The sequence below is a fragment of the Plantactinospora sp. A48 genome (assembly GCF_055793945.1).
In genome coordinates this window covers 1-52,083 of sequence record NZ_JBTIXF010000048.1, presented here as the reverse complement: position 1 = coordinate 52,083, position 52,083 = coordinate 1, and the positions used below count along the sequence as shown (strand labels likewise).

Annotated in this window: 48 protein-coding genes; 26 read left to right on the top strand and 22 right to left on the bottom strand. The window is 69.0% G+C overall.

What is annotated here, in order from left to right; all coding sequences use genetic code 11:
- Positions 1-373: 373 nt before the first annotated feature.
- Together ACXN5W_RS22125 and ACXN5W_RS22120 are read right to left on the bottom strand one after the other, a co-directional pair.
- Positions 374-1,360: a hypothetical protein gene (locus tag ACXN5W_RS22125; RefSeq protein ID WP_473160257.1), complete on the bottom strand. Its 987-nt coding sequence runs from the start codon at positions 1,358-1,360 to the stop codon at positions 374-376.
- Positions 1,357-1,926 (bottom strand): RNA polymerase sigma factor, encoded by a 570-nt coding sequence (locus ACXN5W_RS22120; protein WP_473160259.1) that lies wholly within the window; start codon positions 1,924-1,926, stop codon positions 1,357-1,359. Before ACXN5W_RS22120 ends, ACXN5W_RS22125 begins: the two co-directional genes overlap by 4 nt.
- A 98-nt stretch (positions 1,927-2,024) precedes the next feature.
- On the opposite strand from ACXN5W_RS22120, the gene ACXN5W_RS22115 reads away from it, so the two are divergent.
- Positions 2,025-2,183, top strand: a complete 159-nt coding sequence (locus ACXN5W_RS22115) for a hypothetical protein (RefSeq protein ID WP_473160256.1) — start codon at positions 2,025-2,027, stop codon at positions 2,181-2,183.
- 341 nt (positions 2,184-2,524) lie between these two features.
- On the opposite strand, the gene ACXN5W_RS22110 is transcribed toward ACXN5W_RS22115, so the two are convergent.
- Both ACXN5W_RS22110 and ACXN5W_RS22105 read right to left on the bottom strand, forming a co-directional pair.
- Positions 2,525-5,872: a hypothetical protein gene (locus ACXN5W_RS22110; protein WP_473160255.1), complete on the bottom strand. Its 3,348-nt coding sequence runs from the start codon at positions 5,870-5,872 to the stop codon at positions 2,525-2,527.
- Positions 5,873-6,286: 414 nt separating this feature from the next.
- Positions 6,287-6,712, bottom strand: a complete 426-nt coding sequence (locus tag ACXN5W_RS22105; protein ID WP_473160260.1) for a hypothetical protein — start codon at positions 6,710-6,712, stop codon at positions 6,287-6,289.
- On the opposite strand from ACXN5W_RS22105, the gene ACXN5W_RS22100 reads away from it, so the two are divergent.
- The 4 genes from ACXN5W_RS22100 (at position 6,699) to ACXN5W_RS22085 (ending at position 9,424) form a co-directional block, all read left to right on the top strand.
- On the top strand, positions 6,699-6,764 hold the full coding sequence (locus tag ACXN5W_RS22100; protein ID WP_473160258.1) for an FAD-dependent monooxygenase: 66 nt from the start codon (positions 6,699-6,701) through the stop codon (positions 6,762-6,764). The genes ACXN5W_RS22105 and ACXN5W_RS22100 overlap by 14 nt on opposite strands.
- Positions 6,765-6,873: 109 nt before the next feature.
- On the top strand, positions 6,874-7,323 hold the full coding sequence (locus ACXN5W_RS22095; RefSeq protein ID WP_473160254.1) for a MarR family winged helix-turn-helix transcriptional regulator: 450 nt from the start codon (positions 6,874-6,876) through the stop codon (positions 7,321-7,323).
- A 93-nt stretch (positions 7,324-7,416) separates the two neighbouring features.
- The gene (locus ACXN5W_RS22090) at positions 7,417-8,496 is read left to right on the top strand and encodes an NAD(P)/FAD-dependent oxidoreductase (RefSeq protein WP_473160253.1); all 1,080 of its coding nucleotides are present in this window, start codon (positions 7,417-7,419) and stop codon (positions 8,494-8,496) included.
- Between the two features lie 367 nt (positions 8,497-8,863).
- Positions 8,864-9,424, top strand: a complete 561-nt coding sequence (locus tag ACXN5W_RS22085) for an EF-hand domain-containing protein (protein ID WP_473160252.1) — start codon at positions 8,864-8,866, stop codon at positions 9,422-9,424.
- Positions 9,425-9,976: 552 nt separating this feature from the next.
- Here ACXN5W_RS22085 and ACXN5W_RS22080 read toward each other — a convergent pair.
- The 3 genes from ACXN5W_RS22080 to ACXN5W_RS22070 form a co-directional block, all read right to left on the bottom strand.
- Entirely contained in the window at positions 9,977-11,407 is a 1,431-nt protein-coding gene (locus ACXN5W_RS22080) for a non-reducing end alpha-L-arabinofuranosidase family hydrolase (protein ID WP_473160251.1), read from the bottom strand.
- A 441-nt stretch (positions 11,408-11,848) separates the two neighbouring features.
- Positions 11,849-14,326, bottom strand: coding sequence for an ATP-dependent helicase HrpB (gene hrpB / locus ACXN5W_RS22075; protein ID WP_473160250.1), 2,478 nt, complete (start codon positions 14,324-14,326; stop codon positions 11,849-11,851).
- 191 nt (positions 14,327-14,517) lie between these two features.
- Positions 14,518-15,006 (bottom strand): hypothetical protein, encoded by a 489-nt coding sequence (locus tag ACXN5W_RS22070; RefSeq protein ID WP_473160249.1) that lies wholly within the window; start codon positions 15,004-15,006, stop codon positions 14,518-14,520.
- 156 nt (positions 15,007-15,162) lie between these two features.
- On the opposite strand from ACXN5W_RS22070, the gene ACXN5W_RS22065 reads away from it, so the two are divergent.
- The 5 genes from ACXN5W_RS22065 (at position 15,163) to ACXN5W_RS22045 (ending at position 20,753) form a co-directional block, all read left to right on the top strand.
- Positions 15,163-16,809 carry a hypothetical protein gene (locus ACXN5W_RS22065; RefSeq protein WP_473160248.1) on the top strand — a complete coding sequence of 549 codons (1,647 nt, stop codon included), beginning with the start codon at positions 15,163-15,165 and terminating at the stop codon, positions 16,807-16,809.
- Positions 16,810-17,155: 346 nt separating this feature from the next.
- Entirely contained in the window at positions 17,156-18,148 is a 993-nt protein-coding gene (locus tag ACXN5W_RS22060; RefSeq protein ID WP_473160247.1) for a hypothetical protein, read from the top strand.
- Positions 18,149-18,370: 222 nt separating this feature from the next.
- Positions 18,371-19,093 (top strand): hypothetical protein, encoded by a 723-nt coding sequence (locus ACXN5W_RS22055; protein ID WP_473160246.1) that lies wholly within the window; start codon positions 18,371-18,373, stop codon positions 19,091-19,093.
- On the top strand, positions 19,090-19,542 hold the full coding sequence (locus ACXN5W_RS22050; protein ID WP_473160245.1) for a GntR family transcriptional regulator: 453 nt from the start codon (positions 19,090-19,092) through the stop codon (positions 19,540-19,542). Before ACXN5W_RS22055 ends, ACXN5W_RS22050 begins: the two co-directional genes overlap by 4 nt.
- Positions 19,543-19,880: 338 nt before the next feature.
- On the top strand, positions 19,881-20,753 hold the full coding sequence (locus ACXN5W_RS22045; RefSeq protein ID WP_473160244.1) for a class I SAM-dependent methyltransferase: 873 nt from the start codon (positions 19,881-19,883) through the stop codon (positions 20,751-20,753).
- Between the two features lie 199 nt (positions 20,754-20,952).
- Here the strand turns inward: ACXN5W_RS22045 and ACXN5W_RS22040 are convergent, their stop codons facing one another.
- On the bottom strand, positions 20,953-22,959 hold the full coding sequence (locus tag ACXN5W_RS22040) for a serine hydrolase (RefSeq protein ID WP_473160243.1): 2,007 nt from the start codon (positions 22,957-22,959) through the stop codon (positions 20,953-20,955).
- A 224-nt stretch (positions 22,960-23,183) separates the two neighbouring features.
- Between ACXN5W_RS22040 and ACXN5W_RS22035 the strand changes: the two genes are divergently transcribed.
- Entirely contained in the window at positions 23,184-23,648 is a 465-nt protein-coding gene (locus ACXN5W_RS22035; RefSeq protein ID WP_473160242.1) for a hypothetical protein, read from the top strand.
- Positions 23,649-23,680: 32 nt separating this feature from the next.
- Here ACXN5W_RS22035 and ACXN5W_RS22030 read toward each other — a convergent pair whose 3' ends face one another.
- Entirely contained in the window at positions 23,681-24,160 is a 480-nt protein-coding gene (locus tag ACXN5W_RS22030; protein WP_473160241.1) for a hypothetical protein, read from the bottom strand.
- A 52-nt stretch (positions 24,161-24,212) separates the two neighbouring features.
- Between ACXN5W_RS22030 and ACXN5W_RS22025 the strand changes: the two genes are divergently transcribed.
- The 4 genes from ACXN5W_RS22025 (at position 24,213) to ACXN5W_RS22010 (ending at position 28,529) form a co-directional block, all read left to right on the top strand.
- Entirely contained in the window at positions 24,213-24,470 is a 258-nt protein-coding gene (locus ACXN5W_RS22025) for a hypothetical protein (protein WP_473160240.1), read from the top strand.
- Between the two features lie 91 nt (positions 24,471-24,561).
- Positions 24,562-26,631 carry an APC family permease gene (locus ACXN5W_RS22020; RefSeq protein ID WP_473160239.1) on the top strand — a complete coding sequence of 690 codons (2,070 nt, stop codon included), beginning with the start codon at positions 24,562-24,564 and terminating at the stop codon, positions 26,629-26,631.
- Between the two features lie 95 nt (positions 26,632-26,726).
- On the top strand, positions 26,727-27,239 hold the full coding sequence (locus tag ACXN5W_RS22015; RefSeq protein ID WP_473160238.1) for a DUF4396 domain-containing protein: 513 nt from the start codon (positions 26,727-26,729) through the stop codon (positions 27,237-27,239).
- Between the two features lie 297 nt (positions 27,240-27,536).
- Positions 27,537-28,529 (top strand): hypothetical protein, encoded by a 993-nt coding sequence (locus tag ACXN5W_RS22010; protein ID WP_473160237.1) that lies wholly within the window; start codon positions 27,537-27,539, stop codon positions 28,527-28,529.
- A 111-nt stretch (positions 28,530-28,640) separates the two neighbouring features.
- Here the strand turns inward: ACXN5W_RS22010 and ACXN5W_RS22005 are convergent, their stop codons facing one another.
- Positions 28,641-29,828, bottom strand: a complete 1,188-nt coding sequence (locus tag ACXN5W_RS22005; protein ID WP_473160236.1) for an RNA ligase RtcB family protein — start codon at positions 29,826-29,828, stop codon at positions 28,641-28,643.
- 402 nt (positions 29,829-30,230) lie between these two features.
- On the opposite strand from ACXN5W_RS22005, the gene ACXN5W_RS22000 reads away from it, so the two are divergent.
- Positions 30,231-30,365 carry a hypothetical protein gene (locus ACXN5W_RS22000; protein ID WP_473160235.1) on the top strand — a complete coding sequence of 45 codons (135 nt, stop codon included), beginning with the start codon at positions 30,231-30,233 and terminating at the stop codon, positions 30,363-30,365.
- 5 nt (positions 30,366-30,370) lie between these two features.
- On the opposite strand, the gene ACXN5W_RS21995 is transcribed toward ACXN5W_RS22000, so the two are convergent.
- From ACXN5W_RS21995 to ACXN5W_RS21985, 3 genes are all read right to left on the bottom strand, one after another.
- Positions 30,371-31,642, bottom strand: a complete 1,272-nt coding sequence (locus ACXN5W_RS21995; protein ID WP_473160234.1) for a PP2C family protein-serine/threonine phosphatase — start codon at positions 31,640-31,642, stop codon at positions 30,371-30,373.
- 182 nt (positions 31,643-31,824) lie between these two features.
- Positions 31,825-32,145: a MerR family transcriptional regulator gene (locus ACXN5W_RS21990; protein WP_473160233.1), complete on the bottom strand. Its 321-nt coding sequence runs from the start codon at positions 32,143-32,145 to the stop codon at positions 31,825-31,827.
- 789 nt (positions 32,146-32,934) lie between these two features.
- Positions 32,935-34,518 carry a cellulase family glycosylhydrolase gene (locus tag ACXN5W_RS21985; RefSeq protein ID WP_473160232.1) on the bottom strand — a complete coding sequence of 528 codons (1,584 nt, stop codon included), beginning with the start codon at positions 34,516-34,518 and terminating at the stop codon, positions 32,935-32,937.
- Positions 34,519-35,074: 556 nt separating this feature from the next.
- Here ACXN5W_RS21985 and ACXN5W_RS21980 point away from each other — a divergent pair.
- Together ACXN5W_RS21980 and ACXN5W_RS21975 are read left to right on the top strand one after the other, a co-directional pair.
- Positions 35,075-35,647 (top strand): RNA polymerase sigma factor, encoded by a 573-nt coding sequence (locus ACXN5W_RS21980; protein WP_473160231.1) that lies wholly within the window; start codon positions 35,075-35,077, stop codon positions 35,645-35,647.
- Positions 35,644-36,792, top strand: a complete 1,149-nt coding sequence (locus ACXN5W_RS21975) for a hypothetical protein (RefSeq protein WP_473160230.1) — start codon at positions 35,644-35,646, stop codon at positions 36,790-36,792. The genes ACXN5W_RS21980 and ACXN5W_RS21975 overlap by 4 nt, the downstream gene beginning before the upstream one ends.
- 201 nt (positions 36,793-36,993) lie before the next feature.
- Here ACXN5W_RS21975 and ACXN5W_RS21970 read toward each other — a convergent pair whose 3' ends face one another.
- Both ACXN5W_RS21970 and ACXN5W_RS21965 read right to left on the bottom strand, forming a co-directional pair.
- Positions 36,994-37,662 carry a cysteine hydrolase family protein gene (locus ACXN5W_RS21970; RefSeq protein ID WP_473160229.1) on the bottom strand — a complete coding sequence of 223 codons (669 nt, stop codon included), beginning with the start codon at positions 37,660-37,662 and terminating at the stop codon, positions 36,994-36,996.
- Between the two features lie 173 nt (positions 37,663-37,835).
- The gene (locus ACXN5W_RS21965) at positions 37,836-38,225 is read right to left on the bottom strand and encodes a winged helix-turn-helix transcriptional regulator (RefSeq protein ID WP_473160228.1); all 390 of its coding nucleotides are present in this window, start codon (positions 38,223-38,225) and stop codon (positions 37,836-37,838) included.
- Between the two features lie 142 nt (positions 38,226-38,367).
- Here ACXN5W_RS21965 and ACXN5W_RS21960 point away from each other — a divergent pair, with 142 nt between their 5' ends.
- A complete protein-coding gene (locus ACXN5W_RS21960; RefSeq protein WP_473160227.1) occupies positions 38,368-39,294 on the top strand; it encodes an NADP-dependent oxidoreductase in 927 nt (308 codons plus the stop codon).
- Between the two features lie 158 nt (positions 39,295-39,452).
- Here the strand turns inward: ACXN5W_RS21960 and ACXN5W_RS21955 are convergent, their stop codons facing one another.
- From ACXN5W_RS21955 to ACXN5W_RS21945, 3 genes are read right to left on the bottom strand one after another with little or no spacing between them, the layout of a single operon-like run.
- Entirely contained in the window at positions 39,453-39,773 is a 321-nt protein-coding gene (locus ACXN5W_RS21955; protein ID WP_473160226.1) for a hypothetical protein, read from the bottom strand.
- On the bottom strand, positions 39,758-40,066 hold the full coding sequence (locus ACXN5W_RS21950) for a hypothetical protein (RefSeq protein ID WP_473160225.1): 309 nt from the start codon (positions 40,064-40,066) through the stop codon (positions 39,758-39,760). Before ACXN5W_RS21950 ends, ACXN5W_RS21955 begins: the two co-directional genes overlap by 16 nt.
- Before the next feature lie 23 nt (positions 40,067-40,089).
- Complete coding sequence (locus tag ACXN5W_RS21945; protein ID WP_473160224.1) at positions 40,090-40,737, bottom strand: hypothetical protein; 648 nt, start codon at positions 40,735-40,737, stop codon at positions 40,090-40,092.
- 138 nt (positions 40,738-40,875) lie between these two features.
- Between ACXN5W_RS21945 and ACXN5W_RS21940 the strand changes: the two genes are divergently transcribed.
- Positions 40,876-41,565: a helix-turn-helix domain-containing protein gene (locus ACXN5W_RS21940; RefSeq protein WP_473160223.1), complete on the top strand. Its 690-nt coding sequence runs from the start codon at positions 40,876-40,878 to the stop codon at positions 41,563-41,565.
- On the opposite strand, the gene ACXN5W_RS21935 is transcribed toward ACXN5W_RS21940, so the two are convergent.
- From ACXN5W_RS21935 to ACXN5W_RS21925, 3 genes are all read right to left on the bottom strand, one after another.
- The gene (locus ACXN5W_RS21935) at positions 41,535-42,809 is read right to left on the bottom strand and encodes a PP2C family protein-serine/threonine phosphatase (RefSeq protein WP_473160222.1); all 1,275 of its coding nucleotides are present in this window, start codon (positions 42,807-42,809) and stop codon (positions 41,535-41,537) included. The two genes, ACXN5W_RS21940 and ACXN5W_RS21935, sit on opposite strands and share 31 nt — an antisense overlap.
- 99 nt (positions 42,810-42,908) lie before the next feature.
- Complete coding sequence (locus ACXN5W_RS21930) at positions 42,909-43,325, bottom strand: ATP-binding protein (RefSeq protein WP_473160221.1); 417 nt, start codon at positions 43,323-43,325, stop codon at positions 42,909-42,911.
- 126 nt (positions 43,326-43,451) lie between these two features.
- Positions 43,452-44,432 (bottom strand): LysR family transcriptional regulator, encoded by a 981-nt coding sequence (locus tag ACXN5W_RS21925; RefSeq protein ID WP_473160220.1) that lies wholly within the window; start codon positions 44,430-44,432, stop codon positions 43,452-43,454.
- Between the two features lie 128 nt (positions 44,433-44,560).
- Here ACXN5W_RS21925 and ACXN5W_RS21920 point away from each other — a divergent pair, with 128 nt between their 5' ends.
- The 6 genes from ACXN5W_RS21920 to ACXN5W_RS21895 all read left to right on the top strand — a co-directional run bounded on the left by ACXN5W_RS21920 (position 44,561) and on the right by ACXN5W_RS21895 (position 50,564).
- Positions 44,561-45,319, top strand: coding sequence for an SDR family oxidoreductase (locus ACXN5W_RS21920; protein ID WP_473160219.1), 759 nt, complete (start codon positions 44,561-44,563; stop codon positions 45,317-45,319).
- Between the two features lie 182 nt (positions 45,320-45,501).
- Positions 45,502-46,680, top strand: a complete 1,179-nt coding sequence (locus tag ACXN5W_RS21915) for a cellulose binding domain-containing protein (protein ID WP_473160218.1) — start codon at positions 45,502-45,504, stop codon at positions 46,678-46,680.
- A gap of 99 nt (positions 46,681-46,779) precedes the next feature.
- Positions 46,780-48,465 (top strand): cellulose binding domain-containing protein, encoded by a 1,686-nt coding sequence (locus tag ACXN5W_RS21910; RefSeq protein WP_473160217.1) that lies wholly within the window; start codon positions 46,780-46,782, stop codon positions 48,463-48,465.
- A gap of 170 nt (positions 48,466-48,635) precedes the next feature.
- Entirely contained in the window at positions 48,636-49,328 is a 693-nt protein-coding gene (locus ACXN5W_RS21905) for a hypothetical protein (RefSeq protein ID WP_473160216.1), read from the top strand.
- Positions 49,329-49,342: 14 nt separating this feature from the next.
- On the top strand, positions 49,343-49,855 hold the full coding sequence (locus tag ACXN5W_RS21900; protein WP_473160215.1) for a sigma-70 family RNA polymerase sigma factor: 513 nt from the start codon (positions 49,343-49,345) through the stop codon (positions 49,853-49,855).
- A complete protein-coding gene (locus ACXN5W_RS21895; protein WP_473160214.1) occupies positions 49,848-50,564 on the top strand; it encodes a hypothetical protein in 717 nt (238 codons plus the stop codon). Before ACXN5W_RS21900 ends, ACXN5W_RS21895 begins: the two co-directional genes overlap by 8 nt.
- 78 nt (positions 50,565-50,642) lie before the next feature.
- On the opposite strand, the gene ACXN5W_RS21890 is transcribed toward ACXN5W_RS21895, so the two are convergent.
- Positions 50,643-51,194, bottom strand: a complete 552-nt coding sequence (locus ACXN5W_RS21890; RefSeq protein WP_473160213.1) for a hypothetical protein — start codon at positions 51,192-51,194, stop codon at positions 50,643-50,645.
- Positions 51,195-52,083 lie beyond the last annotated feature (889 nt).

The window sequence follows — 52,083 nt, the reverse complement described above, 5'->3', positions numbered from 1 at the left end:
CGCCTGCCCACCGGCCACCACCTCCCACCGAAACCCTCGGGAGACAGCCTGCCCGATCCGTCCTCAGAACCGACGGATTACACGATCAACATTCAAAGACGGGGCACTAGTCATCGCAGCTGGCTACGCATTCTGAAGGTTGCTCGCTCCCATGCTCCTTAGATAGTCCTAATTTCTTGGTTCCCTCGAGGTGCAAGCATGCTGGGCAGACACCTCGGTTGAAGTGCCGCACCTGCCTGATCTGGTCGTCCGCGACCGAGATCTGAAGCAGCTGTCGTTTGATGTTGTCGGTCTCGAGCGGGTCTGTTACGCCGACAAATATCGGGCAGCCTTGCAGGGCACCCTGAGCGGACATGTAGATCTTCTCCACTATCTAGGACCGGCTGACCTGCTCCCCGATGGTGATGATCTGCGCCTGGGTGAGGAGTAGGGGTGCCTGCAGGTTGAAGGCTGTGCCGTCGGGCAGGGGAGCCTGGAGGAACCACTCGTCCTCGGTCCGGATGAGTTGGGCGGGTTGGCCGTTGATCTGGACGGTGCTGGCGTGCCGGGCGCCCTGCGTGTTGTGGAGGACGTCGGGGTCCACCTGGGGGATGGCCTGAACGCTGAGGCCGAGCCGGGGGTCGGCCGGGTTTCGCAGGGTGATGATCGAGTCTCCCTTGAACGCGTCCAGTGTCCAACCGGCCGGGGCCAGGTGCAGCTGAAGGGGCATCGGCTGGGGTTCGTCGACGATGATGGCGGCCAGCGCGCGCACGCTTTCCTCGGTGGCGTATCGGCCGTTGCCGGTGATCTCGACCCACTGCCCCGGGCCGCGCTCCCAGCTCAGGGTCACCCAACGCTCCGCCCCGCTGGTGGGGGCCCAGCTGCACAGGTCGCCTGGTTTGCCGGCGATGGCGGTGGTCACGCACGGGATGCCTGACTTGGCGGGCGCGGAGTGGACGGTGAGATAGACGTCGTTGCCCTGGTCGGTGGACCGGTACACCGCGGTCCATGTGTCCGTGTCGCCGGTGAATGACGGGGCGGACAGGGCGGGCGGCGTGGGGTGCAGAGCGATGGGGAATACGGGCGTGGTGAAGGCGACGAGTGATACCTCGGTCGATGGCCGGCTGGGCGGTTGAGGTGACGGCGCGAGAACGGCCAGGGTCGCTGCGGCGGCCATGGTCACTGCCGCGGCGGTGGCGAGCAGACGGGCCCGGCCGCGCAGGCGTCCGGTCAGGTCGCCGGCCCGTACCAGGAGCGCCGGTCGGGGACTCGGTTCGGCGGTGGCCTCGGCCATGAGGCGGGTGCGGGCGTCGGCCAGCGTGGCCGTGGACGGGGCGGGGGCGTCGGGCCCGTACTCGCGGAGCATCCTGATGTCGTTCATGAGAGTTCCTCCGTGATTCCTGCCTGGTTCAATGCGGCGCGGGTCAAGCGGCGTGCCCGATGGAGTCGGGAACGGACGGTGCCGACCGGGATGTCGAGTGCGACCGCGATCTCGGCGTACGTGAGGTCGGCCCACGCCGTCAGCAGCAGCACGTCCCGGTCGGCGCGCTTGAGGGCGGCCAGTGCCGAAGCCAGCTCACGGCGCACCGCTCGGGCGTCAACCCGGCCGGCGGCCCCGTCGGCCGGCGATGGATCCACCTCGGCGCCCATCGGAACGCGGGCCAAAGCCCGGTACCGTCGTTGCTCCTGCCGTACGTGCCGGTGCAGCAGATTCGTCGCGATGCCGAACAGCCACGGCCGCACATCGACGCGCAGCGGCTGGTAGGCCGCGCGCCGGCGGAAAGCGACCAGGAACGTCTCGGCCAGCACATCGTCCGCCTGTGGGCCGATCCGTCGGGCGAGGTAACGGTGGACCGCGGCGGCATGCCGGTCGAACAACAGCCCGAATCGCTCGGGAACGAGGATCGAATCCTGGATCAGGATCGAGTCCTCCACCAGAGCGGCCACGCTCGATCGCCCACCCTCCTGGAGAGGGGGGCTATCGGGTACCAGGCGCGGCTGGCCGGCGTGCGACGCACCGAAGCTCACAGTGTCCACACTTACTCATGCCCGATGCCCTGCATCGGGTTCACGGCACCGGGTCGCGAACGAAGGGCCTCGATGACGGCCCCGATCAGCTCGGCGTCGGTGGCGCCGAGTCGCCGACCGGCGAGAACGTATTCGCGTACATGGTCGGCCAGTTGATGGGCTCGGACGGCCGATAACGACGGCGCGACGGCGGCGACCCAGGTACCGGCAGCGCGGGGTCTGTTGCGCTGGGCTAAAGCATGATCGACTTCGGCTTGCCCAGTGGGGTTGTCATCAGGTGTTCGGTCCTGGTCTCGGCCGTCGTCGGCGTTCGTCGGGTTCCGGTTCCCGAATGAGGCGATCGTACGCGTGGCTACCGTCGTCGGTGCCGATCGGCGTTAGCGCCGTGATCCGGACCCTCGAACCCACGCGTGAGTGTGAGGGTTGCCCAGACCTGATCGCGTCGGTGACCACCTTGTTAGGCGTTATCTTCTGCGTGGTCAGTGCCCGGTGGAAGACTGGCCGGGCTGCGTGGTGTTCAGCTCATGTCGATGTTGTAGGCCTCGTCGCGTACATCGGTGTCGGGGTGTCGGCGTAGTCCGATCAGCAGGTCCCGCCAGGGCGTTTTCCATCCGAATCCGGCGCCGTGCCGGACCAGCGCCACGGCGAACAGCCCTCCGGCGAGGTCGCCGCGGTGCGCCAGGCGGCCGATCGTGGCGGTGAGGACGGCCGGGTCGGGCTGCTCGCGGAGACTGCGTAGCCGGTCGGCGACGTTCTCGGCGGTGCGGATCGCGAGGACGGGCCGGCCCTCACACAGGTCGGCGATCTCATCGAGGTTGTCCAGCCGTCCGAGTTCGACCAGCAGCCTGGTGGCGGCAGCGGTGAAGGCTTGCTGCCCGGCGAGCCACCGCGCCGCCTCTACCAGTCCGGTCCGGTCAGCGTCGACCGGGCGGCTGTGGGACCGGGTGGCGGCGCCGCGTGCGAGCAGAGTGATGCGGCGCCGGGCCGGCCGGTCGGCGACGGGGTCGCCGGGATGGTCGTCGACGGCGTCGCGGTCTGCGAGCCGGGTCAGCGCGAGGCCGAGCGTCGTGTCACCGCCGGCGTTCAACAGGTTGGCGACCTCGATGTGGGCCATCGTCTCGCCGAGGTCGGTGAGCCGGTCCACGACCAGGTCGGTGGCTCCGGTGAGCCAGGGCGCCCATTGTCCGAGCTGGCCGAAGGCGGCGCGTCTGACCTCCCGGTCGGCGGCGCGGCAGGCGTCGATGATGAGGTCGCTGTAGCGGGGGCGGTGCCTTTCGGGGATGGTGTACGGGTACGTGGCCAGGACTGCCCGGTGCTCCTCGCGGCTGCCGGCGAGCGCGGTCCGCAGGATCGTCCAGCTCGTCTGGGTGTGCAGCCGTTGCCGTGCGGCGGAGACGATCGCCGCGCGCAGGTCGCGATGCACGTGCGGGTCCGTGTACACCTTCAGTAGCGTGCCCATCACCTGCGGTGGTCCGTAGCGGGCCAGCAGCCGGGCGGCCTCCTTCCGACTGGTGATCTTCGCTGGGCCGGTCAGCACCTCGCCGAGCATCCCCGGCAGCCGGGATGGAGCTACGTACTGGGCGGCCCGCCCGGCCGCGTACAGCGCGACCCGCGCCCGGTCGCTGTCGGCGTAGCGCAGCAGCGTCGGCAGTGCCTCGGCAGGCCGGTCGGTCCAGACCAACGACGCCAGCGCCGCCTCGGCGATCACCACCTCGGGGGCGTCGAGGTGGCGCAGTACCAGGTCGCGGCCGACACCGGGAACGGGTGCGGCGGCCCGAATCGCCGATGCGCGCTGCCACACTCCCTGCCCGGTGTCCGCGGTGATCAGGTCCTGCAGGTGGACGAAGCGGGCCTGCTGGCGGGGCAGCCACCGCTCGGGGCGCGGCGCCCAGCCGGGCACCCAGCGCACTCCCGCTTCGATGAACCGACCGCGTGGGCTCTCCTCCAGTACCCGGTCGAGCAGATCGGTGCGGGAGGTGCACAGCGTCGCCCACACCTCGTGAATCGTCACCGCCGAGGCGTCGGTGGCCAGCACCTCGGCGACCCGGTCGGAGCGGGTGCGCGGGTCGTCGAGCCACAGCCCGATCGCGGTGCGGGCCACCGATGGCAGCGTGTGCGGCCCGGTCGCCCGGCGCAGCAAGTCGTGCAGCGGCGGTAGCCGCCAGGCCCGCTTGCCGAGCGCCCAGGTGAGCGCGAACAGGGGACCGTACCGGCCACGGTCGATGCCCGCTTCGACCCAGCCGCGCAGCCGCTGGAAGACGATTTCCTCCTGCCCACGGCGCAGAACCGAGTCGAAGCGGCGCAGCACTGGCAGATGGGCACCGGTGCTCATCAGGTCGATCGTGAGCAGTGCCCACTCCCGCAGCGGCGGTACGGCGACGTGGTGTTGCAGGACATCGGCGGCCAGCGCGCTCAACGCCGTCGTGGTCGCCGCGGACACGTCACGGGCGTCGACCGCATCGGTGGTCAACTGGGTGAGCCCGGCCGCCGTGTCGGCGGTGAGCAGCGACGCGGCCTTTGCCAGGGCGGTCAGTGCGGCCGCGCGCACCGGATCCTGCTCGTTGCGCAGCCGGCCCAGCCGGCCGATCACCTCCGCCACCGCCTGCGGGTCGCGGGAGCGGCGGGCGGCCTCGACCAGCAGGGTGTAGCCGTGCGCCCGCTCGTCGGCGTCACCGGCGCGCAGCGCGACATCCAGCGCCGCGGACGCATCCGGCCAGGCCAGGTAGGCACTCCAGGCGCGCACCTCGGTCTCCCGCTCACGGATCTTCGGCAGGCTCAGGACCCGGGTCGCCTCGCGGATGCGCACCGCGGCCGGTAGCACGTCCATGACCTCGGCCGCCGGTATCAGCACCGCCGTGTCGGCGTCGGCCAGGGCCCGGTCGTACAGTTCGCCGCGCCCGGCCGGCGCGGCGGCGTCCAGCAGCGCCGCCAGCGCCCGACTGTGCTCCCGCAACCGGCTGGCCAGCGGCGCGAGCTCGCCGACAGGCAGTACCGCGAGGCGGCGCAACACGGCCGGCGGCAGCATCGTCCGTCGCAACCAGCCCGCACGTGCGGGTGCGGTGAGCAGACGGACCACGCGACCTGCATCGTGCGCGGCGAGCACGCCGTACGCCGACAGCGGGCCAGGCAACGACTCCTCGAGTGCGTACCGGTCAAGAAGGTCGAGGGCCTGCGCCGGGTCACAGCGCAACACCGCGCCGGCGACCTCACCCCAGATCTGGGTACGCAGCTCTGACGGAGCCGTGGCCAGGCGCTCACGGACCCGCTCCAGCAGCGGGCCGGAGTGCCACCGGACCAGTCGCTCGAGACTCAGCGTGTGCTCCAGGTCCGGCAGCAACCTGCGTACCGTATCGGCGCTGCAGGCCGGCAGCAGCGCGGCGGCCTCCGCATCGCCGAACGCCGCACGGACCTCACCGATCAGAGCGTCCGCGACGCTCGCCGCGCGCCATCGGCGCAGCAACCGGTAGACGTGGCGCCGCTCCACCGCCGGCCGATCGGCATGACCACCGACCGGGACGCCGGCGCGCAGTGCGGCGGTGAGCGCGGCTGCCCTGATCGACGGCATCGGATCGTCGACCGCGGCGGCGATGCCGGCGCTGTCCCGGGCCACCATCGCGGCGACCAGAGCCAGATACCGCTCGTGCGGGCCTTGTTCGCGCAGATCGGCGCAGACCTGGGAGCGGTCGGACGCGGTACGCGCCCACTCCACGAAGCGCCTCATCCGCGTCCGGTACGGCAGCGAATCAAGCGATGCCAGCATGGCGCGGGTGACGGCGAGCACGGCGTTCATTGTGCCCGCGAGCGCGCTCGGACGAGATCCGTTATTGCTCGTGCCGGTCTCCCGCTGCTCCAGGTAGCAGGACACACAGTGGAGCCTGAGCGTCTTCAGGCTGCGTCACACGCGATCCGTGCCTTTAGACGAGGTGAGATTCGAGGTCTGGTCGTGGGGCGACGCTCCGGTGCCGGCGCGTGAGCTGCTGCCGTACGTGGACGACGTCAGCCTGGTCGAACTGGTTTCCCGCTATGCGCATGCCGCCGACCACGGACGGCGCGGGACGCCGTCGCACTTTGTTGCTCTCTGTAAGGGCCCCTGACTGCGGATCAGAAGGTTGGCGGCTCGAATCCCTTCGGGCGCGCAAGACTGAAGCCCGGGCCAGCGGGAACGTTGGTCAGGGCTTCAAGTTTATCTATGTTGATTTGAACTTCCCCGAGAACCCCCTGGTAGCGCCGGTGGACGGTCAAGTTCGATGACCTGTTGCGGCACGCCGTGCGTGCGCAGCTATGCGGCCCGGCGCGGTCCGTGATCACGGCGCTCGGGGTCGGGGGCCGTTCGGCCAATGCCGAGTTGTTCGAGTATGTCGGAGCTGTCCGGGGTGAGCGCGGGATCTCGATGTAGTGCTTCTTGGCGATCTCCTTGCTCCCGTGTCCGAGCGGCGCGGTCGGCGGCCTCGGCGACGGCCCGTAGCTCTGCGGTGAGCGCTTCGTTCTCGGTGAGGCGGCCGAGCATGATTTCCCGGGTCTGCCGTGGGTCGAGTGCGGAGACGAGGCACAAGCGCAGGGCCCGCTCGTCCCGGACCGCCTGGGGTTTGAGCGGCAACAGCAGCAGGTCGCGCAGCGCCTCGCGTCCGGCCTCGGTGATCGCAAACATTCGAGGGCGGCGGGGCGGCGGGCGCCCGTTCGGCGGCCACGGCATGAACACCGCCATCCAGGACGCCTACAACCTCGGCTGGAAACTCGGACTCGTGTCTGGGGCGTAGGAAACGATCGTGCATTCGCCGCGGGCGATGATCGGGACCGCCCCGCAGTGTCGCACCGCGCGGCCGGTTGAGAATTTCTGCGGAGCGCGGCGGGCCGTAAGCTGGTCAAGTGGGTAGAAGAGAAGGTCGGCTGGGGCTTACGACCGCTCTGGCGCGGGTTGCGTTTCTGGTGAATGCGGCCTACACCGACGCCAGCCGGCAGTTCGGTTTCTCGCCCCAACAGGGGCAGTCTCTGTGCGTTCTGCGGCCGGGGCCCTGCGGCATGGGTGAACTCGGTACCGTGATGGGCTTGGCCAAGTCGACGGTCACCGGCATGGTCAATTACGCGGAGCGTAACGGGCTGGTGCGGCGCGAGGTCGATCCCAGCGACTCGCGGGCGGTATCGGTCGCGCTCACGTCATACGGCCGCGAGGTTGCCGACAAGTTCTACACCGACGGGTCGCGACGGATTGAGCAGCTGGCGGCCTCGTTGACCGAGGACGAGCGCGCGACGCTCGCGGCTCTCCTCGGCCGTGTCGCCGACGACAACAACGTGTCGGTGATCTTCATGGAGATCTGAGCGCCGCTCTTGAAGTTCGGCGACCGAACTATTACTGTTCGGTCGCCGAACTTTCTATTCTTGGGGCGTGCAGCAATGACTCGTACGGTTGCGGTGGTCGGCGGCGGATACGGCGGCTCCCTGGTCGCCAAGGCGCTGGATCTCGCCGGAGACGTCGTCCTCATCGACCCGCGGGAAGCGTTTGTCAACGCGGCGGGGTCGCTGCGGGCGCTGACCCAACCCGACTGGGCAGCCAACATCTTCTTCCCGTTCGACACTTTGCTCGAGCGAGGCCGGGTGATCCGTGACCGGGCCACCTCGGCGGATCCGGCCGGGGTGACGCTCGCATCGGGCGACCGGGTCGAGGCCGACTATCTGGTTCTCGCGACCGGCTCTGGCTACCCCTTTCCCGCCAAGCCGAAGCAGTCCGCCACGACCATCGCTGAGGCGCTCGATGATCTCCGCGAGTCGCACAAGGAGCTGGCCGGCACCGGCCGTGTCCTGATCCTCGGCTCCGGCCCGGTCGGGCTGGAACTGGCGGGAGAGATCAAAGAGGTCTGGCCGGACAAGGACGTGACCATCGTCAGTAAGGCCGAAAGTCTCCTGCCCGGCTTCCTTCCCGAAGTACGCGCCGAGCTTCACCGCCAGCTCGACGAACTCGGCATCACCGTGCTGCTGAGCGCCACCCTGACCGCCCCGCCCCCGACCGAGGCCGGTCGGGCCGGGCGCTTCACCGCCACCACCGACGCCGGCGACGAGATCCGCGCGGACATCTGGTTCCAGGCGTTCGGGGCGCGGATCACCAGCGACTACCTGACGGACGGCAAGCTCACGCCGCTGACCACGCGGGCGACGGTGTCGGTCACCGACCGGCTCACCGTGCAAGGGTACGACCACGTCTACGCCCTCGGCGACATCGCCGACCTCCCCGACCCCAAGATGGCGTCGTATGCCCAGGAACAGGCGCAGGTCGTGGCCGAGAACCTCAAGGCCCAGCTCGCTGGCGAGCGGCCGAAAGCCGTTTACACACCAACGTCGCAGCAGAGGATCCTGCTTCCGCTCGGGCCGCGTCGAGGTGTCGGCCAACTACCGACGCTCGATGGCGTCGCGCCGGCAACGACGGAAACGGTCTGTCAACGCAAGGGCGCCGACCTGTTCACCGCACGCTTCGTCGAACGGTTCAGCCGTGGATGAAGGCTCGTAATCGCTCCAAGACGGGAATCGACGCGAACGGCGATGAGGACTGAATCGAGCCACTGAATCCTCGATTGGACGTTCAAGGCCGAATCCCGGATCAGGATCGAGTCCTCGACCAGAGTCTCACCGCTTGATCGCCCACTCTCCTGGGGAGGGGGTCTATCGGGTACCGGGCGCGTTGGTCTTGGTTGGCCGGCGTGCGACGCACCGAAGCTCACAGTGTCCCCACTCATTCATGCCCGGTGCCCCGGCATCGGGTTCACGGCACGATGACTGTCGTCGACCGGACCTTTCGCGCGGCGTAACCGGACGTCGAGTGAGAGTAGGGTGCGAAGCGCCGATCCGTGGACGAGAGGGCATCCTCGTGCAGATCTCCGACTTCTTGGACCGGAAGCTGGCGCGTCGCTTCCGGACGTACGACGTCGATGGTGACGGCTTCATCGAGCGTGACGACTTCGCGTCCGCCGCCTCCCGGCTCGGCGCGGAGTTCGGCCACGCCCCCGACTCGACGGTCCAGCAGCGGCTTACCACGCTGTGCCTCGGGGTGTGGGAGCATCTCGTCACGGTCGCGGACACCGACGGCGACGGGCGGATCAGCGCGGCCGAGTACAAGGCCGCGTTCGCCGCGGGCCTGTTGGAGACGCCGGCGGCGTTCGACGACGGCTACCGGCCGTTCCTTGACGCGATCATGGACGTCACGGACGCCGACCACGACGGTCGGCTGACTGCCGAGGACGAGGTGCGCTGGACCGGCGCGCTCATGGGCCTACCCGAGGCCCATGCCCGTGCCGCGTTCACCCGGCTGGACCGCGACGGCGACGGCTACATCACCACCGACGACCTACTGCGGGCCATCCGCGCCTACTACTTCGACGAAACACCCGACTCCGCCGGAGACTGGCTCCTGGGCCCTCTGGACGCCTAGTACTTCAGCCGCAGCTGGTGAAGTCGGTGTCTTCGCTGGTAGCGGGCCAGTTCGGCACGGTACTGGTGCCGGCGTCTCTATCGTGACCATCGATGTGTGTAATCGAACGGTCGGGTGGTGGTGATCAGGTGTGCCAGGAGACGGCGGACCTCGCCGAGGCTGAGCGGGATGAGGCTTATATATGACGTTTGGAAGAGGCATGGATGAGTGACCCGACACCGCGGGATCAGTCCGACTCGCTGTCGGTCTTGGCCGGGCTTCGACATGCGGCGCTGGCGGGCAGGCCGTTGGAGTCGATCATGCTTCCCACCCAACGCAACAGACCCGCTCAGGCCGATCTGCACCCGGTACGGCGAGCCGGCCACCGCCAGGTCGTCGTACCGACCGGCGGGGCCGGTGGTGGCCAGGCGGCCGAGCCATCGTCGGAGAAGACGTGGACGGCCGCGGGGCGCTCAGCTGGCTCGGGCGGGCTCGGCGTTGTTTCGAGCCCGCCCTCGCGGGTCCACCCGGCCCTGCGTCAGGGACACCGGGCCGGATGTTGTCGTAATGCCGTCAGCGTTGCAGGGTCAGCAGACCCGGCCGGTACGGAAGCGGATTGTAATCATTGCCGGATTTGGGGTCTCGTCCCTGATAGAGCAGTTGCAGATTGCAGGCGTTGACCGTGAAGGTCTGGTCGGCGCTGCTGCGGATCAGCTCGCCGTGGCCGATGTCGTTGGTCCAGGTAGCGCCGCTGTTGGCCTTGCCGGCGAACGGGTTGTTCTCGGTCGCGGCGTTCGGGGTCCAGGTGCCGTCCAGGCTGGTGGCCGTGAACGAACGGAAGTAGCGGCCGTTCGCTCCGATCGCCTCGACGAGCATGAGGTACCGGTTCTGGTCCTGGACCTTGTAGACCTGCACCGACTCGAACAGGCTGGCCCTCGAATCGGTCATGATCGTGGTGTAGTCGGAGCCGAAGCTGCTCGGGAAGTTTCCGATCGGCATGCTGGACCGGTAGATCCGGCCGTTGTCACCGGCGAAGAAGAGGTACATGTTCCGGTCGTCGGCGATGAGGGCCTGGTCGATCGGGCCGGTGCCGGAACCGGAGATGCTGCCGGTGAAGAGCGGCTGCGCCGGCCCCCAGCCGTTCGGGTTGGTCGGGTCGGTCGAGGTCCGGTAGAGGAAGGGCCACTGCCCCCACTGGTAGGCCAGCACCCAGATGTCGCGCGGGGCGAAATAGAACAGGGTGGGCGCGACGGCGGCGAATGACATCCCGTTCTGGCTGGCCGTGGCCATCTCCGACCAGTCCGTGAAGGGGCTGAAGTTCATCGAACCGTACGACGATCCCGAGAAGGTCGACGCGTAGACCAGGTGCTTGCCGTTGTACGGGGCGACGGCGAAGTGATTGAGGGAGACCCAACCCGACTTCGGCTGCGCCAGCATGCCCGTCGACGACCACCGGTACGACGACGGCAGCGGGCAGGCGGCCGGCGGTGGGGTGGTCGGGACCGTCGTGGGACCGGTGGTGGGGCCCGACGGCGGTGGGGTGGTCGGGCCCGTCGTGGGACCCGATGTCGGTGGGGTGGTGGGCGCCGTGTCACCGGTGCAGGCCACGCCGTTCAGGGAGAAGCCTGTTGGCGCCGGGTTGCTGCTCGTCCACGCCCCGCTGAAGCCGAACGACATTGTGCCGTTGGTCGGAACGGAACCGTTGTAGCTCATGTTCCGCGCGGTCACCACCGAACCGCTCTGCGTCACCGTCGCGTTCCACGCCTGGGTGACCGTCTGCCCGGCGCCGTACGACCATGTCAACGTCCAACTGGTCAACGGGTCGCCCGGGTTGGTGATCGTGACGTTGGCGGCGAATCCACCCTGCCACTGCGACGACACGGCGTAATTCACCGAACAGCCGGCAGCCGCAGCGGCCGGCACCGCTACGACAACCGTCGTCGAGGCCAGCAGCGCAAGGCCGACCGCCAACAAACCGGCATTGGCCGCTCTGGATCTAGCCATGAAGATCCTCCTGGTGGGACTGCCCGCCGCACAAACGTGTGGTTGTCGGTTGTGAGCGCTAACATCCGTGTCCCGCATATTACGGGAGTACTCCCATCACATCAACCTCTATCTATGGGATTCTGATCTTCGACTGCGGGTACATGTCCATCGCAATTGGTCGCCCAGCCCGTGCGGTCCACATCGACCTGCCCCGTCAACGGGGGGGGCGCCGGAGGTGGTGGCGGCCGTACGTGAAGTTGTGGACGGCGATCCCCAGCAAGGCGGCGTCGAGCGCAACGTATCGACCGACGAAAATATCAACCGCTCACGGACCGGCTCTTGAGGCAGACGTCCGACTCCATTCCGGCCACCCTCGTGGAATCGGAGGAGGTCATCGGCTCCCGCTGGCACGATCAGCCCGCGATCACCCGCCGTACTTCGTGACCGACGGTGCCCGGGTCACCGGCCGCGCGGCGACGTCCGCCGGGTGGGAGTGGCGGTGGCCGGATCGTCGGGCCACGGATGGCGGGGATAGCGGCCCCGCAGTTCGGCGCGTACCTGCGGGTATCCGCTCTTCCAGAAGGAGCCGAGATCCTGGGTCACGGCCGTCGGCCGGCCCGCCGGCGACAGCAGGTGCAGCACCACCGGCACGCGGCCGTTGGCCAGCCGGGGGACCTCGGTCCAGCCGAACACCTCCTGCACCTTGACGGCGAGGGCCGGCGCGGCAGGGTCGGTGTAGTCCACCCGGATCCGGGAGCCGCTGGGCACCTCGATCCGTTCCGGCGCCACCTGATCGAGCTGGGCGGCCTCGGGCCACGCCAGCAGCCGGCGGAGCGCGGTGGTGACCGCGATACGGCCCAGGTCGGTGCGGCGGCGGGCCCGGCCCAGTTCCGGACCCAGCCACGTGCCGGCGTGGGCCAGCAGCGCCTCGTCGGACACGTCCGGCCAGGGCTCGCCGAGCGTCCGCCGGCAGAAGACCAACCGGTCGCGCAGCGCCACGGCCTCGCGCGACCAGGTGAGCAGGCCCAGTCCTTCGCGGCGAAGCCCGTCCAGCAGCGCGGCGCGTACCAGCTCGGGGTCCGGATCGGTCAGCGCGCGCTCGACCAGCGTGATCGCGCCGAGCCGGTCGACCCGGCGGGCCACCACATCGCCGTCGATCCACCCGACCTCGGTGGTCGAGCCGGCCAACGCGGCCCCGGCGCGCCGGACGGTCGCCTCGTCCAACGGGACGGCCAGCCGGATCCGGGCGGTCGGCGCTCCCGGCGCGCGGTCGGCGACGGCGACGGCCAGCCACGGCGTACCGGCCAGGCCCGATCCGGGCGCCAGGTCCGCGGCGGTGCCACCGGCCATCAGGTACGCCGTACCGCCCGACCGTCGCGCCCGAGCGAGCCGTTCCGGGTACGCGAGCCCGACGACGAGCCCGACGGCCTGGTCATCGGGCAGCGAGGTGGTGGGGCGGTCCGGGACCATCCGGGACAGCCGGTGTACCTCCTGACGCCAGGCGGCCGGAGCGTCCGCCCGCCGGCCCCGCCAGACCGCGACCAGGTCGTCGCCGCCGACGCCGGGGGCATCCTCGGCCAGCAGCGCCACCACCTCGGCCGCCCGGACACCGCCCACGGCGGCGGCACCGTCCAGCAGCGCGCGGGCCAGCCGGGGATGGGTACCGGCCTCCGCGATGGCCCGCCCACGATCTGTCACGCGGCCCTCGGCATCGATCGCGCCGAGCGCGCGCAGGGTGTCCTGCGCGACCCGCAGGGCACCGGCCGGCGGCGGATCGGGCAGGGCCAGGCCGGTCCCGTCCGGGTGACCCCAGAGGGCCAGATCCAGGGCCAGCCCGGTCAGGTCGGCCGTGGCGATCTCCGGCTCGGCCCGCGCGGGCAGCCGCTCGTGCTGGGCCAGCGACCAGCACCGGTAGACCCGCCCCGGGGACTCCCGCCCGGCGCGGCCCGCCCGTTGCGCCGCCGAGGCCCGCGACACCGCGACGGTGACCAGCGCGTCAAGGCCACGGGCATGGTCGGTGCGGGGTACGCGGCTCAGTCCCGAGTCGACCACCGCCCGTACCCCCGGCACCGTCAGGCTGCTCTCGGCGACCGCGGTGGCCAGCACGACGCGCCGGCGCGGGCCCGGCCGCAGCGCGGCGTCCTGACCGGTGCCGGTCTGCCGGCCGTGCAGCGTGACCACGTCGACGCCCAACCCGGTTAACCGACCGGCGACCGTGCTCAACTCGCGGGCGCCGGGCAGGAACACCAGCACGTCGCCGGGCCCGTCGGCGAGCGCCCGCCGGACGGTGGCCGCCACGTGGTCGAGCAGCCGTGGGTCGACCCGGAGGCCGTGGGTCGGCTCGACCCGACCGGCCGGCGGGCACCAGTGCACTTCCACCGGGTACGCGGCCGCGTGCGCCTCGATGACCGCGGCGTCCAGCACCTGGGCGAGCCGTCCGGTGTCGGCGGTGGCGGACATCGCCACCAGCCGCAGTTCCGGTCGCAGCGTGGCCCGGACCTCCGCGACGAAGGCGAGGGCGAGATCGGAGTCGAGGTGCCGCTCGTGGCACTCGTCGAGGATCACGGCGTCGACGCCGGCCAGCTCCGGATCCCGTTGTAGCCGGCGGACCAGCACCCCGGTGGTCACCACCTCCACCCGGGTGGCCGGGCCGACGCGCCGCTCGCCCCGTACCGTGAAGCCAACCCGGTCACCGACCCGCTCACCTAGCAGCGAAGCCGCCCACCGGGCGGCCGCCCGGGCCGCCACCCGCCGCGGCTCGGCGACCACCACCCGTCCGGGCACGCCGTCGGCCAGGGCGAGCGGCACCAGCGTGGTCTTGCCGGTGCCCGGCGGCGCGACCAGAACGACCACCCCGGCCCGCTCGATGCCGGCCATGAGCGCCGGCAGCACCGTCCGGACGGGCAGACCAACGGTCGTCTCCGGAGGGGGAAGCATCCCGCCAGTGTCCAGGAACTGCGGGATCCGGCCGCAGCGGGGCGGTTCACCGCCCGGCCCACCACCTGGACGGACGTGAACTTCCAGGGCGTCGGTATACGCGGACCGGCCGATGCCCGGATCACCACGTGCCGGCCGACGTCCGGCGTAGAGGTCACGAGAGAGCGTCGCTCCCCACAAGCAACTCCGCGTTACGCCAGACAGCCGACAGCCGCCGCTACCCCCCGGTCGTCCTCCTGAATAGCAACGGCGGTGCCGCTCGCGGCCGGCCATGACGTGAACTGCTGGGCGACATGGTCGACGGACATGATCGCGTCGTCGTCGGCACTGAGCGAGTCGGTAACCCATACGCCCGTTTGCGCCGGAACCCCATCCGCGCGGAACCGGACGGCCACGAACCACAGCTCACTGAAATCCGGCGATCGCCACGCCGCCGCCTTGACGGCCGTGAGCGTGCCGGCCGTGGCCTGGGCACCGGACATGATGTCGCCGGTCAGGACTGCCGGTACCTTGTCGCACTTCACGTGCGCGGCGGGCGCCGCCTTCGTCGTCGTCGCTGGCGTCGGCCTGGACGCGTGCGGTGTCGGCGCTGTTTGTGACCCCGCGCTCTCGCCCGCGCATCCGGCCACAGCCAGCGCGGTGACCGACGCGCCGATCATCGCCCCACGTCGAATCCACATAGCCCGCGATCGTACGACCGGGACACAAGCGAGGCGGGAAGGATACGACGCCAGCAGAAGCCGCCGCCGCGGCGCTCACGCCTCGAGGTTCGTCAGGCACGGGTCTCAAGCCGCACCTTCGGAGTCGCCGGAGCCCGGAATGCCATCGCCGGCAACATGATCGGTCTGTACCGTGGCGGGCATGACGAAGAGAATCGAGTTCTGCCCAGTCTGTTGAGCGTGGTCGATGAGCGTAAGGCGCTCGATCATCGGGTTTCCTTGTTGGAACATGCGCTTCGGCTGCATCGTCTGACGCCGGACGGACCGTTGCCTGACGGTGGTCGTCCTCTGCCGTGCGACGTCGAGCAACCTGACGTTCCGTATCTGGAGCGCAGGCTGGCCCTGGTGGCCTTGCTGGAGGAATTTGTCGCCAACCCGAGGCTGTCCGCCGTCGACCTGCACGATCAGTGCACTCAGCTGGCCATCGTGGCTGGGGACGTAGGGCGGGCATGGCAGGAACTTGCCCTCGAACCGCCGCGGCGGCTTCTTGAAGCCGCCCGCTGGCTTGTGAGTAATGGTACGGATCGACGCGCCGTCCTGCTCGGGCTCGGTCTGCTGGACGGACACGCCGAACCGGCCGACGTCGCCTTGATCAAGGTTATCGGGCTGTTGCGGTTCGCTGATCGGCCTGCCGTCGAGGCGCTGGCGAAGATCCCTACCGCCGCGCGCGACCTCATCTGGCTCGTGAACCGATCTCGCAGATACCTGCGGGTGGTCGCCGTGCGGGCGCTGGCTGACAATCCTGATCCGGTGGCACGTGCCTGGGTGCTGTCGACGCCGCGAGATCTTCTCTCCAGCGACATCGCCCGGCAGATCGCTGAACAATATGCGGTGGCCGAGGCTCTCAGTGAACCCGCCGTGAACGATGACACCTGGGACCAGGCCGGGAACCTCCTACTCGCGATGACCAACACCCGCAACGACCAGTACGAGATCAGCCGGTACGGGCAAGCCGCGGACACCTGTCAACGTTGGGTTGCCCTCGCGGACACCAGGGCGGCCACCCTGGAGCGGGCCGCCTTGATGGCCATGGTGGCCGAGGACCTGCGCAGCGGACCGGCGGCACCCGTGGTCGGAGACCCTCGCCGAGGCCTCGTTGACCAGCTCACGCAGGTATTGACGTCCCAACGGTGGGTGGAAGCGCTGGACCGTAGCGCGTCTTCCGGTGATCCGGTCGAGGCCAGGCGCGCCACCTGGGTCATCGAACAGGTCGCCAGAGGCGACGTGCCGGATCAAGGATTCGCGGTGCGCGTGGTGGTGCCGGATCCGAATCCGGTCGGATTCTCTTCGGTGGAGGCCAGGGTCGTCATCGACGGGATTCCGATCGTCGCGGCGGCGTTCGACAAGGGTCCCGCTGCGGAACCGGAGTGCCTTGTCTACAGCGGGCGGCTCAGGGCCACGAGCGAGCCGAAGGAGGTCAGGCTCGCCGAGGCGTCCTGTGCTGAGGGTTGCTGCGGTGGCCTGTACGTCACGATCGTGCGCGAGGGTCCGGAGGTGGTGTGGAAGGACTGGCGCTCCTCTATGCCGGGAGATCCTCCGCAGGACATGCGGTTCGACGCGGTGGAGCACGACCGGGAAATCGCTCGGGCCGAGCAGGACCATAGTTGGGAATGGCCAGCCAGGACGTTGGCTCGGCTGGTGGCCGAACGGTTGCGTGCTGATCCCAGCATCCTGGGCCGGTGGGACTGCGCCTTCGGATGGTGCACGGCTTGGTTGAAGGACTTCGATGCCGCGCGGCTGACGTTCAGCTATCCCGCCCACTGAGACCCGTTCGACGACCCGTCCGTCCATTTCGGTCTCGTAGTTGACGTCCGAGATGAAACCCCGGAGGTCCTGGCCGCTGAACTTGTCGAGGGGATGAGAAGCGTCGATCCGAAGTCCGTCGCGGAGATGCTCGGCAGTTACAAGGGCGGAGCCGAAAAGCTTGGCCTGGTCTACCGGGAGCCGAGCCGCTGGTAGCCGCCGGACGACTGGCTCGCCAATCGGGCGGGCCAGTCGTCCAGCAAAATTCTTGTCTGCTCGGCACTCGTGCTCGGCTCTGGTCGGGACCGGTCCGCTGGACCTGGTCTGGGACAGCGACCGCGGGGGTCTTCTTCCGTAAGGTCACCGCATGCCTGAGCGTCATGTCGAGGTGGATTCTGCCGACTGGGCATCACTTGAGGTGCATGGGCCGCCCGAGGAGGTTCCGGCGGCGTTCCACGCGATCTGGTCGGCCGACGAGGAACGACGGAAGCTCGGCTACGAGTATCTGTCCCGTCGGCTGCTTCATCAGGGGTCTTCCTCGCCAGCGTCGATTGTGGCGGTGCCATTTCTTGTCGACGTTGTGGCTGACCCGGCAGCGCCGGATCGATTCGGCACCTGTCAGATGTTGCGGCAGATCGCGATCGGCGAGGAGGAGATCACGCTCAATGAGCGCCCGGACTTCGCACAACTGCGGCGCGAGGTGGAGCGCAAGGCGGGACTGACAGTGGCGGAACTTGAGGCGGAACAGATCGCCTGGATCTCCGCTGCGACCGATCCGGCTGAGCGGTCCGCGCGGGAGGCTGCGGCGCTCTTCAGGGACGTCGAGGTCGATCGTGAGGCAGAGCGCGTACAAACCGAAGCGTATGACGCCGTGCGGGCCGGCGTGTCGGTCTATGTAGGGGCGTTGGCGGCTGGTGATCCTGGTACGCGGTTGTACGCCGCTCAGTTGCTTGCGTACTTTCCGGAGGACCGAGCGTCGATCGTTCCTGTGTTGATCCCGCTGGTTGAGGGTGAGGATCCGATTGTGGCGTCGGCTGCGGCGGTGGCGGTTGGGATCTGTGCTCGTGGTACCGGGGATCGGGCTGTTGCGGCGGTGTTGACCGGTCGGTGGGGGCGTGCGGAGTCCATGGCCGAGCGGTGGGCTGCCGCGATTGGTTTGGTCCAGTTGCTGAACCAGCCGGGTCTCGATGTTGTGGCCGATGTGCGGGCCGCGACCGAGGCGCCGGCTGCGGTCCCGCACTTCCCGTTTCTCGGCGGCGACATCGCGGCGGTGGCCGGCTACACGCTCGACCTGCTGGAAGACACACATCGCCTACCCGCCGGACCATGGTCGACCAGACCCTCCGGATCAGAGGGTTAATTAAGGGTTCGAGTCCCTTCGGACGCGCAAGATGGTGAGGGTCTGCGGTCAGGCGCTCGTGCGACGGGCGTGTCTTGGGGCCGGGCCGGGTCCGGCTGGTCGTGGCGTTCTCCGACCGGCTGGTGACGCTCATTCGCGGGACGGTCTTGTACTGCCCTCTTGATACATGGAGATAGACCTGACTACCCTTGTATCGAGGAATCGGTACAAGGAGAGGTGGCCATGGCTCCTGGTGGGTGGTGCCGGTTGACCGGCCTGGTGGTGGGGACGAGTTTGGCGTTCGCGCTGACCCGTACGTACCTCTTTGATCTGGCCCCTGTCGCGTTGGCGCTGGCCGTGGGGATCGGGTTGGTCGCGGGGGAGGTGACCACGCCTCGGCCGCCGCGCTTGCGTGGCATGGCCACCCTGAGGACTCGCCGGATCCGTGACTACGTACCGCGGTCGACGGTCGTGGTGATCGCGTTGCTCGCTGCCGGTCTCGGGGTCTGCTCGGCCTTCCCCACCCCGGTCCGTCCCGACCACGAGGCGGAGTACTTCGGGACGGCGGAGCCGGTCACCCTGGCCGGCGCGGGGATCGTCCTGGCCGTGGTCGCCGTGCTCTGGGCTGTTGTGGTGCGGGCGGTTGTGCGTAGCGCCCAAGCGGGCGGCGACGCGGCCGGGCATGCGGCTGACGAGGCGTGGCGTCGCGCCGTGGTGCGACGCACAACGTGGGGCTGCGCAGTGATCTACGCGGAGATCTTCACGGCTGTCAGCTTCTGGTACGCCGACGAGCAGCTCGACTGGCGCGGCGGCGGCTCTCCCGTGTGGGGTTTCGGCTTGAGCGTGCTGGCTGCCGTCGGCCTGGCGGTCTTCGCGCGGTACGCGGGTGCGCTGATCACCACGGACGAGTCCACCCGCCACGTCTGCCCGGACACCGGCAAGGCGCTGAACCCGGTGCCACGATGAGCGCTGAACCCGCGATCCGGGTCGATTCATCCTCTGCGGTGCCCCCCTTCGAGCAGGTAAGGCAGCAGATCGCGGACCTGATCGTTCTGGGGGTGCTCGTAACCGGGCAGAAGTTGCCGCCGGTCCGGCAACTGGCCGGGGACCTCGGCCTGGCCAATGGCACCATCGCCCGGGCGTACCAGGAACTCGAGTCAGCGGGTCTGGTGGTGACCGGGCGAGCGGCCGGTACCCGGGTCGCGGCCACCGCGCCGCCCCCGGCGACCGACCGCACGGAGCAGTTGGCCAGCCGGGCCCGGGCATACATCCTCGCCGGTCGGCGGCTCGGCGCCACCGACACCGAACTGATCGACGCCCTCACCGCGGCTCTTCGCCCGGAGCCTCAGGAGGCGGTGACGCGATCGGAGACGGGCAGGAATCGGGGCCGGGAAGGCTCGCCGATCTCGTCCTGACGCGGCCGTCACGGTCGCGTAGCGGGAGTCACCTGGCCGGCTTGGTCCCGCGGTTCCGACGGAGACCCTCACCACGTCCAGGGCTGGGATTACCGCCGTGCAGGTAAAGGGCGATACGAGCCTGGTGCACATGCTCCGCAACGCCGTCGAGGCCGCCTCGGACGGCGCGACCACCGTCACCACCCTGAAGGCATGCGCGAGGGGGATGGTCCAGGTCAATGCCACAGCCGGCGAATAACCGGGTTGGCGGTGTAGCCGGCGTACTGGTGTCTGGGCGATTTCCAGGCCGGCCCCGCCTGACGTCGGATGCCATAATCCAGCTAACCAGCCTCAGCGAGGTGGACCGACTGGAGCCTGTTGTCGCCAACAGCAGGCGGAAGCTGCCAACCGACGAGAAGTGGGGATCGATGACCGCCAGGCCAACGCCTACGTCTTACGCTTTTGACAACGACAACACCGAGGCCGCAAATCAACTGAGGCACATTGGCGAGGTTGTGGACTCACCAACCCGTGCCACTCTGACCTCGGTAGGAGTGGCGGCCGGATGGCGGTGTTGGGACGTTGGCTCTGGAGCCGGGACAGTTGCTCACTGGCTGGCCGAACGCGTTGGTCCGACGGGGCGCGTCCTTGCCTCCGATCTCAAGCCCCAGCATATTCCGGCGCGGGAAAATCTGGAAACGTTGCAACATGACGTTCGAACTGACCCATTTCCGTCGGATGGTTTCGACCTCATCCACGCAAGGCTTCTGCTGATGCACCTCCCCGCACGGGAGAAAATTGTTCACCGGTTTGTCTCCGCGCTAAACCCCGGAGGCATTTTGGTGGTCTCAGACTGGGAAACAGATTATCTCGACCTGGTCCTGGACAGTCCCAGCGAGACCGCCACCCGGATCTTCAAGAAATTTCTCGAGATCTGCCGAGATGGGAGCCCCGCAGTCGGTATCGACACTCGCTGGGCAGCTCAGGCCAACGCCACCATGCGCAGAGCCGGTCTGATCGAAGTCACCACCAAGGCGCACGCAGAGTCCTGGGCTGGTGGCACAGGGGCTTGTCTTCTTCACCACAGCAATTCTTTCCAGCTCGAGTCTGGACTGCTCGCCGCTGGCCTCGACGAGGAGGAGCTACAAAAGCTTCGCGAAGTGTTGCTTGATCCGCGTTTTGTAATCTTGTCCCACCTCATGTTCACGACCATCGGAACCCGCCCAAGTTAGCGCTCGTATCACGATTCCTTCGCAAGAGGCCGAGCCCGCCAACCGCACCTTCCTGGCGGCGTACCAGCCAGAGCGTGTCCGTGGGCGGTAGTGGTGAACAGACTGCCGGGGGCCGCGCTGACCGGCCGGCTGTCCGTCACGATCCGGCACCCGTACGGGTCCAAGGTGCTGAACCCGTACGGGTCAACCTGCGCCGCCCCTACATGCCGGCCGCCGTGATCGCCTCGTTGATGGCGACAGCGAGGCGGTCAAGGCTGCTCTTGCCATTCGCGTCGATTTCCGCCGGAATCTCTCCGGTGTTGAAGATGTACGCCCAGTCGATGTCGTCGTCGCGGGACTCGATGCGGCTGGCCGTGCCCGGCATGCCACCGGTTCGCGCGGAGTTGGGAGACCGGCCGCCCGTGTCCCACGCCGCGTTGCTGCCGATGAACGTGGCGAGCGCAGGGGCGCTGGACACGAGGCCCCCACCGCTGTCCATCTGCGCGATGAGGAAGGTGCCGTACGCGGCCGGGACCTTGGCGTCCGACCACGGATCCCACGCGCTGAGGCCGACCCCCGGCGCGTCGTAGCTCACCTCGCCGGGCAGCTTGTCGGAGCGGAGGGTACTACCGAGGAAGACGTTGTTGGACAGGCCCAGCGGGACGAGCACGCGGCTCTTCACGTAGTCGAGGAAGTTCTGCCCGGTGCACTGCTCCACCACCAGCCCGAGCAGCAGGTACCCGAAGTTCGAGTACCTGTCGGCCAGGCCGAAGCCGTCCGGAGGGCTCCCGGGCGTGTACTGCAGCGGCTCGCCGTACATGTACCGGGCGACATCACGCTTCGTCACGTGCCCGGGCAGCCCGAAGGCCCGGGCGATCATGCGACCTTCGAAGACCGGGTCGATGCCGCCCGGCTGGTAGCGGGCCCAGCCCCCGGTGTGGTCGACCAGTTCCTGCACGGTGATGTCGTCGATCCTGCTGTCCCTGGTCTGACCCGGCAACGCCACGGTGGTGATTCCCAGGTACGGAAACACCCTGGTGTTCAGATCGAGACGCTGGTCCTGCGCCAGAGCCCAGATCGCCGCGCAGGTGAACGCCTTGCTCACGCTCGCCACCCGCATCGGGGTGTCGGGCTGGGTGATCGCCGCGCCGGGCTCCGACCAGGTGTAGCCGGACGCGAGCTTCATCGTGCCGTTCTTGCGGATCGCGAGCTGGCCCGCGCGTACGCCGTACTGCTGCATGAAGGCGCGCACGACGTTGTGGAGACCGGCGTACGTCGCGCCCACGCTGTTGACCTGGGTCCACTGCCGGGCGGTCGGTGGGTCCTGGCTGACGAAGACGGCCGAGTACCGGATGTCGGAGACGGACCCGCCGCCCTGCACGGAGATCGGCATGCGACCGGCTGCGACCTGCGTGTTGAACTCGGTCTGGTAGTCGGCGCTGGTCATGTCCCGCCGGGCGACCCAGGTGCCGGCCAGGTTGTCGGTGAACAGGGCCGCGTACTGGCCACCGTCGTTCGCGTCCACGATCACCGGCCGCAGGGCGGCTTGCGTGTAGCCGTCCTGCCAACTCTGGTACTCGGTGCTGTCACCCATCGGACCGGCGTTCCACTTCACGCCGCCGGTGTTGGGCAGCCAGACCGCGGCGTACGTACGGTCGCTGGCGCCGGTGCCGTAGATCGCCAGCGACGCGAGGATCTGCCCGTTGCCTTTGGCCGCCTCGTTGTTGCTGGCGAAACCGGCGTCATTGAGGCCGTGGTGCGCGGACCAACCGGCGGGTGTGATCTTCTCGAACACGGCGGCGAAGACCGCGGTGGCGCTCGGGCCCGTCGCGGTGACGATGGTCGGTACGTAGCCCTGGCCGACGAGGTTGTTGAACTGCGCCGAGTATCCGTCGGGGGTGAGGTCCTGCACGGCTGTCCACGCGGGGCCCGACCGCTGGACCCACACGGCGGCGTACCGCACGGGGGAGCCGTAGACGCTCAGCGAGATCATCCGGTAGCCCTGCGCCGTGAGGTCATTGACCTTCTGCTGGTGTGCGGCACTGTCCACCCCGTGGTACGCGGTGAAGGTCGCCGGGGACGCCGAGGCGGCGGCCGGGGCGAGCAGTTCGGGTACCACAAGCGCGCCCCCCGCGGCCGCGCCGGCCAGTAGCAGGCTGCGTCGACTGAGCCGCAGGTCGCTGTTCTGCGGGTACGGGGCGTTGTGACTCTCCATGATCGATGCCATGCCTTCCCGTTGAAGGTTTCTCCACCTAGCAATATTGACAACGGTGAAGGGCTGTCCTGGTCGGTGATCTATCTCACCTGGCGTCACCCACAGGCCGAGCTGGGGCTGAAGCGGCGGTGGACGGTCGTGGCACGCCGTCACGTCCGTCGAATGGTGTTGAATGGTGGTGGGTCAGTGTCGAATCCAATGATTGACATCCCGATCCAGGTGGAAAGGATGCAGTGATGAGGTTCTTGACCGACGACGGTCTGTTTGGCTTTGTCGTGACGCCGTCGACCAGCCCGGGCATGTACCGGTTCCAGCTTGTCATCCATGGCGAATTGGTGGGTGACATGGAGCCGTGCTTTCTCGAATCGGCAATGAGGAGCCTGGGAGGCCTGCACGAGATGGTCGACGGCAGGCTTCGCCGGATCTCCGTCGACGCGGGATCGGTTATGGAGATTCTGGAGTCGGACGACTCGCTCCATGATGCCGCGTTAATACAGGTTGCGGAGTCTCTGGATGGATGGAAGGTCCGTGGATATGTGTACGAAGGGAACGCAACCTTCCTGGCGGCAAGTTACATGCCTGGGTTGGATGACATGAAGAATCCAGTTTCGGTCGCTGTTGTTCCGTTGGCTGAGTACGACTCTGTCTTTGGAGCCGCTCACGACTATTGGGCTAGGACTCGGCGCGGGGAACAGAAGTAACCGTGCCGCCGCAGGGCTGGTGGGACTGACTGCTACGCCTGCCGCGTGCTCCACGCAACGGCATGGGGCGTTGGCAGCAGCCGGGTCGGGTCGGTGGCGGGCACGAATAACGCCAGAGAGCTGGGTTCATTGTCCTCCTGCTCGTCTTCGCCCCACCCGATGGCCCCGGCCACGACGTGGTCGAGCCCATCCGGGGTCGGCAGCACGAATACGGCGTGGTCGGTGCCCGCGAGGCCGGCATCGGCAAGAATGCGGTCCCGCTCTTCGGTGTCCGCGCACCGGATGACCAATCCATCGCGGTACTCCGTCCGCGTCTTCATCGCCCCGACCGGCTTGAACAGTACGTCGATCCTGGTCTGCCGTGCGCCGTCGGGCCCGGTTGTCCGCGCCCGCAACAGCAGTTGGCTGTGGCTGACCGTGTAGGCCCAGACGGCGAAGTGACGGTCGCAACGGAACAGCTCCCTGCCAGGTGCGAAGTGCTCGCCCTGGGACAGCCACTGGCGATCGAACATGGTCAAAAATTCCTTGCTGGGCTGCTCGTCTACTGGCTGGGTCGATCCTCGCATGACAGCGTGGGCCCGGGCGGTCGAGGACAACTCGCTATTGGCCGACGAAGAGGGCATTGTGGTCACGCCCGCCATCCGCCAGGAGCAGGTGCTCCGCGACGCCGAGCGGAAGGCGGCCAGGGAGGCCGACGAATCCCTCGATGCCTGGGAGAAGGCGCATCGCGCCCGCATCGACAGGATCCTGAGCGAGCAGGGCTTCGAGGACCAGCAGTGGTTGGGTCCGGAGCGTCGTTCGTGGTTTGCCCTGGATGGGTAGGCTCTCGCTGCTCGGCAGAGTCGGCACGGTCGGCAGGGTGCCGGTTCGGCGGGGCGGGTCTGGCCGGAGCGTGGATAGGGACGGAGTCGGCATGGTCAGCGGGGGTGAGGCCGAGGCGGGGGTCCGGGGCGGTGGCGAGCCGAATGCCGGCATCCAGCCGCCGGATCGACAGGCGGACGCGCCAGGGCTGCTGGTGCCCGAGTGTGTGGACACGCCGTCGACGACAACCCTTCCGACCGGGCCGGTGGCGCGATGGTTGCTCAGGCATCGGGTGCAACCGGCCGGTCCGGAGTCGGGGGAGGCGCATGCCCGGCCGCACTCGTGGTGGAAGGTGATGTGCCTGACCGGAGTGGACTACTTCTCCACCCTGTCGTACCTGCCGGGCATCGCGGCGCTGGCGGCTGGCGCGCTGTCGCCGCTGGCGACGCTGCTGATCGTGGCGTTGACCCTGTTCGGGGTGCTGCCGATGTACCGGCGGGTGGCGCGGGAGAGCCCGCACGGGCAGGGCTCGGTGGCGATGCTCGAGCGGCTGCTGCCGTTCTGGCGGGGCAAGGTGTTCGTGCTGGTCCTGCTCGGTTTCGTCGCCACGTCCTGGATCATCACGATCACCCTGTCCTCGGCGGACGCGACGGTGCATCTGATGGAGAACCCGATCCTGCCCGACGGGTTCCCGCGCGGCACGATCACGGCCGTGGTGGTGACCGTGGTGCTGCTGCTGATCCTCGGCGGGGTGTTCCTGCTCGGGTTCAGCGAGGCCGTCGGGGTCGCCATTCCCCTGGTGGCGGTGTTCCTGCTGCTGAACGCGGCGATCGTGACCGTCGGCCTGGTCGAGGTGGTGCGCGATCCGGGGTTGCTGTCGGGCTGGACCGGGGCGCTGACCGCCGGCACCGGCGGTGTCGGTGATGTTGTCGGCCCGGCCGTGCTGGCGTTCCCGCTGCTGGTGCTGGGTCTGTCCGGCTTCGAGACGGGCGTGAGCATGATGCCGCTGGTCAAGGGCGAGGGTCCGGACGGCGAGGCACGCCTGCGGGCGCGGATCGGCAACACCCGCAAGCTGCTCACCACCGCCGCGCTGATCATGTCCGGGTACCTGCTGACCACGACGTTCGTCACCACCCTGCTGATTCCCGCCGAGGAGTTCGCCCCCGGCGGTCGGGCCAACGGACGGGCGTTGGCCTACGTCGCCCACGAGTACCTGGGGGAGGCGTTCGGCACCGTCTACGACATCAGCAGCGTGCTGATCCTGTGGTTCGCCGGTGCGTCGGCGATGGCCGGCTTGATCAACATTGTGCCCCGTTACCTGCCGTCGTACGGCATGGCGCCGGAGTGGGGCCGGGCGGTGCGGCCCGTCGTGCTCGTCTACACGCTGATCAGCGTCGCGATCACGGTGGCGTTCCGCGCCGACGTCAACGCCCAGGCCGGGGCGTACGCCACCGGGATCCTGGCGATGATGGTGTCCGGCGCGGTCGCGGTGACCATCTCCGCGCTGCGCCACCGGCAACCGTGGGCCACCGCCGGCTTCGCGGCACTGACGCTGGTGCTGGTGTACGCGCTGGTCGCGAACGTGATCGAAAAGCCCGAGGGGATCGCCATCTCCGGCCTGTTCATTGCCGGGATCATCGTCGTGTCCCTGGTCTCCCGGGTGTCGCGTACCACGGAGCTGCGGGCGGAGCGGATCGAGTTCGACGAGCCGGCCCGCCGGTTCGTCACCGACTCGATCGAGTTCGACGGCCGGCTGGACATCGTCGCCCACCGTCCGGCCGCCGGGACCGGCGCGGAGTACCGGGCGAAGGAACGCGCGCAGCGGGGCATGAACCCGGTTCCCGGCGCCGCCGACGTGGTGTTCCTGGAGATCGAGGTCATCGACCCGTCGGAGTTCAGTGATGTGCTCCGCGTGCGTGGCGTCGAGGTGGACGGGTACCGGGTGCTGCGGGTCCAGAGCCCGGCCGCGCCCAACGCCATCGCGGCCGTCCTGCTCGCCCTGCGCGATGCCACCGGCCTGCGTCCGCACGCGCACTTCGAGTGGTCCGAGGGCAACCCGGTCGCGCATCTGCTGCGCTACCTCCTCCTCGGCCGGGGAGACACGCCGCCGGTGGTACGGGAGATCATCCGCAAGGTCGAACCGGACCCGACCCGTCGCCCCGGCATCCACGTGGGCGGATGACGTCCTCGCCTGGGACGGGAAGCTCAGGCGCGAAACGCATCCCTGGCGACTAGTACCCCCTGGGGGTATCGTTGTCCGGGTTGGAGGAGGCGAACATGGCACCCGGACATCAGCACCACGACACGTCGGCGCCAGCCGCGGATCAGCGCGCCGGCCAGCAACCCTCGGCGGGCTGGGCGGTCGCCGCGCAGGCGACGCTGCACTGTCTGACCGGCTGCGCCATCGGCGAGGTGCTGGGCATGGTGCTCGGTACCGCGTTCGGGTTGCACAACGTGGCCACGGTCGTGCTGTCCATCGCGCTGGCGTTCGTGTTCGGCTACGGGTTGACCATGCGTGGCGTGCTGCACGCCGGCGTCGGCTTACGTGCCGCGCTGTCGGTCGCCCTGGCCGCCGACACCGTGTCGATCGCCATCATGGAGCTGCTGGACAACGCGTTCATCGTCGCGGTGCCCGGGGCGATGAACGCCGGGCTGACCAGCGTGTTGTTCTGGGCGTCCCTGGCCGGATCGCTGGTGGTGGCGTTCCTGCTGACCACTCCGGTGAACCGGTGGATGATCTCGCGGGGCAGGGGCCACGCGGTCGTGCACCGGTACCACCACGCTCACTGACCGACATCTCGTACGCGGCGGCCCGTACCTCGCCTCGACAAACTGGTTGTAAGTCTCTTTCGGCGTGGTGTTTCGCCTTTTCGGTAATCGCACGTTCGCTTGTCGCAATAGGGCTGTTTCAGCCTCCGGAAGCGGGGTATGCGGGGCTTCCTGCGTATCGCAACAGAACATCGTCACGTCGCGCGATGGCAGCGCCTCCGCTCACGTCCTTGACCGTTCCCGTGCGGTGGGAACCGCGCAGGTTCCCACTTCACCGCTCGGTGGACGCGTCGAGCGCCGCGGCAACCGGGAGGAACCTTGTCCAAGAGCACGACGGGAGAGCGCAAGCCCGGGGAGCGACGCACGGTGCTGGCCGTTGTCGCCGTCGGGACGGCCATGGCCGTGGTGTTCGTCGCCTCGTACGTCATGGCACTGGACCGGCCGCCGCCGCACCGTATCCCGACGGGGATCGTCGGCGACGCGACGAGTGACCCGGCGGTCGCGCAGGGATTGAAGTCGAGCATGCGGGGCGCTCTGGAATATCGAAGCTACCCGACCGCCGACGCGGCCCGGCACGCCATCGAGCACCAGGAGGTCTACGCCGCCCTGGTCCTGGCGCCGGGTGAACCGCAGTTGCTGGTCGCCAGCGCCGCCGGCAACTCCCTCGCCCAGGTGCTGCGCAACGCCGCTCTGGACCTGACCAGGCACGACAACGTCGACCTGACCGTGACCGACGTCCGGCCACTGCCCGACACCGACCGCTCCGGTCTTGCCGCGTTCTACACGATGATCGCGGCAACCCTTCTCGGCTTCCTCACCGTCCTGCAACTGCGTACCAATGTCGGTCGGCTGCCCCTGCGGATCTGGCTCTCCATCCTCGCGGCCCTCGCCGTCCTCGGCGGTCTCGCGCTGGGAGCCACCGTTGGCCCGCTCCTCGGAGCGCTTCCCGCCCCCCTGCCGATTCTCTGGGCCACCCTGGCGGCCCAGATCGCCGTCGCCGGGCTCTTCTGCACGCTGATGGGGATTCTCATCGGTCGTTGGGCGGTCGTCCCGACCTGGTTGATCTTCATTGCGATCGGCAACGCCGCCTCGGGCGGGGCGGTGGCGACCGCGATCCTTCCGCAGCCGTACGCGACCATCAGTGCGGTCCATCCGAACGGATGTGTCGTCTCCCTCCTGCAGACCACCTCCTACTTCCCCGAGGCGGTGCAAGTGCGGCCCGTGCTCGTCGAGGCCGCCTGGATCATCGGTCTGCTCGGCCTCGTCCTGCTCAGTGCCCGGCTGGTGCGGAACGGCCCGCGCTGGAAGTGACGGTCCGAATCCTGGTGGCTGGTCAGGGGCGTTCGACGCGGATCGGATCGCCGGTCCAGCCGGCGGCGAACGCCTGCGGACCGCGATCGGCCGACAGCAGCGGGTGGAGCCTCACCGCCGTCCCCGCTTCCGGCGCTCGGGTCGCTGGTCGCCGCGCGCCTGGCCGCCCGCGTCCGGGGTCTTGTAGGTGACCAGCGGGACTGTGGTCACCACCGGGGTCGCCAGACCGTGGCCGACCAGGTCGGCGATCACCTGCTCGATTCGCTTGTACGCGGTCGGCGCCTCCTCGAACAGCAACTGCCGGTCGCCACAGACCACCAGCGAACCCACCGGGGTGCGGCGCAGTTGCTCGACCGTGTGCTTGGCCCGGCCGCGGCGCAGCGCGTCCGCCCGGGACATCTTGCGGCCTGCCCCGTGTGCCACCGAGTGGTTGGCCTGCGCGCCGGCGTGCGCGGCCACCAGGTACGACGGGGTGCCGCGGGTGCCGGCGACGAGCACGTCCCGGCCGTCGCCCGGTGCCGCGCCCTTGCGGTGCAGGTAGTGCCCGTCGCGGACCTCGACCAGGTTGTGGCACTGGTCCACGATCGGCGCCGTCGGCTCGGCGCCCAGGGCGATCGCGGCCCGGGCGGCCAGCAGCCGCCGGTTGAGCGAACCCCAGCGCACGGCGTCGTCATGTCGTGCCAGGTACGCGGCGGGATCGCTGGCGGGTCCGGCGCCGTGCACCTCCGTGTGTTCGCGCAGGATCCGTTCGCCGAGGCCGCGCGACCCGCTGTGCACGACGAGGACCGTGTCGCCGGTGGCGAGCCGGAGCCGTGCGGCGTGTCCCGGGTCGAGGACCTCGCCGACGCGGGCCAGCTCAACGAAGTGGTTGCCCCGCCCGACGGTGCCGAGACCGTCGAGGTGGCCGGCGGGGACGTCACCATCCAGTTCGGACCAGGCCGGGTCGTCGGCGTCCCGGTCCGGATCGAGCGGGCGGTCGAGGTCGGGAAAGCGGCCAGCGAGCCGCTCCGGTACGACCCGCTTCAACGTGATCGGGAAGACGGCGATGCCGCAGCCGATATCCGAACCGACCAGGTTCGGGTAGAGCACAGTCGATTTCATGGCGGCGCCGATCGGGGCGCCCTTGCCGGGGTGCAGGTCCGGCATGCCGGCGACGTGGACCATGCCGTCGAGGCCGGCCACCTGCCGGCACTGGTCGACGGCGTTGGACTCGATCCAACTGGTGGGGGAGGCGAAGACGGTGACGGTGGCAGGGTTGGGCCCCGGCAGGGACTCCTGCCGGGAAGGCTGAACGGACAAGGGACGCTCGCTTCTCGCCAAGGGTGGGACGGGTGGCCGCCGATCGCGATGGGATGGCGGAGGCGAAGGTGCTGTCCTCAGAACGTCATGCCGCCAAGCGTCCCGGAATTCACCGTCGCCAGCAAACGACTTTCGGGTTCGCTGTCGGACGGTCCCGCCGCCGGTCACCATGGCGCGCTCACCCTCCGTCGGCCTGCCGGATCCAGTTCCGCAACGCCTCGTTATGCACGCCCAACAGGGTGAAAACGACCCCTTGCCGGTCACCGCTGGAGCGGGTAAAGGGGCGTAGGGTCAGCAGGGCGCACGGATCCGGCGAACGCCGAGTGGCCTTCTCCAGCCCCAGCACGCCGTCAGGCGAGCGTGACGCCGTACGCCCACCGACCCGTTCAGGGAGGTTCGATCATGTCGAAGGACTCAACGGCCAAGGCCAACGTCAAGAAAAAGGGCAAGACGACGAAGGAAAAGCAGACAGCAAAGCGCCTGAAGAGCGACGAGCAAAAAGGCCACAGCTCGAACATCCCGCCTACCGGCCACTGAACATCTTATCCGCGGTGGGCTCGGCTGGCTCGGCTGGCTCGGTCGGGTTCGGCGCCGGCTGTGGTGTGGCGGGTGGTGCCGTGTCCGCCGTGCCAGTCGAGGATCAGCAGGCACGCGTCGTCGGGTAGGACGGGCCCGGCGACGTCCAGGACGAGGTCCGCCAGGACGCGGACGACCTCCCGGGGGTGCAGGCCGCTCAGGGGTTGTAGTCGTGTGGACAGGTCCAGGGCTGCGGCGCCGCGTTCCAGCATGCCGTCGGTCAGCAGTACCAGGCGGTCGCCGGGTCGCAGCCCGATGTGGGCAACTTGGTAGGGCCGGTGGCGCAGTACTCCGAAGGGCCGGTTGGCGGGCAGTTCCACGGTTTGCGTGGTTCCACCGCGGATGAGCAGCGGTGTGGGGTGCCCCGCGTTGACGACCTGGAGGATCCCGGTGGCCAGGTCGAGACGGCCGATGAGCCCGGTGGCGAAAGGTGACCCAGTGGCGGCGTTGTCGGAGAGCGCGTCGTCCGCGGCCTGTGCCTGTTCGAGCAGGGTGGCGCCGCGGCGGCGGGCGTTGCGCAGGGCGCCGACACACAGGGTCGCGGTCAGCGCGCTGTGCACCCCGTGGCCCACCGCGTCAGTGATACTGAGGTGCAGCAGGTCACGGGCCAGGCTGTAGTCGAAGGTGTCACCGCCGATGCTGGCTGCGGGTTCCAGCCATGCGGCCAGGGTGAACGAGTCGGCCTCGCAGGTGAACGATGGGGGAAGCAGCCGCCGTTGGATTTCCGCGGCGAGGGTGAACGGACTCGTTCGTTGGCCCCACTCGAACAGGTCGGTGTGGCGACGGTTGGCGATCACCACGAATGCCAACGTGTGCGCGGTCCGCGACACCCGCTGCACGACCGAGTCGGTCGGTGCGGCCGACAGCGCGATCTCCAACAGCCCGATGGCCTCGCCCCGTTGGGTGACCGGCGCGCGTACCACATGCTGCCCGTCGACGTACTCGACCAGTACCCGCTGAGCGCGCAGGGCCTGCTCCTGCGGGCCACCGTCGAAGGGCAGCACCATCGCGACGTCTTCGTCCTGCCGACGGCCGCCGGCCACGGCACCGATCGGGACGTGGACCAGACGCACGAGGGCACGGCCACTCATGTCCGCCACCAGGAACGACACCCAGGACGCGTCGAGGCTCACCCCGATGCTGCGGGTCACCGCCTGCACAGCGTCGACCGGGGCGGCTTTCTCCACCGCGAGCAGCGCATCGTTGAGATCCACGCCGCTCATGTCGTCCTTGGTCACGCGGCGCAGCCTAGACCTGAATCACCTGCCGGCAGGAACTGCGTCATCCCACCGTCCGGCCCTCTTCGATCACGGAGAAGCACCGCTGGCGACCCTGTTCGCGAAGCCCGCCCGCAACGTAGCCCCACCGAAACGTCGTGAACGGTCCCTCTCCTGCTGGGGAGGACCGTGCGGGGTGGGGATCAGGCGACGTCGGTTTGCTGCCCGCGCTGGAGGTTTCGGTTGTGCTGGAGGGCTTCCTCGAGTTGGTCTTCGAGGATGATGATGCGGCAGGCGGCTTCCAGGGCGGTGCCGTGATCGACCATCTCCCGGGCTCGGGCGGCCAGACGCAACTGGTAGCGGGAGTAGCGGCGGTGTCCGCCAGCGGACCGGAACGGAGTGATCAGTTTCGCCTCGTCGAGCCGGCGCAGGAAGTCCTGCGAGGCGCCGGTGATCTCCGCGGCGCGGCCCATCGTGTAGGCGGGGTAGTCGTCGTCGCCGAACATGTCGTCGGGTTGGGCCATGTACACCTCCGTGACGAGGGCCCCGGCGCTTTCCAGCGCCGGGGCCCAGGGTTTACGGGTCAAACACCATCTACCGAAAAGAACATCGGTTTGTCGTATCCACACCGGCTGCCAGCGGCAGCATGCGGCGCGGGGATCGCGTAAGCGTGACCGGAGACCACCTCTCGTTCGATGGAACCTGCGGTGTCCGCCTCAGAACTGAAACGACGTCCTGACGGCGGGCGATCCAAGGTGTTCAGCCCTCCCTTTCCTCTGCTTCCATCAACCTGTGGTGCCGTCTTGCCATCTGCCGGTGTCGGAGCCCCACACGAACTCCATGGCCCCACACACGTACGGCGGATGTTCTCTGTGCCAGGCCGGGACGTGAAACTTCACCGTCCCCGCCTGGCATCCCCTGACCTGGAGTTACGTCAGGGTCTTGCCGTGCACGTACCTGGTCCTGCTGTGCGGTGATGCACTTCCACCGCCGGTGCCGAGCGAGCCCCGATGTTCACGATGTTCCAGGCCCTGCTTGACGCTCGGTCTGATTCGTCGGCGTGTTCACACGATCTTTGCTGTCAACGGGAAGAAGCTTACCCGACCGCGATGAGGATGTCTAGTTCTTGGAGACTAGATTTTCTGGGTCGTTGCCTCGGACTTGAGGGCGGCCGTAGCGTGGCGCGTACGTGTCGCAGCGTCGATGCCGGGTGCGAAGCGGGTTCCGGCGTCCGAGCCTCAAGAGTGATCCGGTAACGATGGAGCGTCGGGCCGGGCGCTGGAGGCGCCCGGCCCGTCAGCCCTCGGTCTGGTTCAGCTGGCCGCGCAGGACAACGAAGGCGTGCTGTTCGTGGAGTTCGACGACCCCAGGAAGCCGAAGGTCGCGCTGCCACCGGCGGCGATCGAACCGTTGTAGCTGACGTTGCGGGCGGTCACGGCCGAGCCGCTGGAGGTAACGGACGCGTTCCATGCCTGCGTCACCTGCTGCCCGTTGGCGTACGTCCAGGTCACCGTCCAACCGCTGATCGCGGAACCTCCGGCCGTCACCCGTACCTCGGCCTGGAAACCGCCCTGCCACTGACCCGTCACCGTGTACGACGCCGTGCAGCCCCGCCCGTTCGACGGCGGCGGGCTGGTCGGCGGCGTGCTCGTGGGCGGTGCGCTGGTGGGCGGCGTGCTCGTGGGCGGCGCGCTGGTGGGCGGTGCGCTGGTCGGCGGTGCGCTCGTGGGCGGTGTGGTGTTACCGATGGAGCTCATGATGGCGTCGATGATGCCCTGCTGGGTGACCGTGACAGAGCTTCGGTTGAACAGCCCGAGCCCGTACTGCCCGTTGAAGCCGTTGTCCCAGTAGGCGGTGGCCACTCCGTACTTCTTGGCATCGGCCACCAGCGTGCGCGCGAAGTCAGCGCGGTACGTGTTGTTCGTCGAGTCGGCCGAGGTCTTGTCGACCGAACCGTACTCACCGACGAACGCCGGATATCCCCGCGCGACGAAGGTGTCGTGCACCTTCTTCAGCTGTCCGTCCATGTAGTCCTGCTGGCCCCAGGTCGACTTCTTCGCCGGGTTGGTCGACTTCGGCCCCCACTGGGTGATGTTTCCGCTCTCCTCCCCGGCGAAGTCCCACGGGTCGTAGTAGTGAACGGAAATCATGAGCCGCTGTTCGCTGCTGGGAATGGAGGAGGACCGGAACTGGTCGGTCGGGAGCACGAAGCCGTAGTTGCCCACGGTGTAGTCGATGTTGGTGTTCCAGCCGGGGACGAGCAGCCACCTCGAACTGTTGTTTCCGCCGGTCTTCCGGACGGTGTCCACGAAGACCTGGTTGTAGGCGTTGATGTTCGAATAGCACGGCTGGGTCGGGTTGCCGTACTGCCCGTCGAATTCCTCGTTCATGGATTCGAGGATCAGGTGCTCACTATAGGTCTGGAACTTGGTCGCGACCTGCTGCCAGACCTTCTGATACTTGTCCTTGATGGTGGTCTGATTGGACGAGTCGCATATCAACCAGGATCCGGGGATGGTCTTGTAACCGTCTCCATGCATGTTGACCAGCACATACATGCCCCGGTTGTAGGCGTAGTTGACGACTTCCTGGATCCTGTTCAGCCAGGCGGCGTCGACCGTGTAGTTCGGACCCGGACCTATCTTTCCCAGGTAGGAAACCGGGATGCGAATCGTCTTGAATCCCGCAGCCTTCACCTTGTCGATGAGGGCCTGGGTGATGACCGGATTGCCCCATGCCGTTTCACTGGGAACGCCGTTGGCGTTGGCTTCCAGCTGGTTTCCCAGGTTCCAGCCGGCGCCCATGTCGGCGACCAGCTGCGAGGCGTTCAGTTGGACCACGGCGTCGGCCGAAGCCGTGTGCATCACGCTGGCCACGGATCCGGCAGACGCCAACATGACGGCGAGAGCAGCGAACCATGCCTTCCGTGCTCTTGGACTCATAGGAATTTTCTCTCTCCCATTTCAGCGGTGTTGGAACAACGCCCCGCCGTCGCTGAGCCAACCCGCGGTCGACGCGCGCTTCTCGAACGACGAAAGTGTGGATCTGATTACCGAGCGTGACGATTGGCGCGACCATGGTCGGCGGCCGCACCACCGGCTGGCGGAAACCCGGAATTGCCGCAGCGCGAAACCTCCTGCCTGGGGTGGGTGTCTGTCGATCAGCTGCGACCATCTCGAAGAGGTGGTCGGTGGGTCAGGTGATCGTCACAGTCGGTTGGCGAAGCGCTTCGATGCGGACGCCGCGTGTTGCTCTGGGATGAATTTGGAGTGTTCGAAGTATAGACACCAGTGCATGGCCTAACAAGGGTTCGTGACCGTGGCCCGGCCGTTGACGTGGGGCGGCGCCTGCCCGCGGCCGAACGGGCCGTCTGTGTTTCCCCCGGCACCTGAACACTTTGCGGACCGATTGGCAATGTCAGGTTGGAGGCGCGGAGTTGAGCCGAGGAGGGCCATGGCTTCAGATGCGGAGTTGATCGGCAGGTCGCTGGACGGTGATGTCGACGCCTTCGTGACGGTGGTCGAGCGTCATGAGATCGCGGTCGGCGCGTACCTCGCCCGGCGGGTCGGACGCGACGCTGCCGAGGACCTGCTCGGCGAGGTCTGGGTGGCGGCCTTCGAGTCACGGCGGTTGTACGACCGGTCGTATGACGACGCGCGGCCGTGGCTGTACGGGGTGGCGCTCAACCGGTTGCGTCGCCACTGGCGGTCCCGGCCGGCCGAGGACCTGGTCTCGGACGTGTCGAGCCTGGCGGCCGAATGGGATCCGTGGTCGGCGGTGGACCTCGGCCTGGACACCCGGGTGCTGCTCCGGGCGGCCCTGCAACGGCTCAAACCCGAGGAGCGGGAGGTGCTCAGGCTCGTCGCCTGGGAGGACCTGACCGCAGCCGACGCCGCACGGACGCTCGGCATGCCCGCCGGTACCGCCCGCCGGCTGCTGAGCCAGGCGCGGACGGCGCTGCGCAGTGCGCCCGAGGTGTCCGCGCTGCTGAACGACCGCAACACCGCGAAGGAGAGACACCGATGACAGACGAACTGGACCTGATCGGTGGGTTGAGCGGCGCAGAACCACTGCGACCGGAGGCATACCAGCGGGCGCGGGCGGTGCTGCGGGCGGCGATTGCCGACCCCGGGACCGTGCGCGTGCTGGACGCGACATCAGTGGAGGACAAGATCATGGAAACGACTCCCACCGTGGAAACGCCACCCGTACCGGTGAGTGGTTCCACCCCGGCGGTCCGGAGCCGTCGGAAGATCAGTTCGGCGGGCCGGCTCGGCGTCGGCGCCGGGGTGGGGGTCGCCGCCGCGGCGGCGGTCATCGCCCTCATGGTCACCACGGGGTCGACCGGCGACACGGCCCCGACGGTGGCCAGGTCCGCCGGTGCGGGCGCGGTTGGGACGGTCGACACCGGCGCGTCCTCCGCCGACGGCCCGTTGCTGACCCTGGCCGGGTACGTCAGGACGAACGTCCCGGCGACCGGCGACGGATGGCTGGTGATCGCGACTCAGGTCCAGGGCACCAGGACCATGCAGGTCGTCTACACGCTGTACACCGACAGTCACAAGATCTACTCGGGCAACAGCGTGAACGACGTCAAGCGGGCGATCGCCCGGCACCAGGACCAGATGAACTCCGGTGGCTACGCTCCGCTGGTGAAGGCGGCCATCCTCGCCGCGGACAGCAGCCCCGCCGAGGGCCGGACCCAGATGCTCGAAGCCGCCAAGGACCCGCTGGTCGGTCTCGACCCCGCCGCGCAGAAGGCGGAGTGGGACAGGCAGCAGGCGGCCAGGGTGGCACTCATCAAGCAGAAGGGTGGCACCGCCGAGCCGAAGCCGTACAGTTCCCAGGCCGTTCAGCAGCACTTCGACAACGCTCTGTGGGCGTACAGCACCGAGGCGCTGTCCGCCGGCGACGGCAACACGCTGGTACGGCAGGGCGTGCTGCGTCTGCTGTCCACGATCTCCGGGGTCAGCGTCGCGCAGTCGACCACCGACGGGAAGGCAACGCTGACGATCACCGCCGGGTCCGAGGTGTTCGGGGGCGTTGACAGCGAGGTGCTGACCATCGACGCCCACACGGGCATGCTGGTCAAGGACGTGTCCAACATCCCAGGGCTGCCCCGGGCCTACACCACCTACAAGTCTTCCCGGGTGACCACGGCCCACCTCTAGGCGGGCGACTACCGGCCACCGGCGCGTTGTCCGGGGGTCAGCGCCACGTGCCCGGTGCCGGCTGACGGTGCGGGTCGCCTCTGCCAGGCGGCCCGCACCGCCGGCCTGTTGTCGGGTGCCAGCCGGCATCGGCCCGCCGACGAAGCGTAACCACCCCGCCGTCGAGGCTTCACGCTCGCGGATTCGCCGTGACCGGACGGATCATGCTCTTACCGGCACCGCCAGCAGGCCCTGGAGAATCTCGTCGACACTGAGCGTCACCACGCCGATCCCGGCCAGGTCAGCCACCCGCTCCTGCGTCACCTGCGAGATCGCGTCGGTCGGTACGACCGTGCGGAAGTCTCGTTCGCTGGCTTCGAACAGCGTCGCCCGTGGGCAGTTGGGCAGGTTGCAGCCGGCCACCACCACCGTGTCCACGCCGGCCCCGTGGAGGCGATTCTCCAGATCGGTGCGGTGGAAGGCGCCCCAGCGGGGCTTGAACAGCACGATTTCGTCGGGGCCCACCAGCTGAGGCCGGCCGGCGAGCAGGGTGTCGGCATCGAGTCGCAGCGGCTCGGCGGCCTCGGGATCACCGGCGATGCCCGGCAGCAGGGCCGATCCCACGGTGCCGGGTGCGGCGATCCGACCGCCGGACTCCACGAAGGCCCGCCGTGGCGGGTCCACGTCGGCTCCGCCCGGGACGTACAGCCGGGCGACGTGCACTATCGGCCGGCCGGCCTGGCGGAAGCCGTCGGCGAGCCGGCGTACGGCAGGGACGACCGCCGCGGTGCCCGGGATCGGGCTGGCGCCGCCCTCGGCGAAGTCGACCTGCATGTCGATGGTCACCAGTGCGGCGGTGGGCCAGTTCGGCGCGGTGTGGTCGGTCGGCACAGGGGTCCTCCTTTCCTCGCTGTTGCCCGGGTCGTGTCAGGGGATGAGGCAGCCGCCCACCCATCAGGATGCCTGAGGGTCTGCCCGGCAGAAACGAGGCGGCCCGGAACGACCATGCGGGCACCGAGCCGAAAGGTCGGCGGTACGCGGGCGAAAACGGCCGGGACTGTTCGTCAGCGCGTCGGGACGGGTTGTGGGTCCGCGTCGGCGCGCTGGTCGTAGTCGCTGCGGGCGGCGAGGATCTCGCGCGCGTGCTGCTTCGACCAGTCGCCGATCGCCGAGGTCAGTTTGCCGGCGCCGACGCCCAGGTCGGTCAGGGAGTACTCCACGCGCAGCGGTGCCGTGGGATAGACCTCGCGGCGGACCAGGCCGTCGCGTTCCAGCGCGCGGAGCGTCTGGGTGAGCATCTTCTGCGTCACGCCATCGAGGGCGCGGCGCAGCTCGTTGAACCGGCACGGCCTGTCGCGCAGGGCGGCGAGCACGTAGAGCGCCCATTTGTTGGCGAGCACTTCGAGCACCGTGCGGCTGGGGCAGTCCGCCGGGAACGCCGGAGCGGTATCCATGAGGTACCTAGATATCAGACAGGTGCCTAATTTACAAGAGATACCAGACGACGGCACCATGGTCGACATTGGTGATCGTGGCCCGGAGGGTGGAACTGTCTGCCGACGCGTTCCTGACCGCCGGACCTGAAGGGAGAACTCGATGCGCGTCGTCCGCGTGCACACGTTCGGCGGCCCGGAGGTGCTGGAACCGGTCGAGCTGGACACGCCGGAGCCGGGGCCGGGGCAGGTGCTCGTTCGGGTGGTGGCCAGCGGGGTCAACCCGGCCGACTGGAAGGTGCGTTCGGGTCTCGTACCGGGATATGGGCCGCCGCCGCTGACACCCGGGCTGGAGGTGTCCGGCGTGGTCGAACGGGTTGGTCCGGGCGTCACCGCGGTCCGGCCCGGCGACGAGGTCGTCGGCGTGCCGATGCGCGGCGGGTACGCGGAATACGCCGTGGTCGATGTCACCGCCCTCGCGGCCAAACCGGCCGGCGTCCGACACGTGACCGCCGCCGGGCTGCCGGTCGCCGGGCTGACCGCCCGTCAGGCCCTCACCGAGGCCGCCGGCATTCGCGCCGGCGACCGGATCCTGATCCACGCGGCGGCCGGCGGGGTCGGCCACCTCGCCGTGCAGATCGCCAAGCAACACGGCGGGTACGTGATCGGCACCGCTCGCGCGGCGAACCACGACTTCCTGCGTGAACTCGGCGCCGACGAGGTCGTCGACTACCGCACCACGGACTTCGCCACCGCCGTACGCGACGTGCACGCCGTGCTCGACCCGATCGGCGGTGACTACGGGCCGCGCTCGCTGAGCGTGTTGCGGCCGGACGGAATTCTCGTCTCGATCAGCGGTTCGGGCTCGATCCGACTCGTCACGCCGGAGATCGCCGCCGCGCGGGGCCGGCGGTACACGGAGTTCCCGATGCGTCCGTCCGGTACCGACCTCGCGACCCTGCTGGACCTCGTCGCCGCCGGCACCCTGCGGGTGGATGTCGCCGACACCATGCCGATCACGAGGGCCGCCGAGGCACACCGGCGCAGCGAGTCCGGTCACGTCCGCGGGAAGCTCGTCCTCACCCGGTAGGTGTCTGCCGTGCCGGCCATCCGCTCCGGTCCCGGTCCCACGACGCCCACCGGCGCATGCCGGATCGCGGGACGGCTGGCACGGGACGCCGATGACTGCCAGGTACGGCGGGGCGCCGACCCGGAACAGGTCCCGGGCCGGCGCCTGGTGCCGGTGTCTCAGCAGAAGTAGCCGTCGATCACGTACCCGTCCATGTTCAGGATGGGCGAGTGGCCGTACACCATGCCCTTGTCCGCGTGCCAGTAGATGTGGAAGTGCCAGCCGTTCTCGAGGTGCTCCTTGGCCGCCGCGTCCGGCGCGGGCGCAGCCCGCAGGAACAGCCCGGCGGAATGGCAGATCTCCTCGGTGACCCCGTCGTGCCCGTAGGCCGCGAACGCTGGCGCGCTGGTCAGGCCGAGGCCCAACGTCACGGCACCGGCCACGACGGCCGCGCTACGCCACAGCTTCATCATCTCGTACCCCCTCAGCCGCTCACGCAACTGCGCAGCACCCAGCCCCAGTCGTTCGGACCGAAGTCCAGGGCGTAGATCCAGCCGTTGATCTCACCTTCGCCACTGCCGTACGTGTGGCCGACCTGGTTGTCCCGGTACAGCGTGCGGATCTTGTCGAACGGGCCGGATCCGACCGAGTAGTGCCGGTAGAACGATGCGCTGTCGCAGGTGATGTGGTGGTGGTCCGGGACGTCGGCCAGCACCGGTCCGGTCGAGCCGGCCACCACGGCGACGGTCGTCGTGACGACCGCGGCCGCGCCCAGCAGGGTCTTGCGGGACATGCTTCCTCCTTCTGTTGATCGGGTCAGTCGTTGTCGTTGAACAGGTCGTGCGGTCGGGTCACGCAGCCGAACGGGAGGAACCCCCAGCCCAGGTTCGGGTCGCGGACCACGACCGCGCCTCCGTCGACAGTGGTGAACCGGTACAGGACCGAGGACGCCGTGGTACCGGGCGCCTGGTCGGCCCAGTGGCCGCCGTTGCTGCCGAAGTCGGTGCCGTAGAAGTAGTTGTAGAAGAACGGACAGCTCGGATTGGCCGGCGCCGAGGTACCGGTGACGGCCTCGTGCGCCCTGGCGTTGAAGTCCCGGCCGAAGGTGAGCCGGTGCGAGATGCGCTCCCGCGTGGTGGTCGAGCAACTGTCGGCGACGTCGCCCCGGCTGGCCCCCATGGAGCCGGGCATGACCCAGCCACACATGTTGACCGTGGTGATGGCCCGGCCGTAGTGCCAGTTGCCGCCGTCGGTGTACTCGTTGTCGAACGACGCCCCGACGGTGGCCCGGCCGAGGTAGTAGCCGTTGTTCTTGTTGGCGATCCAGCTGCCGCCACCCTCGATCGGCTGGCCGGTGCTGGGCGAGTTGGCGGTCTGGATCCCGTGCACGTGACCGGCGTACGCCGGTGCGCTGCCGACCAGCAGCGCGACCGTGGCAGCCAGAGCCACGACGCCTGTTCGCATGACCACTCCTCTCCTGGAAACGGGTTCTGCCTGACCAGTCAGTGATATGCCGCTCGCTCAGCGTCCGACTAGGCTCTCGGATGAACCCGGACGCATCCGGTTGGACGCGAACATCGACGATCAGGTGGTGGCTCGCCCATGACCCAGATGCGCGATCTCGACACGGTCGCCGAGCTGGTCGGTGACCTGCGCGAACTGCGCTGCGCGTCGGGTGCGCCCAGCTACGCGCAACTGGCCAAGGCGTCCGGGGTTCCGCGCAGCACGCTGTACGACGCCTTCCGGGGCGACCGGATGCCCAGCCTGGAGGTCACGCTGGCCGTGGTCCGGGTGTGCGGTGGCGACGAGGACGCCTGGCGCAAGCGGTGGACGTCGGTCCGCCACCTGCTGGAGACCCCGTCCGAACCGCCGCCGGACGTCGCCGGACGCACCTCGAACGCGGTCGGACACCATCGGGACAGCGGCCACGATCCGGAACGCGGTGGCGGACACTTCCCGGCCGGTCGTCGGTGGTTCCGCCGGAAGACCCTTCTGATCCCCGCCGCGTTGGTCACCGCGCTGATCGCCGCCGCGGCCGTCTGGTTCGTGAGCCACCGGTCCAGCGGCTGCCTGGCCGTGCGGGAGTACCGGGCCGAGGCGAACGGGGCGATTCTCGACGGCGACGGTGCGGTGGTCGGCAAGGTCCAGGTCGGCGACCTGATCGACGTACCGAGCCTGGCCCACGACAGGTACCCGCACCGATACCACGCGACGGTGCGCGGTACGACGCTACGCGGGTACGTGGACGAGTCGAAGCTGCACTACCTGCACGACACCTGCGTACCGGTGTAGGAGTTCCCGACCGCCGGAGGCGGATCGGACAACTCCGGCAGGCGCCGCAGGGCGAGTACCGCGATGTCGTCGCTCGGCTGGTCGCCGCCGAGCAGGGTCATGGCGGTGCCGCAGACGGTTTCGGGATCGTCGGCCTGCACGACCTCGGCGAGGGCCTTGATGCCGACGTCGATGACCTGGTCGCGGCGTTCGACGAGGCCGTCGGTGTAGCAGAACAGCAGCGACTGCGGGGGCAGGGCCAGCTGTGTCGACCGTCGGGTCCAGTGCGTGGCGCCGACGCCCAGCGGGGCGTCAACCGGGATGTCGAGCAGCGTGGCGGGCTCACCAGGTCGGGCGAGAAGCGGGGGGAGATGGCCCGCGCTGGAGAAGCGGATGGTGCTGCGCTCGGGGCTGATCATGGCGTAGAGGGCGGTGGTGAGGCTGCCGGCTTCGAAGTGGTGGACCTTGCGGTCGAGCAGGGTCAGGACTTCGGCCGGGTCGTCGTAGACCAGCGCATAGGCGCGCAGTGCGCTGCGGATGCGGCCCATGACGACGGCGGAGGCCAGGCCGTGGCCGGAGACGTCACCGATGACCAGGCCGAGCCAGCCCGAGGGCAGGGTGAACAGGTCGTACCAGTCGCCTCCGACACCGAAACCGTGACCGGGTTCGTAGCGGGCCGCGGCGGCCAGACCGGGCAGGGCAGGTAGTTGCGGCGGGAGCAGGCTGCGTTGCAGCGCGAGGGCGGCGGCCTGCTCGAGCTTGTGGGACCGGATCTGTCCGGCGATGCTGGCCCGGTCGGCGGCGACCTCGAGCAGGTGGATGTCATCGTCGTTGAACACCCGTGGTCGCAGCGTGCCGACGTGCAGCACACCGATGACCTCACCGGCCGCCAGGATGGGCACCCCGCACAGCGAGCTGATCCCCGCCCGCAGCAGCAGCGGGCTGACCACGTCCTGCGGGGTCACCTCGGGCAGGACGAGGGGCCGACGGTCGCGGGCGATCCGGCCGGTGAATCCCTGACCGACCGGGATTCTGATCCGGTGGCGTAGCTCGTCCTCGAGACCTTTCGCCGCCGTCGGGACCAACTCGCGGGTGTGCGGATCCAGCAGCAGGATCGCCGCGGTGTCGGTGTCGAGCAGAGCACGGACCCGGTCGAGGAGTTCGTCGAGCAGGTCCGAGACGTCGAGGCGGGAGAGCGCGGCGTCGGCCAGAGACTCCAGCCGGCGCAGCCGCTCGTCAGACCCGTACACCCTTGGCGGTTCCACACGGGCAGCCTAATCCGCTGTCCGTCGTCCTGACCCGCAGCCGCTGACGGTGCGCGTGCTCGCCATCGGCTGACCGTCGGGCGGCTCAGGGCAGGATCGTCACCGGGCGGCGGTGTCGAATGCGGCCCAGACCGACTTACCGGTATCAGTGGGATACCAACCGACGTGCTCGGCGAGGCGCTGTGCCAGAACCAGGCCGAGCCCACCCTCGCCGGCCGGGCGCTGGTCGTCAACGGTGGGGGGCGAGCTGGCGTCGTTGTCGAACACGTCGACCACGAGGGTGCCGTCGGACCGGTGCAGGCTCACGACGGTGGGCGGCAGGCCGTGGCGTAAGGCGTTGCCGGCCAGTTCGGTGGCGACGATGGTGAGCCGTTCGGCGAGGTCTGCCCGGTCACCACCGGCGAGGTCCTGACCTTCCATGGCCGCTTGCAGCCCTGAGCGCAACAGGTGCAGGTCAGGAGCCGAATCGAGGGTCCATCGCGCGAGTTCCTCGTTGACGCTTGGCGGTCTGCGCATCGTCCACCCCGTCACGATCGCATATTTTGCCCAGATCCCGGCCGGTGACGCCACCGGAACGAACCCACCGACCAGCTGCGCGGCTCCTGCGCAGCGCGGTGTGGCGGCTCCCTGGTTGGGACCTCCTCACCGACGGTCGGGCATCGGGGCAGCCGTGGCGGGATCCGCCGGTGTGGTCGGCGACCTTCGGGCGGCCACCGGCAGCCAGTGCTCGGCCGGCAGGCGTCGCTGCGATGCGTACCGGTGGACGGCGGTGACGAGTCGGGGTGCCTGCGGGTGGCCGTGCCGGCGTCGCACCGCGTACCACGGATACAACGGCACGGGACTGATCGGCACCCGGCGTAGTGGTGCGTTGACCGGCAGCGGCCAGGTGTCGTCTATCAGCGAGACGAACGCGGGATCGGCCGCCACCCGCTCCATGACGGACTCGACACCGATGTTCAGGCCCGCGTCGAGCAGGGGCATGTCCACCGATTGCGCGTACTCCTGCATGAAGGCCACCACCTCGGGGCTGCTGCCGGCCAGTGGCATCCACAGGGTGACGCTGGACAGGTGCTCCGGGCGCAACTCGGTCAGGTCGGCGAGCGGGCTGTCGGAGTTCACCAGGGCCATCCCCCTGGTGAAGCACGCCAGGTCGGCGCGAACGTCGGAGGGTAGTGGATCAGGCAGGTTCGCGATGTTGCCGAACGACAGGTCCAGTTCGTCGCGTCGCAGCGCTTGGAGCGCGTGGACGAGGTTGCGCCGCATGCTGGTCTGCACGGCGACGTCGTGGGACCGCGCGAAGCGCTGCACGAGGAGGCGCGGTGGGTGCGGGTGTCCCCAGACGTCCACCCGAAGCGGCGGACCGGGCCCGTCGATCGTCACCGTGATGGCCTCGTCGGCGGTGGCGAGCAGCCGCCGGGCGTAGGGCAGGAACCGTTCACCGCGATCGGTCAGGGTGACGCCGCGGACCGTCCGTACGAGCAGCGGCCCCGTGACGGTCTCCAGCCTCGTCATCCGCTTCGACATCGCCTGTTGGGTGATCGACAAACTGTTCGCGGCGGCCGTCATCGTCGTGTTGTCAACCGCCGCGACGAACGCGCGAATGTTGGCGAGGTCGAGATCCACGAGCTGATTAATACCACAACCGATGGTTGTGAGGTCGATACGGAAGTTGTTGGACGAACGGATCCTGATCCGATGAACTCGACAGCAGGCGGATGTCGTCCGCACACGACCAGTGGAGGCGTCCCTCGATGCACGAATCAGCACAGACCCTGTCGGGCAAGGTCGCCGTCATCACCGGCGCGACGGCCAACCTGGGTCTCGCGGTGGCCGAGGACCTGGCGATGCGGGGCGCCGATGTCGTACTCAACTACCACCGTGCGGAGCGGGCGGAGGAGACCCGGCACGCGGCCGAGAAACTGGGCCGGCACGGCGGCCGAGCGATCGCCGTCCAGGCCGACGTGACCCGCTCGCCGGACGTCGAGCGGCTCTTCGCCTCGACGGTCGACGCCTTCGGCGGGGTGGACATCGTGGTCAACAACGCCGGCCTGGTCATCAAGAAGCCGCTGGCCGAGACGAGCGACGAGGACTTCGACCGGGCGTTCGCCGTCAATGCCCGAGCCGCGTTCCTGACCATGCGGCAGGCCGCGAACCAGATCCGCGACGGCGGTCGGATCATCAACGTCATCACCTCGATCGTCGCCTTCACCATTCCCTGCTACGGCGTCTACGCCGCGAGCAAGGGCGCCGTCGAGCACCTGACCAGGGCCCTCGCGAAAGAGTTGGGCGACCGTGGCGTCACGGTCAACTGCGTCGCGCCGGGACCGCTCAACACCTCGTTCTACTTTCCGGTCGAAACCCCCGAGTCGATCGCCGGGGCGAAGAGTCGCGCGGCGGGCAACCGCCTCGGCGAGGTCGACGATGTCGCACCGCTCGTCGCGTTCCTCTGCGGCCCGCAGGCGCGCTGGATCACCGCTCAGACACTTCGGGTGAACGGCGGCATGGCCTGACCCGTGACCACGGGAAAAGGACAGTTGGCCAAAATTGGCGCCCTGCGCCGATGTCCGAGTAATCGATATTGACGGATGTGCCTCACCGGAAATAGGTGGATACACCCGGCAGCAGTCTTTCGTTCGTCCCAACAACCGAACCACACCTTGACGTACGTCTATATTGGAAGCATCGTCAGCGCATGTCAGGCGCGTACCCGAGAACGTTGTTCCGTCGCTTCCGGCCAGGCTTCCTGGCCGCCGTCGCCCTGCCGGTCGCGGCGCTGGGCCTCGGCCTGGGCGCCGCCCCCGCGGTCGGCGCCGCTCATTCCCCCGCGGTCGCTCCGGCCGCGCTCGCCCCGGCGCCCATGGCGCCGGCCGCGCCGGAGCCCGCCGGGCCCGCCGCCACCCCGCCCCCGCCCTCGACCGCGCCGCCGACAACGCCGAACACTTCGCCGTTCCCGCCGAGCGCGCCCACCAACCTCACCGCCAGCCAGGTGAAGTCGACGTCGATCGTCCTGACCTGGACGGCCTCGAACCGGGGCTGCTGCGCCATCACCGGGTACGACATCACCTACACCCAGGCGTTCAACGACATCATCTTCACCAAGAGCGTCGGGAACGTCACCACGGCCACGATCTCAACCCAGCCGACCGGCGAGTACCGGTTCTCCGTCACCGCCCACGACGACCTGGGGCACCGCTCCGCGTCGTCCAACTCGATAAGCGTGGTGACACCGGCCACCGACACCGGCCCGGACACCGTGCCGCCGAGCTCGCCGGGCACGCTGACCAAGACGAACGTGACCCCCACGACGATCACCCTGAACTGGTCGCCCTCGACCGACAACGTCGGGGTGAGCGGCTACACCGTCTACCGCTTCGACGGCCTGTACATCTCGACACCGCTGGCCACCGTCACGTCGACGACGTACACGGTGCAGCTCACGACGTCGATGAACATGTACTACGTGCGGGCCCGGGACGCGGCGGGCAACCTGTCCGCGGCGTCCACCATCGTCACCGCGAACCCCGCCCCGCCGACGACCCCGCCGCCCACCCCGGGGTGCAAGGTCACCTATGCCAACCAGTCCGAATGGCCCGGCGGATTCGTCGCGACGGTGACGCTCGCGAACACCTCGACGACCACGATCAACGAGTGGACGCTGAGCTTCAACTTCCTCGGCGACCAGCACGTCAGCTCCGGCTGGGGCGGTCCGGCCACCCAGTCCGGCAGTGCCGTCACGATCCACAACGCCAGCTGGAACGGCACCATCGCGCCCGGTGGGAGCCTCCTGCTCGGCGTCCAGGGCACCTGGACCACCAGCAACGCCGCGCCGACGAGCTTCACCCTCAACGGCGCACCCTGCGCCACCGCCTGAACGGCGCACCCTGCGCCACCGCCTGAACGGCGCACCCTGCGCCACCGCCTGAACGGCGCACCCTGCGCCACCGCCTGACGCGAGAGAGAGGAGCGGCCCGTGTACGGGGGCACGCTGTTCCGCCGCCTGTGGCCGGCCGTTCTGGCCGCCGTAGCCCTGCCGGTCGCGGTGCTGGGTGTGGGTCTGGCCACCACACCCGCCGCGGCCGGCACCGCCGCCGGGTCGAGACTCGGGGAGACCACGGCCCCGCCGTCGACGCCGCCCATTTCCCCGCTCCCGCCGAGCGCGCCGACGAACCTCACCGCCACCAGGGTCACCTCGACGTCGATCACCGTCAGTTGGACGGCCTCCGCCCCCGGATGCTGCGCCATCACCGGCTACACCGTCTCGTACCACCTGCCGTTCAACGACGTGTTCTCCGGCACGACGGTCGACAACGTCACCACGGCCACGATCACCACCGCACCGGCCCACGAGTACCACATCTCGGTGTCCGCCAAGGACTCGGTGGGGCACAGGTCGTCTGAGTCGAACGAGATCGTGGTGATGACCCCGGCCACGGACACCGGCCCGGACACCGTGCCACCGACCACCCCGACGAACCTGACCAAACACGACGAGACGTTGTCCTGGTCACCGTCGACCGACAACGTGGGGGTGACCGGCTACAACGTCTACCGGTTCGACGGCTGGTACACGTCCACCCTGCTCGGCACGGTGACGACCACGACGTACCAGGTGCCACCGCCGGCCACCGCCGGGCCGGGTCCGGGCCTCCGGTACTACGTCCGGGCCCGGGACGCGGTGGGCAACCTGTCGATCGCGTCCAACACGGTCGACGCGTACGGGTCCACGCCCACGACGCCTCCCGCCGACCTTCCGCCGAGCGCGCCGACGAACCTGACCGCGACCCGGGTCGGTGCCACGTCGGTCACCCTGACCTGGACGGCCGCCAACCCCGGTTGCTGTGCCATCGCCGGTTACACGGTCGGGTACTTCCCGGCGTTCTACGACCTGGGTACGTCCGTCGACGTCGGGAACGTCACCACGGCGACGATCACGCTCAAGCCGGCCACCCAGTACCGGTTCACGGTGTCCGCCAAGGACACCGCGGGCCATCCGTCCCCGACGTCGAACCCGATCACCATCATGACCCCGGCCACGGACACCGGCCCGGACACGGTGCCGCCGGGCACGCCGGGCACGCTGACCGTCGGCGGCGTGACCGCCACGACAGCCACCCTGAAATGGACGCCCGCGACGGACAACGTCGGGGTGACCGGCTACAACGTCTACCGGTTCGACGGGGTGTTCATCTCGACGCTGCTGGCCACCGTGCCGGGCACCAGCTACCCGGTCCCGCTGACCACTCCCCAGCCCAACCACTTCTACGTGCGGGCCCGGGACGCGGCGGGCAACCTGTCGATCGCGACGAACGAGGTGAGTGCCAGTCCGCAGCCGGCGGCCGGGTGCAAGGTGACCTACCAGACCCAGAACGAGTGGCCCGGTGGGTTCATCGGCGCGGTCACCATCCAGAACACCGGCCAGAGCACCATCAACGGCTGGACGCTGACCTTCAACTACCCCGGCGACCAACAGATCACGGCGTCCTGGAGTGGCACCTACACCCAGTCCGGCACCGCCGTCACCGCCCACAACCTCAACTGGAACGCCGCGATCATGCCCGGTACCAGCGTCTACCTCGGCCTACAGGGCAAATGGACGACCAGCAACGCCGCGCCCACGAGCTTCTCGCTCAACGGCGCGACCTGCACCACCGGCTAGCGGCGACCTCGGCGGGGTGGGAGGGAGGATCCGTCCTGCGCCTCGCCGCGGGCATCGCGAACGGGCTTCCTGGGGCACGCATGTCGTGACCTTTCCGTGATCTCTGGCGCGAAATCGGCTACCTGGGCAGGGCGTGTCTGTCGAAGACACCCCACCCAGGAGGAAATGACATGCGTTCCATCGCCCTCGGAGTTGTCACCCTGACCGGTGCCATCCTGCTGGCCGGATGTGCCGGGACCAGCGGCGGCCCGGCGGCCGGTGGCCCGGCCACCAGCTCGGCCACCGGCTCGGCCGAAGTGTCCGTCTCCGAGTCCGCCGAGCCGGCCGCCACGCCGTCACCGACGGCGACGTCCACCACGACGAACCCCGTGACTCCCGCCGTCACGAGGACGGCGACGGCTCCCGGCAAGGCAGCCGTCTCCGACCTGTCCCAGCTGCGCAAGTTCGGCATCACCCTCAACGCGGGCGTGCTGATCGACGTTGCGGACGACGGCCTCGACCGCTACCTGGCGGTGGGGAAGGGCGGATCCGTCGACTTCACCGGCACCGGCCGCACCGACGCGACGATGATGTCGTTGAAGGCCGCGCCCGTCGCCGAGAGGAACCGGGTGCTGCTCAAGCCGCCGTTCTGGAACGAGGAGGTCGGCGCCGGCTACTGCGTCGCGGACACGTCCGGTGCGGCGCTGCGCCTCGAGACGTGCGTCAAGGGTCGCGCCACCCAGATCTGGGAGGTCGTTCCCGCCGGTGACTCGGGTCAGTTCGAGCTGCGCGGTGCCTACGGCATCCTGCGGGTCGACAACGGCAGACTGACCACCGGCAGGTCGGGGCGCACAGGCTTGCAGACCATCGAATACGCACGCTGAGGACAACCATCTCCATGCGCGACCCCGAGGACTTCGACTCCTTCTACGCCGCCTCCTCCCGCCGGGTGCTGGCCCACGTCTCGATGATGCTGGGCAGCGCGGCGGAGGCGGAGGACGCCGTGGCGGAGGCGTATCTGCGCGCCTGGAACCGGTGGCACAAGATCAGCCAGTACGACAACCCCGAGGCCTGGGTACGCCAGGTGGCCTACCGGCACGCGGTGAGCACCTGGCGCAAGGCGGTGAACCGGCTGCACGCCCACCGTCGCGGGGCCGTCGACGACCACGTGGCCGGGCTCAACCCCGACCATGTGGCGATCGTCGGGGCGCTGCGCCGGATTCCCGCCGGCCAGCGCCAGGTGATCGTGCTGCACCATCTCGTCGGGCTGAGCGTCGCCGAGATAGGACTGGAGACCGGCATCCCGGCCGGAACCATCACAACGTGGCTGGCACGAGGACGTAGAGCCCTCGCCGCCCACCTGACGGACAGCGACACCTACGAGACGGGCCGGGAGCACCGCGATGCCTGACGACTACCTCAAGGAAGGGCTGCGCGCGTACGCCGACCGGGTGGAACGCGGTGCCACGGTCGTGCCGGCGGGTGAGATCCGGCGCCGGGCCGGACGGCGGCGCCAGAACCGGGCCGCCGGGGCTGCGTTCGGCGTGGTCCTGATCATCGCGCTGGGTGCGGGCTTCGCGGTGAACCGAGGCGGGAACCAGGACCGCCCGGTCAACCCGCCGGTCACCGCCAGCAGCTCGGCGAGCCCTTCCCCGGGCATCACCGCCAGGCCGGGCCCGCGACCGACCGGCAGGGCCGCCTCGGATGTCTCCCAGCTACGACAGTTCGGCATCGACCTGCGGACCGGCGTGCTGATCGACGTGGCGGACGACGGCGTCGACCGCTGGATGCAGTTCCGCGACGACGGCACGGTCGACTTCACCGGCACCGCCAGGGACGACTCGACCAGGATGGTGCTCTACCCGGCGCCGACGACCGCCGCCAACCGCGTGCAGATCGTCCCGAAGGCGTTCGGCAACCTGTGTGTGGCCGCCACTGCGGCGCCACCGCTGAAGCTGGTGCCGTGCGCGGTCAACGACGCCACCCAGGTCTGGCGGGTGGTGCCGGCTGGCGACTCCGGGCAGTTCGAGCTGGAGGGCGCGTACGGCATCCTGCGCGTCGACCAGGGACTGATCAACACCTCGGGTGGCTTCTCCGGCATGCAGACGATCCGCTTCTGATCCCCGTGCGGCTTCTGATCCCAGCGCGGCTTCTGATCCCGGCGCGGCCGGCGCCGATCCGTCCTGGACGCGGGACGGTCAGCGCCGGTCGAGTTCCGACTCCAGGCGCTGGATGAGCGTCTTGCGGGCCTTGCCGTCGCGCTCGCGCCGAAGTGCCGTCCTGAGCTGGCCCGCGTCGAGGGTACGCACGAGCCTGGTCGCCTCGGCCACCGGAAGCTCGGTCAGCTGGGCGGCCGAGCTGGTGTTTCGGCGGGCGCGTCTGGCGGGCCCGGTGTTGGCGACGTACTGCCTGCCCGATTTCGACTGGCTGCGCTTCCTGGCGTCGGTGGCCCGCCGTTGTTCGGGAGATAGCTGCTCCCATGCCTGTTTGGGCAGGTAGCGAGCTGTTTCGGTGTCCTGTCGCGCCCGGGTGTCACCCGTCCTGGTCTGCCAGTCCTCCTCGCCCCAGCGCTTCAGGGACTTCTGCCGTTCGTCCCTGGGACCCTCGAAGCCGCCTCCGAGCTTCTTGTACCGCTGGGTGAGCAGTTGGGACTTGCGGGCCGACCACTCGCCCTTCTTCCCACCCTGGTCGGAGGCTTTGATCTCTTCCTTGAGCTGTTCTCTGAGCTCGGGTTTCGTATACCGCGCCATGCCTGGCGGCTACCCGCGGTGCGGTGCCGCATGCCTGGCCCCCCGGTCTTGAACCGTCGTCACCGGCGGGCCAGGTATCCGGCCGGTGGTCGCTTCGGCCGGCCGCGTTGTCCGGCGACGGCCCCGGCCACCGGGACCGGGACCGGCTCAGGTCGGTCGCCGGTCGTGACGGCCGCCGACTACTCGGCCGTCACCCAGATCCCCGAACCGGATCGCGGGTGCCGCAACCGATCGGTCGGTGGCGGCACCCGTGTGTCTCGGGTCCGCGCGAAGTCCGTACGGGATTGGCCTGGCGTCGAGGATGTCAGGGTGTTGAATGGTCGTAGCGCGGACTGGTGAGCTCGCTGGCGAGCGTCAGGCCCGAAGGCTTCAGCAGCGTGGTCTTCGGGCCGCTCGCGGCGTACCGCGATGACCCGGCCGGGTTGCCCTGGCGGCTGTTAGCGGTAACACTCCCTTGTGCGGTCCCCGTGCGAGAGCGCGGTGCGGACGCGGCGGTGGTCCCGGCCCGGCCGGCACGCGTGCCCCGCCAATCCGCCAGTCGAGCCCTTCCGGTCAGTCGACAGCGGATATTGCATATCGACATTTCTCGATATAACCTGGTAGAAGCGCGGTGTCACCCTGCCCGCTGTCGGGTGGGGTGCCACGTTGTCACCCGGCGCGCCCAGGTCGGGTGTCCGATCCGGTGGAACCCAACGGGCGTGTGACAGAACGCAACGGGCGTGCAACGCGAAGTGCTCGTCATCCGCCGGGGCGAGCCAGGTGGATGGCCATCGGCTGGTGGTTGGTGACTCGGGTCGAGGTCAGGTCGTGGCCGGTGACGGTCCAGCCGAAACATCAAGGAGGAAACACCCACATGAATGACGTTCCCGCTCCACCACAACGCCGTACC

What these genes read in the sequence shown, in the direction of transcription:
- ACXN5W_RS21900 (WP_473160215.1), top strand. Translation starts at nt 49,343, where the DNA reads ATGCGCGACCCCGAGGACTTCGACTCCTTCTACGCCGCCTCCTCCCGC.
- ACXN5W_RS21915 (WP_473160218.1), top strand. Translation starts at nt 45,502, where the DNA reads ATGTCAGGCGCGTACCCGAGAACGTTGTTCCGTCGCTTCCGGCCAGGC.
- ACXN5W_RS21960 (WP_473160227.1), top strand. Translation starts at nt 38,368, where the DNA reads ATGCGCGTCGTCCGCGTGCACACGTTCGGCGGCCCGGAGGTGCTGGAA.
- ACXN5W_RS22065 (WP_473160248.1), top strand. Translation starts at nt 15,163, where the DNA reads ATGATCGGTCTGTACCGTGGCGGGCATGACGAAGAGAATCGAGTTCTG.
- ACXN5W_RS22035 (WP_473160242.1), top strand. Translation starts at nt 23,184, where the DNA reads ATGAGGTTCTTGACCGACGACGGTCTGTTTGGCTTTGTCGTGACGCCG.
- ACXN5W_RS22025 (WP_473160240.1), top strand. Translation starts at nt 24,213, where the DNA reads ATGACAGCGTGGGCCCGGGCGGTCGAGGACAACTCGCTATTGGCCGAC.
- ACXN5W_RS22015 (WP_473160238.1), top strand. Translation starts at nt 26,727, where the DNA reads ATGGCACCCGGACATCAGCACCACGACACGTCGGCGCCAGCCGCGGAT.
- ACXN5W_RS21980 (WP_473160231.1), top strand. Translation starts at nt 35,075, where the DNA reads ATGGCTTCAGATGCGGAGTTGATCGGCAGGTCGCTGGACGGTGATGTC.
- ACXN5W_RS22105 (WP_473160260.1), bottom strand. Translation starts at nt 6,712, where the DNA reads ATGGCGGTGTTCATGCCGTGGCCGCCGAACGGGCGCCCGCCGCCCCGC.
- ACXN5W_RS21985 (WP_473160232.1), bottom strand. Translation starts at nt 34,518, where the DNA reads ATGTTGGCGTCTGCCGGATCCGTGGCCAGCGTGATGCACACGGCTTCG.
- hrpB (WP_473160250.1), bottom strand. Translation starts at nt 14,326, where the DNA reads ATGCTTCCCCCTCCGGAGACGACCGTTGGTCTGCCCGTCCGGACGGTG.
- ACXN5W_RS21930 (WP_473160221.1), bottom strand. Translation starts at nt 43,325, where the DNA reads ATGCGCAGACCGCCAAGCGTCAACGAGGAACTCGCGCGATGGACCCTC.
- ACXN5W_RS22000 (WP_473160235.1), top strand. Translation starts at nt 30,231, where the DNA reads ATGTCGAAGGACTCAACGGCCAAGGCCAACGTCAAGAAAAAGGGCAAG.
- ACXN5W_RS22060 (WP_473160247.1), top strand. Translation starts at nt 17,156, where the DNA reads ATGCCTGAGCGTCATGTCGAGGTGGATTCTGCCGACTGGGCATCACTT.
- ACXN5W_RS22030 (WP_473160241.1), bottom strand. Translation starts at nt 24,160, where the DNA reads ATGTTCGATCGCCAGTGGCTGTCCCAGGGCGAGCACTTCGCACCTGGC.
- ACXN5W_RS21990 (WP_473160233.1), bottom strand. Translation starts at nt 32,145, where the DNA reads ATGGCCCAACCCGACGACATGTTCGGCGACGACGACTACCCCGCCTAC.
- ACXN5W_RS21905 (WP_473160216.1), top strand. Translation starts at nt 48,636, where the DNA reads ATGCGTTCCATCGCCCTCGGAGTTGTCACCCTGACCGGTGCCATCCTG.
- ACXN5W_RS22080 (WP_473160251.1), bottom strand. Translation starts at nt 11,407, where the DNA reads ATGGCTAGATCCAGAGCGGCCAATGCCGGTTTGTTGGCGGTCGGCCTT.
- ACXN5W_RS22125 (WP_473160257.1), bottom strand. Translation starts at nt 1,360, where the DNA reads ATGAACGACATCAGGATGCTCCGCGAGTACGGGCCCGACGCCCCCGCC.
- ACXN5W_RS21920 (WP_473160219.1), top strand. Translation starts at nt 44,561, where the DNA reads ATGCACGAATCAGCACAGACCCTGTCGGGCAAGGTCGCCGTCATCACC.
- ACXN5W_RS21940 (WP_473160223.1), top strand. Translation starts at nt 40,876, where the DNA reads ATGACCCAGATGCGCGATCTCGACACGGTCGCCGAGCTGGTCGGTGAC.
- ACXN5W_RS22050 (WP_473160245.1), top strand. Translation starts at nt 19,090, where the DNA reads ATGAGCGCTGAACCCGCGATCCGGGTCGATTCATCCTCTGCGGTGCCC.
- ACXN5W_RS21890 (WP_473160213.1), bottom strand. Translation starts at nt 51,194, where the DNA reads ATGGCGCGGTATACGAAACCCGAGCTCAGAGAACAGCTCAAGGAAGAG.
- ACXN5W_RS22070 (WP_473160249.1), bottom strand. Translation starts at nt 15,006, where the DNA reads ATGTGGATTCGACGTGGGGCGATGATCGGCGCGTCGGTCACCGCGCTG.
- ACXN5W_RS22055 (WP_473160246.1), top strand. Translation starts at nt 18,371, where the DNA reads ATGGCTCCTGGTGGGTGGTGCCGGTTGACCGGCCTGGTGGTGGGGACG.
- ACXN5W_RS21945 (WP_473160224.1), bottom strand. Translation starts at nt 40,737, where the DNA reads ATGCGAACAGGCGTCGTGGCTCTGGCTGCCACGGTCGCGCTGCTGGTC.
- ACXN5W_RS21975 (WP_473160230.1), top strand. Translation starts at nt 35,644, where the DNA reads ATGACAGACGAACTGGACCTGATCGGTGGGTTGAGCGGCGCAGAACCA.
- ACXN5W_RS21965 (WP_473160228.1), bottom strand. Translation starts at nt 38,225, where the DNA reads ATGGATACCGCTCCGGCGTTCCCGGCGGACTGCCCCAGCCGCACGGTG.
- ACXN5W_RS22115 (WP_473160256.1), top strand. Translation starts at nt 2,025, where the DNA reads ATGCCCGATGCCCTGCATCGGGTTCACGGCACCGGGTCGCGAACGAAG.
- ACXN5W_RS22020 (WP_473160239.1), top strand. Translation starts at nt 24,562, where the DNA reads ATGGTCAGCGGGGGTGAGGCCGAGGCGGGGGTCCGGGGCGGTGGCGAG.
- ACXN5W_RS21895 (WP_473160214.1), top strand. Translation starts at nt 49,848, where the DNA reads ATGCCTGACGACTACCTCAAGGAAGGGCTGCGCGCGTACGCCGACCGG.
- ACXN5W_RS22040 (WP_473160243.1), bottom strand. Translation starts at nt 22,959, where the DNA reads ATGGCATCGATCATGGAGAGTCACAACGCCCCGTACCCGCAGAACAGC.
- ACXN5W_RS21950 (WP_473160225.1), bottom strand. Translation starts at nt 40,066, where the DNA reads ATGTCCCGCAAGACCCTGCTGGGCGCGGCCGCGGTCGTCACGACGACC.